Origin of the sequence: Paraburkholderia phytofirmans OLGA172, assembly GCF_001634365.1 — a bacterium.
Classification (GTDB): Bacteria; Pseudomonadota; Gammaproteobacteria; order Burkholderiales; family Burkholderiaceae; genus Paraburkholderia.
This window is the reverse complement of the sequence record NZ_CP014579.1, coordinates 57,672-115,342: the sequence shown is the minus strand read 5'-3', so window position 1 is coordinate 115,342 and position 57,671 is coordinate 57,672. Positions and strand designations below refer to the sequence as shown.

At 58.4% G+C, this 57,671-nt stretch carries 39 protein-coding genes and 2 pseudogenes (2 of these 41 cut by a window edge); 12 read left to right on the top strand and 29 right to left on the bottom strand.

What is annotated here, in order from left to right; translation table 11 throughout:
• From AYM40_RS20920 to AYM40_RS20865, 11 genes and pseudogenes are all read right to left on the bottom strand, one after another.
• Positions 1-397: the 5' portion of a hypothetical protein gene (locus AYM40_RS20920; protein WP_063498215.1), read on the bottom strand. 116 nt of this gene lie to the left of the window's left edge; only the first 397 of its 513 coding nucleotides appear in the window; it begins with the start codon at positions 395-397; its stop codon lies off the left edge, out of view.
• Between the two features lie 5 nt (positions 398-402).
• Entirely contained in the window at positions 403-834 is a 432-nt protein-coding gene (locus AYM40_RS20915) for a hypothetical protein (RefSeq protein ID WP_063498214.1), read from the bottom strand.
• 1,302 nt (positions 835-2,136) lie between these two features.
• On the bottom strand, positions 2,137-2,592 hold the full coding sequence (locus AYM40_RS20905) for a hypothetical protein (RefSeq protein ID WP_063498212.1): 456 nt from the start codon (positions 2,590-2,592) through the stop codon (positions 2,137-2,139).
• Positions 2,593-2,738: 146 nt separating this feature from the next.
• Positions 2,739-3,539, bottom strand: coding sequence for a hypothetical protein (locus AYM40_RS20900; RefSeq protein ID WP_063498211.1), 801 nt, complete (start codon positions 3,537-3,539; stop codon positions 2,739-2,741).
• 849 nt (positions 3,540-4,388) lie between these two features.
• A complete protein-coding gene (locus tag AYM40_RS43485) occupies positions 4,389-4,601 on the bottom strand; it encodes a BPSL0761 family protein (protein WP_063498209.1) in 213 nt (70 codons plus the stop codon).
• Positions 4,602-4,706: 105 nt separating this feature from the next.
• Positions 4,707-5,057 (bottom strand): hypothetical protein, encoded by a 351-nt coding sequence (locus tag AYM40_RS20885; protein ID WP_063498208.1) that lies wholly within the window; start codon positions 5,055-5,057, stop codon positions 4,707-4,709.
• A 30-nt stretch (positions 5,058-5,087) separates the two neighbouring features.
• Positions 5,088-5,873, bottom strand: coding sequence for a metallophosphoesterase (locus tag AYM40_RS20880; protein ID WP_063500588.1), 786 nt, complete (start codon positions 5,871-5,873; stop codon positions 5,088-5,090).
• A gap of 95 nt (positions 5,874-5,968) precedes the next feature.
• Complete coding sequence (locus tag AYM40_RS20875) at positions 5,969-6,289, bottom strand: hypothetical protein (protein WP_148662259.1); 321 nt, start codon at positions 6,287-6,289, stop codon at positions 5,969-5,971.
• 37 nt (positions 6,290-6,326) lie between these two features.
• A complete protein-coding gene (locus AYM40_RS42565; RefSeq protein WP_063498206.1) occupies positions 6,327-6,830 on the bottom strand; it encodes a hypothetical protein in 504 nt (167 codons plus the stop codon).
• Between the two features lie 396 nt (positions 6,831-7,226).
• Positions 7,227-7,637, bottom strand: a pseudogene (locus tag AYM40_RS43730) (TniQ family protein); the annotation flags it as partial.
• A 79-nt stretch (positions 7,638-7,716) separates the two neighbouring features.
• Entirely contained in the window at positions 7,717-8,463 is a 747-nt protein-coding gene (locus AYM40_RS20865) for a metallophosphoesterase family protein (RefSeq protein WP_063498205.1), read from the bottom strand.
• 1,108 nt (positions 8,464-9,571) lie between these two features.
• On the opposite strand from AYM40_RS20865, the gene AYM40_RS20860 reads away from it, so the two are divergent.
• On the top strand, positions 9,572-9,976 hold the full coding sequence (locus AYM40_RS20860) for a DUF6471 domain-containing protein (RefSeq protein ID WP_063498204.1): 405 nt from the start codon (positions 9,572-9,574) through the stop codon (positions 9,974-9,976).
• 629 nt (positions 9,977-10,605) lie between these two features.
• Here AYM40_RS20860 and AYM40_RS38740 read toward each other — a convergent pair.
• From AYM40_RS38740 to AYM40_RS20835, 5 genes are all read right to left on the bottom strand, one after another.
• Positions 10,606-11,904 (bottom strand): TniQ family protein, encoded by a 1,299-nt coding sequence (locus AYM40_RS38740; RefSeq protein ID WP_158515296.1) that lies wholly within the window; start codon positions 11,902-11,904, stop codon positions 10,606-10,608.
• A 179-nt stretch (positions 11,905-12,083) separates the two neighbouring features.
• A complete protein-coding gene (locus tag AYM40_RS20850) occupies positions 12,084-13,313 on the bottom strand; it encodes a hypothetical protein (RefSeq protein ID WP_148662257.1) in 1,230 nt (409 codons plus the stop codon).
• A 13-nt stretch (positions 13,314-13,326) separates the two neighbouring features.
• Positions 13,327-16,125 (bottom strand): Mu transposase C-terminal domain-containing protein, encoded by a 2,799-nt coding sequence (locus AYM40_RS20845; protein ID WP_063498201.1) that lies wholly within the window; start codon positions 16,123-16,125, stop codon positions 13,327-13,329.
• Positions 16,122-16,571, bottom strand: coding sequence for a hypothetical protein (locus tag AYM40_RS40435; RefSeq protein ID WP_158515295.1), 450 nt, complete (start codon positions 16,569-16,571; stop codon positions 16,122-16,124). Before AYM40_RS40435 ends, AYM40_RS20845 begins: the two co-directional genes overlap by 4 nt.
• Positions 16,546-16,932, bottom strand: coding sequence for a hypothetical protein (locus tag AYM40_RS20835; protein WP_063498199.1), 387 nt, complete (start codon positions 16,930-16,932; stop codon positions 16,546-16,548). The genes AYM40_RS40435 and AYM40_RS20835 overlap by 26 nt, the downstream gene beginning before the upstream one ends.
• A gap of 712 nt (positions 16,933-17,644) precedes the next feature.
• On the opposite strand from AYM40_RS20835, the gene AYM40_RS20830 reads away from it, so the two are divergent.
• The 4 genes from AYM40_RS20830 (at position 17,645) to AYM40_RS40425 (ending at position 22,273) form a co-directional block, all read left to right on the top strand.
• On the top strand, positions 17,645-18,178 hold the full coding sequence (locus AYM40_RS20830) for a hypothetical protein (protein ID WP_063498198.1): 534 nt from the start codon (positions 17,645-17,647) through the stop codon (positions 18,176-18,178).
• 215 nt (positions 18,179-18,393) lie between these two features.
• A complete protein-coding gene (locus AYM40_RS40430) occupies positions 18,394-19,380 on the top strand; it encodes a hypothetical protein (protein ID WP_148662255.1) in 987 nt (328 codons plus the stop codon).
• Positions 19,381-19,409: 29 nt separating this feature from the next.
• Positions 19,410-20,030, top strand: a complete 621-nt coding sequence (locus AYM40_RS20815) for a hypothetical protein (RefSeq protein WP_148662254.1) — start codon at positions 19,410-19,412, stop codon at positions 20,028-20,030.
• 749 nt (positions 20,031-20,779) lie between these two features.
• Positions 20,780-22,273, top strand: a complete 1,494-nt coding sequence (locus tag AYM40_RS40425) for a hypothetical protein (protein WP_148662253.1) — start codon at positions 20,780-20,782, stop codon at positions 22,271-22,273.
• A 286-nt stretch (positions 22,274-22,559) separates the two neighbouring features.
• Here the strand turns inward: AYM40_RS40425 and AYM40_RS20810 are convergent, their stop codons facing one another.
• Together AYM40_RS20810 and AYM40_RS20805 are read right to left on the bottom strand one after the other, a co-directional pair.
• A complete protein-coding gene (locus AYM40_RS20810; RefSeq protein ID WP_063498194.1) occupies positions 22,560-23,726 on the bottom strand; it encodes a reverse transcriptase family protein in 1,167 nt (388 codons plus the stop codon).
• 189 nt (positions 23,727-23,915) lie between these two features.
• Complete coding sequence (locus AYM40_RS20805; protein ID WP_063498193.1) at positions 23,916-25,256, bottom strand: hypothetical protein; 1,341 nt, start codon at positions 25,254-25,256, stop codon at positions 23,916-23,918.
• Positions 25,257-25,697: 441 nt separating this feature from the next.
• On the opposite strand from AYM40_RS20805, the gene AYM40_RS20800 reads away from it, so the two are divergent.
• Positions 25,698-31,085 (top strand): AAA family ATPase, encoded by a 5,388-nt coding sequence (locus tag AYM40_RS20800; RefSeq protein ID WP_063498192.1) that lies wholly within the window; start codon positions 25,698-25,700, stop codon positions 31,083-31,085.
• Positions 31,086-31,826: 741 nt separating this feature from the next.
• Positions 31,827-32,915: a hypothetical protein gene (locus AYM40_RS20795; RefSeq protein ID WP_148662252.1), complete on the top strand. Its 1,089-nt coding sequence runs from the start codon at positions 31,827-31,829 to the stop codon at positions 32,913-32,915.
• A gap of 257 nt (positions 32,916-33,172) precedes the next feature.
• Here AYM40_RS20795 and AYM40_RS20790 read toward each other — a convergent pair whose 3' ends face one another.
• The 4 genes and pseudogenes from AYM40_RS20790 to AYM40_RS20775 all read right to left on the bottom strand — a co-directional run bounded on the left by AYM40_RS20790 (position 33,173) and on the right by AYM40_RS20775 (position 42,348).
• A complete protein-coding gene (locus AYM40_RS20790; protein WP_082855194.1) occupies positions 33,173-34,903 on the bottom strand; it encodes an ATP-dependent helicase in 1,731 nt (576 codons plus the stop codon).
• Positions 34,904-35,931: 1,028 nt separating this feature from the next.
• A pseudogene (locus AYM40_RS43725) lies at positions 35,932-36,846 on the bottom strand (ATP-dependent nuclease); the annotation flags it as partial.
• 105 nt (positions 36,847-36,951) lie between these two features.
• The gene (locus AYM40_RS20780) at positions 36,952-37,812 is read right to left on the bottom strand and encodes a DUF4238 domain-containing protein (protein WP_063498189.1); all 861 of its coding nucleotides are present in this window, start codon (positions 37,810-37,812) and stop codon (positions 36,952-36,954) included.
• An 852-nt stretch (positions 37,813-38,664) separates the two neighbouring features.
• A complete protein-coding gene (locus tag AYM40_RS20775) occupies positions 38,665-42,348 on the bottom strand; it encodes an ATP-binding protein (RefSeq protein WP_063498188.1) in 3,684 nt (1,227 codons plus the stop codon).
• 537 nt (positions 42,349-42,885) lie between these two features.
• On the opposite strand from AYM40_RS20775, the gene AYM40_RS20770 reads away from it, so the two are divergent.
• The 5 genes from AYM40_RS20770 to AYM40_RS20750 all read left to right on the top strand — a co-directional run bounded on the left by AYM40_RS20770 (position 42,886) and on the right by AYM40_RS20750 (position 48,006).
• Positions 42,886-43,137, top strand: coding sequence for a hypothetical protein (locus AYM40_RS20770; protein ID WP_007178686.1), 252 nt, complete (start codon positions 42,886-42,888; stop codon positions 43,135-43,137).
• Between the two features lie 344 nt (positions 43,138-43,481).
• The gene (locus AYM40_RS20765) at positions 43,482-44,474 is read left to right on the top strand and encodes a DedA family protein/thiosulfate sulfurtransferase GlpE (RefSeq protein WP_063498187.1); all 993 of its coding nucleotides are present in this window, start codon (positions 43,482-43,484) and stop codon (positions 44,472-44,474) included.
• Between the two features lie 93 nt (positions 44,475-44,567).
• The gene (locus AYM40_RS20760) at positions 44,568-46,280 is read left to right on the top strand and encodes an FAD-dependent oxidoreductase (protein ID WP_063498186.1); all 1,713 of its coding nucleotides are present in this window, start codon (positions 44,568-44,570) and stop codon (positions 46,278-46,280) included.
• A gap of 130 nt (positions 46,281-46,410) precedes the next feature.
• Complete coding sequence (locus AYM40_RS20755) at positions 46,411-46,692, top strand: hypothetical protein (protein WP_063498185.1); 282 nt, start codon at positions 46,411-46,413, stop codon at positions 46,690-46,692.
• 90 nt (positions 46,693-46,782) lie between these two features.
• Positions 46,783-48,006, top strand: a complete 1,224-nt coding sequence (locus AYM40_RS20750; protein WP_063498184.1) for a winged helix-turn-helix domain-containing protein — start codon at positions 46,783-46,785, stop codon at positions 48,004-48,006.
• A gap of 98 nt (positions 48,007-48,104) precedes the next feature.
• Here the strand turns inward: AYM40_RS20750 and AYM40_RS20745 are convergent, their stop codons facing one another.
• From AYM40_RS20745 to AYM40_RS20715, 7 genes are all read right to left on the bottom strand, one after another.
• Positions 48,105-48,362, bottom strand: a complete 258-nt coding sequence (locus tag AYM40_RS20745) for a hypothetical protein (RefSeq protein WP_063498183.1) — start codon at positions 48,360-48,362, stop codon at positions 48,105-48,107.
• 130 nt (positions 48,363-48,492) lie between these two features.
• Positions 48,493-50,538 carry a hypothetical protein gene (locus AYM40_RS20740; protein WP_420488528.1) on the bottom strand — a complete coding sequence of 682 codons (2,046 nt, stop codon included), beginning with the start codon at positions 50,536-50,538 and terminating at the stop codon, positions 48,493-48,495.
• Between the two features lie 393 nt (positions 50,539-50,931).
• On the bottom strand, positions 50,932-51,543 hold the full coding sequence (gene tssJ / locus AYM40_RS20735) for a type VI secretion system lipoprotein TssJ (protein ID WP_063498181.1): 612 nt from the start codon (positions 51,541-51,543) through the stop codon (positions 50,932-50,934).
• A 42-nt stretch (positions 51,544-51,585) separates the two neighbouring features.
• Positions 51,586-52,665: a type VI secretion system baseplate subunit TssG gene (gene tssG, locus AYM40_RS20730; RefSeq protein WP_063500586.1), complete on the bottom strand. Its 1,080-nt coding sequence runs from the start codon at positions 52,663-52,665 to the stop codon at positions 51,586-51,588.
• A gap of 89 nt (positions 52,666-52,754) precedes the next feature.
• On the bottom strand, positions 52,755-54,554 hold the full coding sequence (gene tssF / locus AYM40_RS20725) for a type VI secretion system baseplate subunit TssF (protein WP_063498180.1): 1,800 nt from the start codon (positions 54,552-54,554) through the stop codon (positions 52,755-52,757).
• Positions 54,555-54,592: 38 nt separating this feature from the next.
• Positions 54,593-56,170 (bottom strand): type VI secretion system protein TssA, encoded by a 1,578-nt coding sequence (gene tssA / locus AYM40_RS20720; RefSeq protein ID WP_063500585.1) that lies wholly within the window; start codon positions 56,168-56,170, stop codon positions 54,593-54,595.
• Between the two features lie 25 nt (positions 56,171-56,195).
• Positions 56,196-57,671 carry the final stretch of an ImcF-related family protein gene (locus AYM40_RS20715; protein WP_082855193.1) on the bottom strand. Its footprint extends 2,244 nt past the window's final position, so only the last 1,476 of its 3,720 coding nucleotides appear in the window; its start codon lies off the right edge, out of view — the gene reads right to left on this strand; the stop codon is at positions 56,196-56,198.

Below are 57,671 nucleotides of genomic sequence, written 5' to 3'. Positions count from 1 at the left end.
ACCAACCCGAGCGATAGGATTCCGCAGCTTCACGGAAATCGACCATGGTGGTGGCGACGTCAGGATCCTCAACGAAAACCCCCTGGCCCCAGTACGCTGCTCTGAACTGCGAAAGCAACATGTCGAAGCTCTTCCCGTCAAATGGTTCGACATCGGTTGTAGAGACGACTTTTCCGGCCAGCGTGACGATTGAACGGTATGTGTCCAGCTTTTCAAGCCACAGCTTGCGGCGAAAATCTATTTCGTCCTTCTTTATTAGGAGTTCATTTTCGAGGTAAACGCGATTTCGTTCCCCCGTGTTAAATTGATACACACCAACCAGAACTCCGGCGACGGTAATCACTGGCGCCAGCACGCCGAGCCAAACGTCCCAGCTGCGTTTTTTATCCTCGTCCATGCCAACTAGTCCTTGTTAAGCTTGAACTCTTTGTCAGCGACAGCGTGTATTTTGTCCACCGCCCTCGTTCGAAGCCGCATGAACTTGCTCCCGTGACTATCCGTCTTAAACTCCAGCACATACGGCGACGCAACATCACCGACGATTCTTAGCAACGTATCGCCGTCCTGTGTCGTCACCGACCAAGCCTGCTGAGTTGTCTGCAAGTGACCGTTGAGGCATCGCTTGATTGTAAGCTGATGGGTTTTCGAGAAGGTGTATGTCTCGCCGCTAGCGCATTCGTCGCCAGTGCCCATTGAAAGCACAATGCGCTGGAAGACCCATTCGCGCGACGATCCGCCTGATAATAACGATGCTGGGTCGGCATCATCGGCAATCGCGTTGGTCGCCAACACGACTGACACGATGGCCGCCAGTACTCGGAAAAAATGTGACATCGCGGACGTCCTTGTCAGATTGCAAACGGTCGAAACGGAAGCACATGAAGCTGGCGCTCTGACTGGGGTCGGAGACGGAACTGCACAATCAAGATACTAGAAATGCTGTCCGAGAACCAAAGCCTCCGAGGTAAACGGCGGCGCGCCTTTCGTGGCTGCAGCAGCGTACGGGCGAACGGACCGCACCATCTTTCGTCTTACATTTAGGGCGCGAACATTTTCTACGGTCCCGAATCACTTGCAGAGGAACTATCGAAAAGAATCCACGGCGACCACGACAGTTGTGATGGTTGTCGTGATGCAACGCACAAATACAGCGAAAAACAAGATTCGCCGACCGGATGCCGGGAAACCCTCCCCCATTCAAGGCATCCCTTTCGCGCACGTCAGCATCCCTCAAAGCCGTGCCCGCACGCGCTTTCAGACAAAGTCCCAGGTCGCATCGGTTTTCGCACAAATTTAATGTCCGATCTCGACAAACCGCCAAACTTCCGCCATCCGTCGTGGCTCATCTTGTACGCGTTCAGCAAAATTTACAGTGGGAATGCGCCAAAATCCAGGGTGACAGCGTCAAACTTTGGGACAGCAGGCCTTACATCACCATCGCTCTGTTAGGCATTTGCAATACTCAAGTTATTGTGGCCGCTTGTGTCTCGGCGTGCTGGGCCGGATTTCTCTCGCGCTGAACTCCCCAAGTATTTCATCGATAAGGCGGACCTCGTAGTTTGCAAATGCCCCAGACTTGACGTTTGAAATGCCAGCATATCCGAGGATTCGCCTACCGCTACTATTACCACCGGGGTACATTTCTACAGTTACGCGACGCATCTTCATCTCCATGAAACACTTTTCTACCGGTGCGGTTCCTAGCCACTACGTCTAAAGGACGACGACGATGTGATCTGAATGGCTTGTCATTGGCGTCCTTCCCTCGAGACGGACGCATTATCAGAGAGCATTCAGACTGCGAGAAAAATATCTATTTTTGCGGCAAGCGAAAATTGCCGAACTCCTCTCCGATGAGAACGACCCGCACTTCTTCTGTTGTAGCTTCGGCTGGTGCCTCGGGATCAGGGCCCCAGGATAAAAGGTCTCGTACTGCCTGCCCTGGCGGAGTCCAGTTTCGCGCGTCCAAGCGTGCTCTTCGACAATCACGTCGCCGACCGGGCCGCCGTCAGATGGGTCGGCGTACGGCGGAAATACCAGAACAATCGCCTCTGGATCTGCGCCGCTCAGAAGCGCGATTAGTTCATGAACTTTCATCGAATTTCCCCGCGTGATGATTGTCAACGGAGTCCACCTCTAGCGCACCATGAACGCGAGCAACCTAAGAAGCACGTCGAGCACGCCGTCAGCTGGCTCAATTTTCACTGTTTCCAAATCAATCCGTGGCTGATTTTCCATCAGCAGGCTTCCATGAGCTATGTCTGCCTCTCTCATCAGGTCCAGACGTGCAATCACATGGCCTGCTGCAACACCATCGGACTCGGGTTCCTCGACGAATACGGTCATAGAGTCGCTGACACGCGCGAAGGGATGTAATAAGTCACAGGCCATGCGACGGCAATCTAGATTGAGGACCACTGCAAGCAGACATCGTTGTGCCCTGTCATGCTCGATTGGTATGCTCGGTTCATCATCCGCGTTGCCGCTAATCTCGGCGATGAGCGGAAGGGGTGCACCATGTTGCAGATACTCGCCGTCATAAGCCCGTACCCGCCAGCTTAGCGGTCTGACGCCCCTAGCTGTTCTGCTCATGCTCAATCTCCTGCTCACCAATGTAGCAAGCGATTCGGCCACGATGTCGGAGGCCACACCATAGCGCCCGTGATCGGCGCTTGTGCCGCAATGATTAGGCAAGTGTTTCGCCATGAGAGGGTCGTCATAATGGTGCAGGCTTGACGCTATCTCAGACCGAGGCTTTCCTCGTGCGCTCTCGCTGCTGTGATGGTTCGAAGCACGGTATCGACGATGCCACCGTTGCCATCTACCGGAATTGCATCTAGTTCGTACCCCGGCGCCTCGCCACAAACAACGAATGCATGCACCATGTCGTCGTCAACTCTGATCTCAACACGCGCTTCCACTGTGGCCTTACCTTGCCCGGCAGGATGCAGGGTGACGAAGACCGAGGCCACGTCCGCATGAACATATGGCCCGGGCGGATAGATGTACCCTCCTGACAGAATAGCTCCTGCTGCGCGCTTCCAGAGATTCACCCTGGGATCCCCCTCATCCACAGCTTTGACTATAGGTTCGACGTCGAACGGCTCCGCAAGGTGACAGCCTGTGTATATCGTGACCGAGGTCCGCCACCATTCTGCGGCATAAGCGCGTGCCATGCGACGCAACAATCGATAGCTCCGATCGTCCTGCAGCGCAACCATTGGCGAAATCCCTCCGAGATTTGCGTGTCGCGATTTGAGATAACTCAATCGGCAGGACTCCGGCGCAGGACCGAGAACGCGGCAAATTGAATACAGCTTTTTGCGGTCGATGCTTGGTGTCGCCAGAAGCGATGGAAAATATTCGACCTTATCGACCTCGATTGCGAAGACACTGCCGCTCGCAACCATGCCCTTAAGTCGGCTAATGCTAAGCCGCAGTCGCTTACGAAATTCGTCTTCGCGCAAGAGCTCTCCATTCCGTACCATCTCGTGCCGCGCAGCGAGCGCCTCTCTGGCGATTTTTTGGCGCAATGTCACGTCTATCTCCTGCGATTCCAATGTCGCTGTGCGGTAGAAACGAACGCCCGACAAATGTCGTCGGATGATCAAGCGTCGAGGGCACGGTCAGAAATTGCTCGCGTCGGTCTCAGGCAAACAATGGTTCTCGTTGTTAGGCGCTTTCGTCGAATAATGCCTCGTTCGCAATGTCGTCGCCGTCCCGGTTCGCAATGCAGTCGCTTCACGTTTCGTCGCTTTCATCCATCCGTCGTATGCCGTTAAGCGCGCGGTGAGCGGTCTGACTTCGCTGTTCGTTCGCCTCATGCCCGACCGCCTGCGTACCGCTCGTATTAGGCGACCCGGCCATGACGGTGACGCCGGTTCCTTAAAATAACTCAGCAAATGAGAATTCGTTGCGATCGCGATTGATTCGAGCATCCCGCTCAAGCCATTCAGCGAGTCGAAACCAGCGGCGTCGACGCCTCCTGCCGGCGAGATTCTTAAAAACGGTCTCTGAAAACGCGCGACGCATCTGTATGCGCCAGAAAAATCTATGGGCCGCACGGAGGCCTATCGCCGGCTCCTGACCTCCACGGCGGCAGCGAGCGACCATGAATCGGTATGTGACGTCCGCCAGAAGACGCGACGATCGGTCAAACGCCAGCTTGACACACAGGAATCGACCACGCCGGTTTTTGGTAAACGTAGGCTCACGACGTTCGATGCGCTGTCGCCGGCATAGTAGTCGACGTACCGGTCTGCGGCATGACCGCTTTACGAGTAGAAGTGTTCGCTTCCCTCTGTTATCTGCGCTGGCATCTCGCTCTTCCGCAGACTCGCCTAACCGTTGCGCGGAAGAGTGATCGGCAGGCTCACGCTTGGACACAATCATTCGTACCACTTTGCGTCGGGATCCGCCCAGATCCCAGAGACCATTGCGGCCGACAAATGGAAATACACAGGCTCGGGGAAATGCCGAAGCAGCGTGCGCGCGCGACCTCGGAAGACCCCCAGGTCCGCATCGTCTGGTGCAGCAGCAAGATCACTCAGGAGCTGGCGCGCGCCTAGCACCGCACGCGTACGTTCGTATGCGGTCGTCATTCCTGCTCCTCGGTAGGATGTTGTTGATGGAGTCTGCGTCTGGATCGTCGTTTACCTAGCGCTATCGTGATTCGTATGCTTTTTCCGGCGATTCACGTTTCGCGACTACACCTGGTCATCATCGTGCTCGGTGAGCGGTAGTCCTTGCCTCCAATCTGGTACGAGTTCGGCAGTGATATCGGTCCAGCTCGTAATCCCCCATACTTTGCTAGCAATACGCCAAACGTACTCGGCGTCGGAACAGTGACCGGCTCTGCCGACCAGTCGATAACTGCTACCACTGGCTGTGATGCCGGTGCGTTTCACTGGGTCGAATGTTTTGACGGGAGTACTGACGCGCCCATCACAGTCGACAACATTAAAGCCAACGAAATGAAGATCGCCCTTGTCGGAGCGGCGAATCTGCCATCGCTCGAGGTACACCTTTTCGGCGTGCGTAGTAACGTATATGGACATGGCTTTTCCTTGACGACCCCAGAACGTGTTTTAGACGTCGACGGTCAGAGCGGGCTGGAACTCAGCGTTCTCATATGGAAGTTCGGGATACTTCCGGTTGCGGCCCGGCCTGCCTCTTGGATTGCAGATGACCCTGCATTTGCCAATTCTGTAGTCGCACGACCAATGGGCGTGTCCATGAATCCACAAATCCGCGCGCTCCACGAGCAATTCGAGATTGGAGGCGTACGCCGGCGCCAGCGCATGCTGCTGGTGGGCGTGCGGAATTGACCTCGGGCTCGGTATGTGGTGAGTCACTACGATGGTTTTCCCAAGAAACGGTACATCCAGCTGCTCGCGCAACCACAGCAGCGTTTCGCGCTGATGCATTCGTGCGTCCTCGGGCTGAAACATCCGGCCGTCCCCACTGCGTCGAACGAGCTTGTGTTCAATCATCCCGTGTCGCGCGATTTCCAGTGAATCGTTGAAATGCAAAGGGAACTGTAGATAATCCGTCCACATGCACGCCCCCAGAAATCGGATTTCGCCAAAAGTGAATTGGTCGTTTTGGAGGAACCTCACCGCTGTGCCGACCGCCCGATCTTCGAGATCGGATATCAATGCTGGATAACGGTTGTTCAGTGGTTCATGATTTCCGTGAACATAGACGACCGGAACTGGATAGTCGGAGTAGATATCGATGGCGTTTGTGCCTTCATGAATGTCTCCCGCTAAAACCAATGCATCGGCTCCTGGCGCAAGAGGTAGCGGACATGCCAGCTCGTGGCAATGTTGCGACATCTCGTGATGAAGGTCAGAAGCGATCTGTATTTTCATGGCCATCCCTTCCGATTGTCACCAAAGACATGACAGAGAGCCAAGCAAGCTGTGGCCTTACTGCGGCGTATCGCTCTCGCACGAGCGCTTCCCTTTCATGTCGCCGCCTCGCTACGCGTCCCGGACGTTTGACGATCCGGCGGCGGCGCGTTCTTGCGTTTTGACCGTGGCTTAGATATCTGGGTAGGTATTAACTCTGAAAGCATCGCAGAAAGGGTTTCGTCCTCGAATGCGGCGACCAGATCAATTGCGATATCGGCGACAGCCTGCCACCAGGCATGCCGCAGCCTGATGACGTCTGCAAGAAGTACCGTGAGATCGCCTTCCTCTCCGCGCACAGCCGCGAGCTCACCAGTCTCAATCAACTGCTCAATCGCGGCGCGATCTTTACCGAGTAACTTCGCGGCAACTTCCAATCGGACTTCCCGTTGGTCGACTCCAAGACCCCTTGGCTTACCACGGCTCATTTAAACCTCCATTCGCTCCGTTTCCAATCGATGCTTCTCCAATGGAGAACGCTTCGGCCATAAGCTCCCTGATGACCGACCGCTTCCACGGATTCAGTCCGACGCCGGGATCATCAAGCTCCTGCATGATCTCTTTCCATGTGGGCTCGGTATCTTCCACCTGACACTTCTGGATGACCGTGCGCGCCTGTTCAATGAACCTCGCCTTTTTTTCGATGGAACGTTGAGCGGAATACTTCGCGTGCTTCCGTGCAACCTCCTTCGCTAATTCGCCACTCCTGCGCCAGAGTGTCGGCGGGTCAATATTGAGCCGGGTAGCAATCTGCCGCACCGAAAAATCTCCGTTTCCGGCAATTGCGAGTCGTAGCTCATTGTCGACGAGCTCCTGCTCATAATCCGCCCGGGAACGTGCTCGTCGAAGTGCAAATTCCACTTCCTGATGGCGGGGCGACATATCGGTGAACTCCTGCGTCACGAATATCTGGCGCATCGAGGCTCCGGTCAGATAGCTCGCTCGCAGGTGCACGTGCAACGGAGTCGGAAGCTCGCCAGAGCAATATGCATTGAGTTGAGAAGGTACTGTACCGAGGCGTCTCGCCATGGCGCTTCCGTTCCCCGAGAAAAATACGTCACGCAGGCCTGACAAAGAAGTGTCCGATGGCAGTATTTCCTCACCCTTTGCAAGTCTCTGCGGCAGTAGGAGTAGCTCTTCGCACGCAACCGCACAAAATGTGTTGAACTCGTCTACAGGCATTTCGTCGATGTCACGCTCGCGGCGTCCCAGCCACGCGCCGCAGTGGCGGCAGCAAGCGACGCGTGCGTTAGCGACGAGCGAAGTCTGTCCGCCTTTGCCGCAACGATGACAGGTGTCAGCTAGCGATCGGCTATGCAAAGGGCAGATCTCTACCTCTGCGACTCGCCAGACAAGCGGTTCATAGACCTCTCGACGGTCCGCCATCTCCTCAAGGCACTCTGGACACCAACGGCGCCCTAGAGTGACCAGACGCCTCGCAGCTAACGCCCCTTGAAATGGAAGGAGTGAACAACATCTCAGGTTCTCCAGTCTCGTCACGGTCGCAAGTGCTGCGGTCCATTCCGTAGCAGTTCGCCCAATGGACTCGATGGCGAGCCTGGCCGGGAGCGTTATGCGCCGGGTGGAATTCTCGCGCCCATCGAACAGGGGATAAAGTCCGTCGCGGTACACGCTTATAAATGGCAGGCACAATTCTTCAGCAAGGCGCGCGGCGAGACTGGAGAGTTGTTCGATTCGACCCGTACCGGCGCCACGAACTCTCATTAGGGTTGCAGATGATTGAAGCTCACGAATGCCTGGAGTGGCAGTAGCATGGACAGCTCGAATGCGCGTGGCGGGCATATCAGATCTCCACAACGAAGTCGGATACGAAATCCGGATTGGGTCTCGCCGTGGAGCCCGCAGCGTTACACACTACTCGACAGCGCTTGAACTTGAAGTCGACAAAAGAATGGACATGCCCATGCACCCAAAGACTTACATGTCGCATAGTGGCCGACAGGTCGCTGGCGAATGACGCGCTGCTCCAGGTAACTCCGTACGCGGGATTCAGTGAGCGCCGGTGTGGCGCGTGGTGTGAGACAACAACGTTCACTCCGTTAAATGGTTCGCGCAAGGTGTTCTGCAGCCATTCGAGCGAACTGCGATGCTCTACTCGTAGGTCTTCGGGAGTAACCGATCGCCCGTCTGCGCGCATCAGACATCGAAAATCGGCACCGAGCTCGCGGTTAAGCACAATTACGTCCTCGACGTTGCCTACCAATTCGAAGTCAGTCCAAAGACAGCAACCGACTATCCTGATTTTCGGATAGAAGACGACTCTTCTTTCGAGCATGCGAACGCGTCCAGTCTCCATCCGAATGGCAGCAGTCGAGATCGCGCGTTCATATGGCCGAAAGTACGTATCGTGATTGCCACGAACATACAGCACGTCGTAGGGCCATTCGCCGTACCTGTCAGCGACCTTTTCGACGAAATCGATATCCCCGGCAAGGATTAGCACATCCGCGTCGACGGGCGTGACCCTTGGGTCCGGTCCGGCATCGCGGCTTGAATGTTGATGCAGATCCGAAACGATATGCAGACGCACTCGGCCCTCCTTCGTTCTAACCTACACGCGATGTGGTGACTGAGCACCGTCTTCATTTACCAAAAGCGCCAAGCGCTCGTGGGTATACCTTACTTTTAAACACGTCACTTTCAACCAGGGTATACCTACCTTACTTTTAAACACGTCAGCATACGAGGACGTATCATGCATGATCAGATATCGATGTGGGGATAGAGAGATGCAAATCGCGAGGGGAATCGCTACATTCGATAGGCCGACTCTCGACGAACGGGAGATATGTTGAGCGACACGCCATACGATCGTCGGCTACCGCATAACCTGTATGTCATCCGGATCACTATCGCGGGAGGCGTGGCCAACTATCCAGAGTCCGGCTTCGAACACTCGATAGCAGACCGCAATGCGAAACCCATATTTGTCGTGTGCGCGTGCTTCGCAATGACGCCCACGGTGAGGACTCGCTGTCTCTCGACGGAAACGGCGTAAGTGGACATCTTGTCAGGAAGCACGATCTGCTACCGGGCCGCCCTTAGCGACCGGGTGCAATCAAGCGACCCATTGCCGTGCAACGCCGAGGATTTCCGTACGCCGCGATGTTTTGCCGCGCCCAGCTTCAACACGTTGAGACTGTGCGACATGGCGTAGGGTCGCTGCCCGTGACGCTGACGCAACTTTTGCGTTGAGTACCATGCGTTAAAGCGTCGCGTCGAGCACCAGCGCCCGCCCATACGAATTGACAAGTTTGCGGTGAAAACTCAAATGCGGCTTGAAATCCAGGAAATTCATTGTTATCAATTACGTATCGCTGCACCGACGAGAATAAATTAGGGATACATCACGGGTCGATTGTCAAGGTTTCTGGTTTTATTGAGCAATGGCTCGACCGACCCAAGCCCCTTCAATTTCGATATTTTTCAATGGCTTATGGCTCAAACTACGCCTGAATCCGCAAGTCATATTGTTACCAAGTTCGAGCAAATGAGATCAGCGATTATCGTTATAAATCAAATTCCCCGTTCGATAGGCACGCAAGACGGCAGTGTTCGTGGCACGATGCCTTAACTTAGAGGTTATCAATCGCGTTGGGGATTCAGGCATTACTGTCGATTGCTGGTGGAGCTTAAGTATGAACTTATATGAAACCGCGAGAGAACTGCTCCGCACGGAAATGGCTGCGCAACGGATCGGCGTCCCGGAGCTTGCCGCCCGGCTTCAGGAAATGGGGGCACCAGAAGCGGTAAAGTCACTGTCCGTCAAAATAAGCCGTGGCAGGTTCCAGTTCTCATTTGTCATCCAGTGCCTCGCGGCCATGGGAGTCGAGACGGTTACGCTCCAGCTTCCGAAGCGAGTGGACATCATGCGTTCCAACGGTTCGACATCTACCAGGCGCCGCCCCACCGCGATGAAAGAAGCGCGAGAGCGGGAAAGAATAGGTAAAAAAAAATCCAGTGCGCATGAATCCCGGAGAACTTCGTCTGACGATGGACCTACAGTCGAAAGCGAACAGGAGTCGACGACAGTTGGCAGTTAGGTTTCTGAACGACTGTAAGGCCGATAATCATGCGCAGGTAGACCTCATTCGCAAAGCGAAGCGGCGTGGCGCCATACGCGACGAACTCGCGGTGTCACGGTCCCGCTACGGCAGACCGCGTGGGAAAAAAATTTCTCCACGTTCGGCGGCAGCAATTCGATCCTCCTTGAGAACTCTGTTGGACAGCTCGTAACGATAAGGCTTGCAAGCCGGTAGCCCTGCCCTTTACGCATCAGATGAGCTGGCCACATATCAATGCGTTGCTAGAAGCGCCGACGGTGCCAGCGCCACGTCGCGCGTAGCTCCCCACCCTCAGCTATAGAGGCCCACAGGCGACCTCCCAGTTTCTCCGCACGTAGAAGTATGCGTTTTCGTTCGTCGTAGGATCGGACGCGCGAGGTGCAGCAGGTCGAGGGAAGCATGCTCGTAGGAGCCTTAAGCGCATGTGACCAGTCACGACGAGCAGTGGCGCAACGTCGCTAAATACCAACATCCACAGATAGTTGTTTACCCGTAAACAACACTGACATTGTTACATAATTTGACACTAATCAGTCAAAAATCTGGAAACATATAGCGGTATCCCGTTCAATTTGACAACTTTTCCTTGTCAAAATAGACGAAGCCCATCACTCGCGCGCCTCCCGGAAACCGTCGGCATTGACAAGCTTTCTTTTTTTCACCTCCGATTCGTACGTCTCCTTGTAAAAATCGAACCAGCAAAATTTGCGATCTATGCGCGCTTTCACGCGGGACGGCGTTGGAAATTTCCCGGCCGCGAGGAGGTCGTCGACTGCGCGGACCAGATCCTCCTGAAATTTGGCGCGTCTCGCCTCTGCCCGCGCGCTGACGCTTAGACGAAACCTCTTGGATACTTCCGCAGCCAACTCAGGTTCAAAGCGCTGAAGGCAAGAATAATGGGTGCCGAGGCTCATCGCGAGGCGGTTCAAAGAAACTGCAGCTTCTGCGTCTAGCGCACCTCGCAGCGCCGTGCTAACGATAGTCGCAGTTAGGTCTCCTTTGGGACGCCCCCCTCGGGTCGATAACCTGGACGTATCACGAAACCATGGATGATCGCCGAGGTCGGGGGGCAGCGAGTGGCATGGCAGAAGATCAAGGAGGCTGACACCAGCAATCTCTGATATCAACTCCCAATCCCGAATCCGTGGCAAATCCTCGCAAATCGTATACTGACGCGCCTTTACGGGAGAAATTCCGAGACCTCTTGCTAACGATGCCATGTTGCCATTGAGTCGTTCATCGACAACTTCCTTCATGAAACCTCTGACCGACGTGATCACTTCCTCCCCGTCCAAAGCAAGCGAGAGCAGCTCCGCGACGGTCACACTAGTCAAAAGCTCTTGCAGCCCACCTTCTCCAGAATTTCCAAGTGAAACTGCATCGCCTAACCACCGACCACACTTGTAACAGCAACCATTCCGGCCACCTGCAAAGAAAACCCTCAGCTTTTTGCACCCACAATGTCTGCAGAAATCCAGCAACGGAATCCGGTGCTTTATGCACACGGTGTACGATCTCAGTCGCCACGCTAGTGGCGTATAAACTCGCTCGGCCCGATCCACAGCTTCCTCAAGACAATGAGGACAAAATGCAGCGTCCCGCCGTATCTCTGACCACAAGCTACATATCGTCGATAGCCGTAAAAGAGTTAAGCTATTCAGGTCGGTCCGCCCGGTCAACTTTTCAAGCGCAGCAACCCATTTTGCCCCGCTTTTTTTCCCAAGATCAATGCTCCTCCAGATGTTGCAATTCCGATCATTCGGTCCGCCGACTAATGGAACCATCACCTTCAGAATGAGATCCGTCGTCGAGATGCCCAGATTCTCGGCAAGACGATTAACGTAGCTTGTTAAGCCTTCTTGTTCCCATGTGCCGTTCATCATCGGCTCGAGATTTGGCAGTCTCAATCTATCCTCCTGTGCCTCGAATGCGATATACGAATAAATGGGGGTGCCGGCAGGAAGCTTGTCTGCGAAGTAGCGCATAAGACCGAATTGAACGATGTATGGCGATGCAACGATCGTCCGCCCATCAGCCACCGACGGCAAATGGACGGACGACTCACACTCAATTCAAGTTCACCCCATCAAGCCGCTTTCCGGTCCTCACCCGGCAAACCATTGACCGGTGCGCGTTTGGGCTCCTCGGGTCGCGCTGTACCCTTGTTCCCGCGACCGCTAGTAATCGGCACGACCTCTTCGGGGGCGGTATCAAGCGGGTCGATGTCAACGGTTTTCTCGTAACTCTTCGCGTGGAAGGCTGTCGTCCGCATATTCAGATAACCAGCCGACGCCCAATAGTCTGCGCGGCGCTCCGGATCTTTTGCGGCCGCGAACATTGCATGCTCAATCGTCATCTGATGGCGCAGGGAATCGTGAGCACGTTTAATACCGGCCTCAAGTAACGGCCAGTCGAGGGGTGCACCTTCACGACGCAACGAACGCGACACCATTCGCAAAATAACTTTCGTCGCAAGGCCTACGGTCCCCCACACGTGTTGCATGATGAACATGGCATGTTTGACATCCATGATGTCCGATTTGATGTAAGCGGGACCAAGCTCCTTCGCAAGCGCATTCAACACACCCGCGAACTGTTCTCGGTGACATTTCACCTTATAGTCCAGCGGGTGCATCCAGATGGGTTGGATACGTGCAGTCAACTGGGCGTTCTGCCACAGAAGGGGCGCAACCTCTGGGCCACCACCGATAAACGCAGTCTTACGCGACAGGTCTGCAATCTCCTTGATCGCCATAGCGGCCTCCATAACGGCGTTGGATTTCAGGAGAAGTGGGAGTTCACCAACCTCGTCGAGAAAAGACGCTGCATAACCATCATTCATCCGGTTCACGACCGCGCGCAGCAACGCAGCGTGTGTCGGCGCCCTGCCCGCCCGTGGGATCATCGACCGCTTGACCGCGCCATCTCGAGGATCACCATAGGTGACGAAAGATTCCGGAATCATCGGCAGCATCGCTTCATGCAGACGTCTATACGTCTCGCCCTTGTCGTATTTGCTGCCTACCGACGCGGGCAAGCGAATGTACGCACTCCCGTGGACAGCACGACCTGCCTTGCGCGCAATTTCTGTCAAGATGCGGTCGCAAAACTTCATCATTGCGGTCTTGCCTACATGGGTGGGACCAATCAGAAGGACAAGCTGGCCAGGCTCGTCTGTTGCCACGTGGTCCATCATCTCCTCGTACCAGTCGTTGTATAGTTCATAGAGCAGGGTCCACGACTCCCGGATGTACGTAATATGCTCGCGTTGTTCGGTTGCTAAAAACCGGGTGTCATCCGCCTTCAATTGATTCAAGGTCACCTCCGCATCAGATTCGGTCAGAATACGAGGGGAAATCCGGAATAGTCATCTCCTCCAGCTCCTGCTCGGAGACCACCGGCACTCTGTTTTTTCGAGGAACCTTCGCCTGGTCGTGCGTCGCGTCAGCTTGGGACTGCTGCATGTCGACGGTGTCGCCAGACGGCTGCCCCTTCTCGGGACTGTACGTTTCGCCACGATTCTCCAAGGCACGACCGTGTGCCATACGTCCGCGAGCAGTTTCCCGCGCCGCGCTCAAGCTTTTTGCCAGTTCCATACCCTTGGCGATTCGCGTCACCGACTTGTTCTGACCTTCCCCCTTCAGGTAGCTCTCGTAGTCGACCCGTTCGAGATCAGTAAACTGCGAAAGAAGCTCGTAACATTCTGCCCGGCACTCGACCCATTTCTTCTTCGCCCACACGAGTACTCTTCCAAGGTTGTCAGGGTCGTAGTGGACCAGGACCTTCGAAGCGATAATCTCAGCATTTACAAGATCCCGCGAAAAGTATTCGAGCGTTCGGGCCTGTACGGACCCCTGCCAGCTGACAACTCGGTAAGTGCCTTGAACCTCCGGCATGCAGAGAAATCTGAACTCCTCATAATCGCCAATGCGACGAATGTGCGAAGTATCGACCTGTGCTAGCACACGGCGTTCGAACTCGAGAATGGTCTCGCCTCTCGTTCGTGGTGAAGGATGGCGCGGCTCGATCTCATAATATTTCTCGTCGAAAATCTGCCGGATGTCTGAAACGGTGTAGATTGCCGCAGCTGAGGGAACGAAATCTCCCTTCAATACGCGAAAATCGATGTTCGGCTTGGCGTGCCCGTCTAGGTTAGATATGGTTTCGACGTCGTCTTTGCGGTTTCCACTCTCAACTGGCTGGCCGTGACGAGGTCGTCGTGCTGGCCGGTTAAGTTTGATGACCCCGAACCTCGCAATCGTCGCTTCCCACTGTTTTGCGCGAAAATCTAGCCCTCGATCACATACTATGTATTGAGGGAGACGGCCACCCGTTCGCTTGGCCATCTCGAGCAGAAGACGATAAAGGGTTTCATAGGAGGGCGACCCATGGTGCACAATGTGCGCGTGAACTCGGAAGTGACAGGCGTCCCTTAGTACGGTCCTCCATACAGTTACTTTCGACACCTTGCCGGTAACGCAGCAACGAACGTTGACGGACAACGGGGTGTGGTCCACATGACAGACCTCGAACGGAACCCGACCCTTTACCAACTTGTTGCCTTTGTCCTGCGGAACAAAATTCCCCCATTGATACGCAGCGAAGGTGCCGTCCTGCTCCCGAACAACGATTGCCTTATCGAGTTTCCGAATCCGACGCCGGATCGTTTCGGTGCTGACCGGGGGATATCCTTTCGCCTCGCATCTATTGCGATAGGTGTCCGCAACAGACGCCACCGTCGGCGCTCGATTGTTGAGATAGTCTTCCTTCAGACAGTCCGTCCAGACTTCTCGCTCGCCGTCCGTGTGCTCTGCGTGGCATCCACAATTGTCGTAGCTGCGCATGAGAGCCTCAAGCGGCGAGCGACCGGTTATCTCAGCCTGAGCGATTGCGCTCTTGATCCTCTGGATACTTCGTTGCGAGATTGGTTGTCCACGACGTTTTCCATATGGCCAGAGCCACTCGCCATCCGGTCGATAGCGAAGTTCGAGCAACGCGAACGCTTCAGACCGCCGCTTGGCTGTAACGCGCATGACGCCCGGTTCGTCGGGTACGTCATATATCCATGTTCCAGAGTCGCAGTATCTCCGTACGTCAGCAACTGGCAGGTCGAGCATACCCGAGTCACTCCTGACGCAGTAATCACTCTCGCCCGCGTTCACCACTCGCCAGGGCTTCCCGTCCCATGTAAACGACTGATCCTGCACCGGTAGTAACTTCAGTTTGGGAGGGGTCAGCGCGCCATGGGCCTGGCGCTCAAGCTTGTGTGTTACATAGGCTTCTCGATCTGCATACAAAAACGCGATGACCGTATTAGTCAGGTCTGCTTCCGTCAGAGGGAAATACACCTTTCCCTCTGCGATCGCCTGCTTTATCGCACGCGCCGAAAAGCCGTGCTCGATCAGCTTCTTCCGATTACAGACGCCCGTTTCCCGCACAAATTTCGCCACGGCTTCCACTTCATCGTCTTCGCAAGGTTCGTAATCGCTATAGAAACACGACGACAAATAGGACAGGTTGCCCACCATATATTTGCCAAGCTCACGGTCTAGTATCAGTCGATAGCCAATACCGTATCGCGCCACCGCAGATTCAATTGCTGGTGAACGCCACGTGTTGTCCGATTGCTTGACAAACAGACTGTCTTTTTCCAAGTCCGCTTCGCGCCTAACCTCCATGAAGTACAACTTACGCCTTTCAATAACGAGCGCGTGGACAGGATGCGCGACAGTGCCGCGACGTCGACCGTTCACGTCTAGCACGTCGATACCCTTGATCGAAATCCGGTTCCAGAATTCCAGAACATTCGGACTCATCTGCCGGCTGTCAATGTAGAACAGCGCACACAGTTCAGGAAAGATGGATCCGAACTGAAGGTTAAGCCCCATCAACGCGCTGGGGAGTTTTCCAGTCGTGTTACCGATCTCCCTGCTCGATTTCGGCGCCGTATCGGGTTCGCTCTTTCGTATCTGCCGGACAAGCGCCTTCCCGAGCGACGCCACGCCAGCGTTGATCATGATGAATTCCAGTTGCGCATCGGTTAGCATGCCCGGCTTTATGTCGGCCATGATCGACGCTTCGTCGAGATGCTCCTCGTTGTCAACTTTCTCAGCAATGACTGTGCTCAATCGCTCTCTCCTTTTGAAGGACATAGACCGTTCAAGTAAAGCAGTGCAGTCAGATCCGGAAAAATCGAGCCCATCTGATAGTCGAACCCCATTTTCGAACAGGGAAATCGTCCGACCCGGTTGCCGATCTCACTGCGCGACTTCGGCGTCTTTTCTGTATGGTTCTCGCAGACCTGCTGGACAAGCTCCAGCTCGCGTGGCGACAGACCGTTGTCGCAATAGACCTTTCCTTCCGCAATGGCCTTCTTCATCGCACGCGCAGAGACACCGTGCGCTTCAGGTCGACTAAGCGCGCAAGTTCCAACTCCGGGCGCAGGACGTTCGCTCATCATTTGACCCTCGCATTCATGCATATAAATATGATTACTAAATTTTTGATGCAAACGTTCGGATTGAGCTTTCATCATCAATTCCTCGCGGTCAATGCATCCAATGGGGTCCAGCAAGATTCATTTCGGCCGAGATCAACGCCTCAACGGCCGAATCGTCTTCATCGGCTTCACCGGGTAACTGAACGAGCACGGGCGGTTGTACCATGCTACGGCCCAAGTGTTGTCGCGCACGGTAGTACCTCAGTTGCTGTTCGTGAAACATCAATCGAATTACTTCGTCTTCGGAAACGCTGCGCGACCGGTATCGACGCAGGGACACGCCCGGCGCGGTAGGGCGATATAAAAATCGATCGCCGTTCGTGAGCGCCACGATCCACGAAGCGGCGTCCTGGCCAGCCGCAAACTCCTTTCCCCCAGTTCTGAACCCCTCAAACGGTGGAAGTGGCGCACCGTCTATTGCCTGACGCTGTTTCATCGCTTCTCCAAAAGATTTAAACGGGGTCACATAAGTCAACTTTGAAGTTAACGGACTAACGTTTTAGGTCGAAAAATTCGCGAAGGCAAGACTCACTCTTAGCCGCTGCGACCCGACTCATTCAGATATTAATAAGGGGCGTATCGCAAACGACTGTCAGTTCGACATGTTGGCATTGCATCCGAATTTCGAGTTAAAGCATACGGGTAAACGACTAATATCATTGTAGATACCCGCTCCATTCTTTCGCCTATTCTTCCCCTGCACTCAGTGCGTTCGTGGCCCGTATCGATCACCGGACGCATTCCCCAAAACCTTTGTGTCGCCACCATGATTAGTATGCCTAATAACATCTACGGATCACCTGCTCGGGCACCGATTGGGCGCAATTGCAAGCGTCGAGTCTTGGCCAAATTCAAGATCGTCTCGGTTATCGCCACCGGTACAAACGCAGACGGTACCGCCGTGTTAGCCACGGACACGACCTGGTCGGCGCTTCCGCTGCTCGTGCCGCCGTGTCATCTGGGCGAGCACCATGTGTTTCTACAAGGCGACTCGTGGATGGTGGTTACTTACGAATCCCTGCGGCGGGAGGCAACTTGCGATGCGTGCCCGATGCGTCCTTTCGAGTCCCTACTGGCGAACTTCAGGAAACAGGTCCACCCGGTTTGCAGTCAAGGGGCTTTGATATCAAACCCTAATGGAGGCAGCAATGAAGCAACTTGAACACCACTGCATGCGGAGTTCCGTCGATATGGAGCGCTCTGGAATCAACCTGTGCCGAGTCAGAGCGCTGCTCGATCCGCGCGCACTGTGTGACGAGGTCGACTTCTATATCGGCGCTATCGAGAAGAAATCATCTCATTGCTTCTCGGAGCTTGCGGCAGCCACGTACCAACGCGGCGCGAGCAGTACGCTCGAGAAGGCTGGCGGGGAATCTACTCGCCGACACGTGAAAATTGAAGCGCGAACTTCTTCGGCCACGAACACGCGCCGAACGCAACGGTCACGCCGCGTCATAGTTGATACCGACCCTGACGTGGTGGGCAGCTTCAGGATCCTGGCCTTTGAGCGGATACAAAACGATCCATCTCTTTCGCCCACGCAATCGCCGTTAGTCGCGTGTGACCAGCGGGCGACCGAACGCCAAACTGCGTCATACCGGACGCCGGAGGTTCAATGGGAACAAGTCGATCAACCCTTGTGGAACTATTCATCGGTCGGAGACCAGCGGTTGTTGGTGTAATCCAGCGCAGCTATTTCGACGCAGAGGTCGAACCGCCGACCGAGGCAGACGTTTTCGCCCTAACAGGCAATAGCGGCCCGATACAGAAGGTCGTACCTGCCTTGGCTCGATTGCGCCGACCAGTTGCATATTCATACGGAGACTTCGACCCGCTGACTGCTAGAGCAGACCGGAGTCTCGCAAGGGAATTAGTAAAGGGAACCACGATTCACTTGATGAACGAAGGATCAACAATCAATGTACTCGGCACGGAGTTTAGCGGTACGGAGAGCATCACTGAAGCGCGCGAGGCTTTCTCTAACGCCGTTAAGGGAGCCATTGTCCCGAAACAGTCGAATCGCCAATCGAAGCATCGCCTGGGAGACGGTCATGCTGGCTTCTGCTTTCGCCAAAATCAGTCCGGTAAGCCGGCCAGGAATTCGCATCTGGTTGCAGGCACCGAACAGACCGTGGACGAAGAATATGGCCCGACCGTGCTCGTCAGTCATACCCCCCCGGTCAAACACGGTTCGTCAGATATGGCCGACCGATTCTCTTCAAGGCTGGCAGTTATCGGCGACGTGCTCAGAAATCGGCTTCACCAGAAGCAACGGCCACCTCAAGGTCCGTCCACAATCAGCGACCCCGTCGTTGCTCCGTGGATCCACTTCCATTCGACAGGCGTTGACGTGTCGCCGCGAGGACCGATCGTTCCCCTCGCCCGAGAACGCGAACGAAACTGCCTGGTGGACAGGATTATTAAAGCTCAATCTGCTGGTCCATCAGGACAGCAGGCCTTCACTGTCGTCTCGCTAGCGGACGCCTTTTTTTCTGTCCCACTGCGGACATCGGATGCTGAAATCAAGGAGGACTCAGACCATGAAGTTATTTATATGGAGCCAGCACTCGCCAGTTGGTGTGGCGCAGTATGCCGCGCAAGAAAAATGCTTGAGAGCCAGTCGCTAAGGTTCGAAATCGAAACATTCCCTCTCGACTGGTTATCGGGTCGCAACGCCGTAGTCATCGGCGTCCTGGTCGAACGCATTTCGGACGAACGTGCACAGCGCTTACGACGTAGGCTGAATGAACTGACCATTTCCCGGGATCGCACCCACCTCTGCTTTGACGTCATCCCGGTAAAGGCGCTAGGCCAAAACATGGGGTCCGTTCGAACGTTGTCGAAGGATGCGTTTGATGCTGCTTTTGAAGCGATCCGACGTTAATGCTCATCCCGTTATATGGAGCTGACAAGATGCAAATGCATTGCAATTCCAGGCAATACCAATCTCGCAGCATCCTCTTCCAATCAATCCACGAGGCGGCGATGTCACATGTATGGCAGGACTCAGCCGACCGGCTCACGTGTGAGCCGGTCGCCAGTATCAACTATGCCCGGATGGAGGTATCACCGTTGATTCATCCCGAAACATCAGACGTCTGGTTTATTGCCGATTGGCAGCTCTATCACCCTGACCTTGACGGTAGTCGCATTGCGATTGTGCTGGATGTCCTGTCTGGCGAAAATCTGTTTACCTGGTTTCGGGACGCAAGAACGCCCGGCGTGCCATGGGTGCTGGAGGCACTCGGCGACCTGTCGCGCCGCCGGGCAACACCAGACCTGCTTGTGACTACTCAGGACCGGCTTTTCCCGAGCCTGGTGATAGCTGCTACCCGTTTCAAAATCCCGGCACGAGCAGAGCTTGACATCAGTTACGTGAACGCGAATTCGGTCCGGCGTTGCATCGGAGCCATTTTCGCGGAACTCAGTCGCAATTTTGCGGCGACATCGGATGCTCTCGCACTGGATGCGTCATTTCAGCGATGGAGGAATCGGTTTAACGAAAGCATCGAGGAGGACCTGACCGTTTCATAGGCTTTAACCAAGCGTCGCGCCGGCAGTGACAAACAACACCGGCGCGGCGCGCTAACGGAGAATCGTGTGAATACTCTGAAACCTCTAGATGTGCGCCTTCCATGTCGTTCTCGCGAGACATTAAGGCGCAAAGCAAAACAGATTCGATCTGCATTCCCGCTTTCAGGTGGCGCCTCCACGCGCCTGAGTAATGTACAAAACGCCCTTGCTGCGTGCGTCGGATACCGATCGTACTCCGAGCTCAACTCATGGCCGGACAACGAGAAATGTGCATGCATGTCAGTGAACGAAACCGAGCTACGCCGTCGACAACGTCTTCGCGAAATCGTGACGATGTCAAAATTGTTACCAGATGCGAGCCCTCGGGAGATTATCAAGCTAGTGAGCGGCTTGGACGTTGTGAATTGGGCAGCTGTGCGGCAAGCCGAAGATCTAGGGGACGCTGAACTGCGACCTTCCGCCTGCCCATTGAGCCGCAAGCCGGTAGTTTGTTCGACTCCGAAACATCGACCAGTGAAGACCGCGTGTCAACCAAGTCTTAGCAGCTCTCGCATGTGTGCGGCTGGACCCCCGCTGTGGCAGCGGTGTCTGCAACACGAAATGCGACTGCGCCAGACCCGACTCAGTATTGAGGTCGCAATGAATCTTTGTAAGTGGCGCCGCCGCAGTTCTTCTACCTGCCAGCCCGACCAAACCAGCTCGTGCTCGCCAAATCCGGGTAATGGCGAACACAACACAGGGAGTCAACTGTGAGCCAGGAAATTACCCCTCTATCCATTTGTCTGCCGCCCGGCTTACTTGAGGCGCTAAGAAAAAAAGCCAAGCGAATCCAGCGAAAATGTCTCACGCCGGACGGCCAGCGGGAAAAGCTTTCAACCGTCCATGACCTCGTGGCGAGGTGTCTTGGCTACCGCTCGTATTCTGACATGCACCGGTGGTCGGACGAGAGTCGATGGCCCGTGCTGGACGAGCCGGAGGCACTGCGCAAGGGACGGCAACGTATGAGAGAACTGCAATGTCTGTCAGAAGCATTTCCACACATTGCCCGCGATAGCATCGAACGCTTGGCCGATCAGCTGGCTCTTGCAAATTGGGAAGTCATCGAACAGTGCTATCACGACAAGATTCTGGGCTGGAAATCGTGGGCACGGTCGCAAGGCTTCGTCCGTGAGCGGCCACGCGACACTCCTTCGCCATACAAGTATCGAAGCGGCGACAAAATCGCCGACTATGACCGTCAGCGTTTGGTGGCAGCGCACAGCGGGAAGGTCGCAATGGAGCCAGATGAGTCGCTGGCGACACACGTTCAGACAGCCTCTGCCGGAAAACCACCCCCGCTTGGAGATCGCCCCGAAGAACGTCTAGGCATGCCCGGCGTGGGGAAATGGGCACCACTCGCCGCGAAAATGGAGGCTGGGTCAACAAGCAAGCCCGCCGCCCGAGAACCCAGGCGGAACAGTGCTGCGCCGACACATTCGGATGCTTTACCTGAGTCTCATGTGCACGGAATGGAGCACATGCGCGAGGAATTCGACCCGCCTGCCGATTGGCCCGTCGCGCGACGGGGTACCAGGTCCACAGTCTTTGACCCGTTTTCTGGAAACACCTTTTCTGAAGAAAACGCTCATCCATCTACTCCCAGGTTTAGGGCCGACAGGGCCTCCAGTCGACCTCGCGCTCAGGTGCAATTAAGCCGTGCAACAGTCCCCGCACTTGTCGACCCCCTCCTGGGACTACCACTTCCACCGGCCGTGGATACCACCGCCTGGAAAACAACAGAACCCCCTCTGATTTTCATGCCACCGACGATGTGGTTCGCTTCCGCCAAGGCAAGAGCTCTGTGCGACATCGATCCGAGCATAACGTCCGCTGTCGCGCACGCACTGACGGCCCGAAGTTTTGGGTTTACCGACTGGTTTGATCTGGACGCGCGCTTCAAACCAGGACGGCGAGGGCGTTTTGACAATGAACTTGAGCCGGACATTCGCCGCGACTTGCATCGATGGCAAACCTCCGTCCTGCAACTGTGCCTCGGATTAACGCGGGAAGAGGCAGTCAAATTAAGGGTGGACTGGCACCCCACTGCCGAGACGTTATCGTACGCGCGCTCTACGCGGAAGCCGGTTCATGAACCGGCCAAAACCACAACGACGCCTGAAAGGCGGACTTTGGCTAAGGGTACACTTCGGCTTCCGAAACCATCAGTCGTCGACCGTGCTCAGGTCAGAAAAGGCGCTGACTAAACCTTCATCTTGCCAACAACGACACCGCACATGGAACCTATGGCCATGGACGGGGCGGCGCAAGATGACTCTCGTATTGAGACCGTACAGAAAAAGCGCACTGAAGATTTACGTTCTGGCGCTAGCTATCCACGCAGACACTTCAGGTATCCGTGCACGCTGCCAGCCTATGCTGGCAGCGTGCGTATATCGCACAGCCAACTAACGGAGTTGCCGAAGGTGTCACGTGCTAATTACCGAGACTTCGGCCAGATGCATCAGGGCGCTCAAATATTCTGCCCCCGAGCTATTTGAATGGGGGAATACCGATGGGCCAGTTCGCCCGTTTTATTTCGTCCATTTGCTGCCGCCCCCATGCAGGCTCAATCCCCATCGCAAAGGCCGCGAGCCCTAAAAGGTGGCGCTGCAGCCCCAGCACATTGTCAAATCCTCGTCTTCTTGCGTGTTCTACCGGTCCAATTTGCGGATGATGCAAATAATGGATGTGCATCCTCAGCTTGTCCTTGAACTCTCTCTGCAATTTCGGAACCGGTCCGTCTACGAGCAATCCAAGCACGATCTTGCGGGCAGCGGGCGATACGACGTGCGTCTTTGCACGGTTGGCCCATAAACCGTGCCGCTCGAGACAGGCATACGCACCTCTGATCAAACCTTCGGCGTCGGACCGCGTGAATGCCTTTTCGGACGACGAAAAAACGATGTCGTCGGCGTAGCGTGTGTAGCGTACGTTCGCATTTTCTGCGAGAGCGAACAATTCGGAATCGAGATCATACGCGACGAGATTCGCAAGCAATGGGCTGGTTGGAGCGCCTTGAGGAAGATGTCCGACGACACTACTCCCATACGTCCAAATCTTGCGGTAGCCGGTCTTCGATTTCCGCTTCGGATTACCATCGTGCCGCAAGCGCGTGCACAATCTTGCCAGCTCAAAAGCCATAAGAGGCTGATAACCGAGTCTGGCAAAAACCTGATAGACCTTAGGTTCTAATATGGCGTCAAAGAAGTTTGTGACGTCCAGCTTGACTAACCAACGGGCATTGCAATGTGTGCTGGCGACGTCGTATATTCCAGACCCTTTCGAGTATGCTCCGCTAGCTTCGTGACAACGTCCGAATTTAAGGATTCTCGAATGAATCCATCGCTGAGTCTTGAGGAGTGCAGGGTCTGGGACGCAAATTACCCTGAACCGCCGAGAACCATGGCCCACGTTCTTCTTGCGCAGGGAGAATACACGGTATGGCTCGCAAGTAAATTTGCGTGATACGATTGAACGTAAGGCAAGATAAGGCACACCCACCTCGTGAGAGAGGTGCCTTAAAGTAAAGAGTGGCGGAAGGTCCGCGTTTACCGCCTGAATTCGTCGCGCAATAAGCGTCGCGTTTCTCAGTAGCGGCTCAGCTATACCCTGTTGCCGACCTTCGTTGATAAAGTGCTGGGAGCGCCAGTTCACCATCTACCTTTGAATTCGCCCTGGCGAAACCCACCGCCATCGCCGCGAGGCCACGACGCTGGTCGTGTGGTGGTGGGTTACTCCAGTAAGCGCAAGTTCTGCCATCGAGCACCGGTAATCCAGTGCCCTGAGACCTCGGTCGCCCGAGATCAAGCCCTCGCCCCGTAGAACGAGGGATACGCTAGATGGTGATTATCCGGACGCTCTCAGCGACTTCGGATAATACATACCTTTACTTACCACCGGAAGTGCTTTTAGCGGACGCACCATGTCCAGGCGCTTTATCAGGCGCAAGCCAGGCCATGTAACACGTAGATTTCCATCGATGAAACCTTGGTGCTGCGCGGATTTGAGCGCTGCCGCAATTTCCCACACCGGCCATGACGTGACGGTCGAGAGTTGGTCTAACGTGCGGTGCCCTCGCCTGAGCGCGGCCGTAATGACAATTGCATGGCGCTTTTCTCTGGGTGCTTTGAGAAATGCTGGAGAAACACCGATGTTCGGAAATCGTAAAGTATCAAGCGAAGCACGCTCGATCTCGATAAGTGTCGCGCGCCTGTGATCGAAAGCCACATCTACGCTCGTGCGGGCCGGGAAGAGTGGGCGCCACGGTTTGCGACGGCCCTTCTTCTCGCGAATAAATATTGCCGGAACATTGTTGGGGCACGAATGCTGAAAGGCCATCAAGGCCCCAGTCTCCTTGAATCCCAACGGGTCGTCCGCTTCGGCGAATCGGCTACTGCATAAATCGATAATTTCGGTGAGTTCTGGCTCGCTAAACGAATTGAAGATGGTGGGACAACTCCTGACTTTAAGGATTTCCGGACTTACCCTGTGTTGCTTGACAATTTTAAACCCGTGCTGTGTTCCGCTGTAACACAAAACCGAGAATTTGATCAAGCCGCCGTTGAACCAGCTTCTCACGGATTTCACGAACCATAGGGACGATAGCATCGAGGTGACGCGCGTACCGGAGCCGATGAAGTCGGTTGCAACAACGAACCGGCGAATCTTATTTTCGCGAATGACGTCTGCGCTAGGATGAAAGAAATAGCGCTTGGGATTCAGGTCACACTCCTTGCTCAAAATACTAGCGACGATTCCTTCGCTTCCAATCTGTTGCCTGTTATTTGTCCGGGATCGAACCGCCGGGAGAGCCGCACCGAACGCTGTCGTACGCTTACGGAACCCCCTTCCCTGGTCTACGAGAATCTCTTTGTACATTTTTTCCGGCCTCTTTACCCTCCGAGGCTGGGACTTCGGCTGTGCTTGCTTTCGAGGACGAGCCCGCTCCACTCTTTTCTTCAATGGCTTCCGAATGACATACCAGCGGTTGGGTATTTCGCGCTCGATAAAAAACGCGATCGGTTCATTGGCTGGGAATGCGGTGTTGGCGAGAAGAGAAAGGTCGCGCTGAAATTCATCGGCTGGCACGTATGCGAACTTATCTAGCAACGTCTCGGCGACTAGCTTCTCTTTGTCCGAAAATTGCGAAAGCCAGAGTTGGACCGCCGGATTATCGATAAAAGACATTGGATGGTGAACTCTGCGACACGGCCAAAACCGGCCCGTTAAGGGATCGGAGGAGGTTACCACGCGCACCGAAGGAGCGTTTCACCGTTCAATAGGCCATGCCCAGCTGATTCCGGTCTTCGCCCAACCTAGCAAATCTACTGGCATCCCGCATGCTGCCGGGCGAGCGCTCCCCGGCGTGCCGCGACTTGGTGACTTGGTGGAGCAGACGGGCGCAACGACGGGTGGTTCGGGCGATGCTGTCCATGGGAGTTAGACTCCGGGGAATATTTAACGCTTACGTTACGGGCGACGTCCGATGAGACGGTGAGCGAAGCGTCTAAACCGGCAGCCCAAAAACAGCCCTGCGGCAGGAAATGACTTCATGTTAAGTATACTCGGGCTCCCCGCCAGCGGCATTGATTCGCAGACCAAGAACGGACCACCTTCGGACTTCGCAGCATGACTTCACCTGAGCTCACCGGCGGCGCCGGATTCACCTACGAAGACGCGGTCGCGGCCTACTACCTTGTTGGACTGGTCGCGGGCACGACCGCTACTGGACTGGCGTCACGGGTCGTAATACGCGTTGCGCAGCAGCAGGCCGACTTCGGCGAGCCGCTTGACGATGTCATCGTCGATGCTGTGGGCCGGGCAGACGGGACAACCATGCGACTGTCTCTTCAGGTTAAGCGAGACCTCACGATCTCCAGTGCGGCCAGCAACAGTGATTTTCGAGAAGTGATTCAACGTAGCTGGCAAACGCTGCAGAAACCCGATTTCCGCGTTCATGTCGACAGGGTCGGCGCCGTTGCCGGCTCGGTGACGGAGGATGCCTTCCGAAATTTCACAACGGTGTGCGAGTGGGCACGGGCCTCTGACACTGTAGCGACATTCATGCATCGCTTTGGTGACGGCGGCAACGCATCAGCATCTCATCGCGCCATCGCGGAGGCGGTTCGTCAAGTCGCACGTGACAGCGTCGCTGGTCCACTATCCGACGATCAATTACATCATTTTTTTCAGCATCTGACGCTCATTCGGTTCGATTTCCTTCACGCAGGGTCAACCCATGAGGCAGAAGCCATCGCCAGCCTGCAGCGATCGCTAACTGCGAGCCAGGTTGAGCGTGCTGGCGATTTGTGGAACCAATTGAGGCAGATCGCGCGCGACGGCTCAGGTCGTAGCGCCGCACACTCGAGAGCCTCGGTTCTGCGCGCCCTCGCCGGCTGGCGTTTTAATGGTGCCCCAGCGCTCGTTGCCGACATGCAGGCGTTGAATGAGAACACGCGTCACTGGCTGGCGCAGCAGGCTGAAGATATCGGGGGCACTCACCTTGAGCGGCAACCGCTGCGCGACAAGCTTGCAACAGAGATGGCGGCTCACCGCCTGACCCTGATCAAGGGATTGCCTGGCACGGGCAAGACGGTACTGCTCCGAGATCTGTTGCAAAGGCTTGTCAACGACGGGACAACGCTGTTCCTCACGGCTAACCGGCTCACTGGCCGGAGCTGGGCTGAATACGCGCGCGCCATGGGGCTGTCTATCATATCGATCGAACCACTGCTTGTTGAAATCGCAGCCACTGGCCACGCCATTCTGTTCATCGACGGTCTGGACCGGATTGCGCCTGAACAGCGTGCAATCGTGACAGACCTGCTAGGCCAACTCCTTACGAATCCCGCACTAGCCGACTGGCGTGTTGTGGCGACTGCTCGCGATGCCGGTATTGAGCCACTTCGCAACTGGGTTCCCGCCGCTATGCTCACGAACAGCGGCGTTGGCTATGTCGACGTCGAGAATCTTTCCGACGATGAGGCGAATTCTCTGGCCGATGTGCTGCCCGCTCTGCGACCACTGCTGACTGGCGGCAACGAACGCGTCCGCACACTGGCGCGCCGCCCCTTTTTCGCATCGGTGCTGGCACGGGGATTTTCGAGAGCGGCATATCCCTCCGATTTCGCTCCGCAATCTGAGGTTGAACTCGTAGAAGTTTGGTGGTCGCGTGGCGGTTATGATGCGCAGGCGCCCCAGGCGTTCGCTCGACAACGCGCCCTGATTGAACTGGCGAAGTGCAGCTCGCCGGATCTCGGGCGCAACATGCGGCTTCGCGATCTATCGCCTACCAGCCAGGCCGTGCTACCGGCCCTCGAAGAGGACGGCTTGCTGCAGCAAGTGCGGACGGGGCACACAGCGCAGTTCAGTCACGATATTTTCTTTGAGTGGTCATTCTTCCATTTGTTACTGGACGAGGGTTCGGACTGGATTGCGGCATTGACGGCAGCTGGCGAGCCACCCGCGCTGGCACGAGTCGTTGAATTGCTCTCGCAGGCTACCTATACGGATTCCGAACAGTGGCCGCGCGAACTCCATCTACTTGAGCAGTCCCAAGTGCGTCCGCAGTGGCTGCGAGCATGGCTAATAGCTCCTGTCTTCGGGCCGCGCTTCCACGAGCAAGCCGGCATGTTCTCCGCGACTATGGCCGCGAACGAGTATCGTCTGTTCGGCAAGCTGCTGGTGTGGATGCAGGCAGAGAAAACAACCCCCAATCCTTTGGTGCTGTCCGGCCAGTTGGGGCATGCCGATCTCCAGCCCGCTGAGCGCATCCGCCTTGCAGATTCACTGGGTTGGCCTTCCGATTTCCTCGCGTGGCGTCGCCTGCTTCTGTGGGCGCTAGAACAGATCGAATCGATTCCCGACGTCTGCCTGCCGGATCTGGTCACGTTGTTTGACACCTGGCAGATTGCAACCAGCAATCTCGCTAACCCCGTGTCGCAGCGAATCGTCTCGCAAAGTGTTGCCTGGTTACAAGCCATCGATGACTCACGCAAATCACGACGCTTTCGGCGTGCCGATTCCGGAAGCCAGCTCGAGTCGCCTCCGCGAGCACCATCTAATCTCGAAACAGAATTGCGTGCGTTAGTTCTCCGCGCGGCACATGCTTATCCCGAAATCGTCAGCGCTTACCTCGCAAGGGTTGACGCTGTCGAAAGCCTACGCGATACCGGATTCCGGGAAATCATGTCCCACTCGCCATTGCTTTCGCGCTCTCATCCCGCGCTGCTGGCGCAGGTGGCTCGTCGGTGGTTCATGGACGAACTGCCGGACCAAAGCATGGAACGGTGGCGCAATGAAGAAACCGCGCAGCAAAGCCTGCGGGAAGAATTGGAGGCAACTCCACCAGAGCGGCGTTCGCGATCCGACGAGATGTTTCTCGCGAACCCTCGCTTTCTGGGCCACGGCTTCTCCAATCATGACGGGGATCGCCTGTCGATTGGCGCTGATCACCAAGGCTTCCACCCTCCTTCGCCCCTACGCGAGCCGTTTCACTCGTTGCTCACCCGCGCCCCGCAAACTGCACTCGCCCTTATTCGCGACGTCACTAACCACGCCGTAACCGCGTGGCGGCAGTTGCAAGCCCATTGGCGCAACGCCTCGACCCCGCTGCCGCTTGTCCTTACCTTTCCCTGGGGTCAGCAAGAGTTCTGGGGCGATGGTCGACACTATCTGTGGTTCCGTGGCCATGGAGGCCCACAGGTGGTCGAATGCGCTCTCATGGCTCTGGAGCACTGGGCTTTTGCGCAATTGGACAATGGACAGCCGGTGGACGAAGTAATCCAGCAGATTCTGGAAGGACATACGAGCATCGCGGCCTTGGGCATCGCGGTTCAACTCGCTCTTCGTTCCCTGCACGTTTCAGCGACAACGCTGACCCTGCTTGGTAGCCAGAGGCTCTGTCACCTTGATTTGCAGCGCAGGGTTCAGGAGAGTCAGCTCGCAACTGCGGGACTCATTGGCTTTAATACCCGAAGTGCTGATGCAACGCATCGCGATGCTACATTTGCAAGTGGACGGTTGGCATCTCGCCAGCGGGAGTTGCGCGACCTGATACCGTATTTCGTGCTCGGGTCGGATCCTGCGATGCGGGACGCCTGTCGGGCGACGCTTGACGACTTCCCAAACCGGCTGGAATTCGCTTATCAGGAGGAAGTGAACGATGCCGCGCATGTAGCTGAGCTTCGGCATACCGCTGAATTATGGTCCGAACTCGGTCGCATTGAGAACTACTCCACAAGTCCGGTGCCGGGACGAGACGACGTCGTCCAGATATCGATGAGCAGCCCCAAACACGAGGCTGCCGAGGTGCAAGACGTGCTACGGCGTCAAATTCAGACCTCCCGCGAAACGGAATTATGGCTCTGGGTCGCAAGATGCTTTTCGTCGAATCAGTGGGCGCCCGGGTTCACGTCAGACGAGGCGGTCGCGCGCGCCACGGAACTCATGACAGCCGAAACCAGCAGTGATTTGCAGTCGCTGATGACAGGCGGTATGTTCATCGATGGAGCCATCGCCGGTACGGCGGCGGCCATCATTTGCTATTCCGAGGATTCAACGCATTCGAAGTGGGCTGCTGCGACTATAGATCGCTACCGCGCAGAAGCGGACGAAATGTCGGAGGACATGTTTTCCGGATCCGTGATTCCATGGCATCCAAAAATCTTCGTCGCGCATGCGCTAGCTGCACGAATCCGGACTGGCCACGGACAAGCGACCGACCACGACGCGCTTTATAGACTAGTCGCCCACCCGCTCGAAACCGTGTCTCTTGCCGCTCTCTCGGAAATCGCGACCTGCTGGGAGCGCGACCAGCCCTTTGCCTGGTCGGGACTGAATCTTGGCCTGCGGTTGGCGCAGCTTGTTCGTCCGCGAGAGATGCACCGGTTGACTCCTCAAGCCCTGAATGAACTGGCAACGAACCGCCGCAATGAAGCGCTAACTGTCGCTTTGAGCGACTATCAGTCAGAAGGCGCACTGCCAGCTTTGGTGCAGCCACTGCCTTCATGGGCTCGCGCGCCGGCGGGTGCACCTCGCCGCCGCCGTAGATCTCACAACGATGAATGGCAGCGCTCGGATAATTTCTGGCATGGCAAATACGCAGCGGAGGTTCTGAAGCAGATTCCTGCGAGCGCGGTGATGAAGGACCCTGTTGCGCGCGCCCACTATCTCGACACGCTGGAAGCTCTGGTGACGTGGACGTTAGATACTATCAATCCGCCCTGGCGAACGGATCAACAACGAGGGCGCGAAAGCGGTGACACGAGTCTGTTTGAGTGGGAACATCAGCTCGGACTATCTTTGGCGCAGATTGCATCGAACGTGTCCCAGACTGAGATGCACGACCGGCTGCTTCGGCCGATATTCGAACAACCTGATGAGATCGCCATGCAGCTACTCTCGCCTTTTGCCGAGAGGCTGGTCTGCAGGGACGTGCTGGATGCCCCAATGATTCAGGACAACACCTTACGGATTCTGGATCACGTGGTTGCACGAACGCTGCAGCATGACGACCTGCAGCGCTCGCCGTATAACAGGGGCAGCGTTAGCGGGTTCGACCTGCCGGATCTCGTCAAGTCACTACTGTTCGTAACTGTGGAGAAGCCGCCGGCCGCCGCACGCTTCGCCAATGGCTGTTGGGACGATCTGATGCGGGTAATGCCGCTGGTGGATCGTATGGTTCGGGGCGCAGGCTGGAATGCTTACGTAGCCAGACAGTTCGTCGCATTGTGCGAGCGTGCAGGAGGGGCCTATCCGGCAGATACCTTCGCGGATCAGGTTCTGGCGCAGATTGTCGAAGATCGCTTGCCCTCCGTCTGGAAAAGCACATCCATCCCTGCGTCAATCGCGGCCCTGGTGCAGGCGCATTCGGACCGGCAGCACCCGTTGCCGTCTGCATTGGCGCAGAAGCTGCTTCGTATTCTTGACGCTCTGGTCGATCTAGGGGACCGCCGAAGCGCTGCCTTGCAGCAGAGTGAATCATTCCGTGGAGTTCGGCTGACTTCTTCAAACTAATTCCACGTTATATACGTCCACGTCTTGAGGTTGCGACTCGTGCGGCTGGCATGTGTCACGCCGGTCGCAACACGCATACATGACTGATCGACCTCGCTGGACGTTGGCCGCTGTGACCATGCATCATCGCGCATTGCATAGGATCGCTAAAAACCCATTGCCGCGCGCGTGATACGGCCAACCCGCCTAACTGTGAGACCCAAACTAGAAGCATCGACAGCAGACTCTGCTGATCAACCCAAGGATCGACCATGAGTTCAGAGCCCTCGCGCGTGTCTACGCAGCCCGATCCTGATTGCAAACGAAGCTCGTCATTTCGCAAGAGGCAACTGCTGCTCGACAAGGCGAACCCAAAGCGTAGCGCCGACGGGCAGCAAAGCGTCGTTGAAATCGTTACAACGGATGCCGGTCGACACTTGCTTGCAATGACATAAATTCGCCGTCGCAAACAACGTATCAATCAAGCGGCAAAAAGCCGATACTTGCGTTGACGGAAACCACGACACGCTCCTATGATTTTGTCACCTTGCTAGACACGGCTCACTAAAGACTTATCCAACATTCATAGACACGCGTTCGCCAGGCTCGCTGGATTCTCGTCGACAAACAGGACTGCACAAACGACCGCTGCGGCCCGATTGTCATGCGGGCCCTGTCTGCGATCGCCCTGCGAGTATTTGCGTCCGAATCGTCGATATCAAACAACCTCGTAATGTGCGCGCCAGCATGCCAAATAATCGTATGTACCTCGTTGAAGGAAGTGTTCACCTCTACTCGGGCATGCCGACCGTGCTCACTCCAGCAGATCTGTACGTGGCAAAGGGTGATCCCGGCCTGAGGGAATGCTTGAGCTCCTGCAATATATACATCGTCGCCAGCAGGCCGAGAATATTGATCGCCAGAGAGATTGAACTAAAAGGCGATGTAGCTCATGGAAACTTCCTTGTGCATCGAAGCGGCGCGGCAGTCAAAATTCCATTCGAGTGGCCAATCACGAATGACGTCACGGGAACTGGCGCGCCCGTCGAGGCAGTCGAAGTCTTAGCAACCGGCACGCACGTGCTGGTGACTTCCGCTGGCGTTGGAAGACTATGCGCTTCGAACCTGCTCGTGAGCTGTGCCAGGTCAACCTTGACACAGGAAGACCGCGACCTGATGGTTTTGTATGTCGGACAGGCTATCGGCCGTTCGACCCGACGAAGTGCCCTCGATCGCTTGTGGTGTCATAGCACACTGCAACGCGTACTGGCCGAAGCGAGCACGTATGACCCGAATACGGAAGTGCTGCTATTGTTGTATCGATTTGACGACGCGAGCACGATCGTGAGTACCGGGGGGGATTTAACCGCCGACTCACAGGCCAGTCACTCAGAGGACCTGGCGCATTTAGATCGTCTGCACAAGTGGCAACTTACACAACGCGCCAAGGTCGCCTTAGCAGAGGCTGGTCTGATTCGTCACTTTCAACCGCAATTTAACGCGTTATTGGTGGCGAGCGATTTCACCGCAAAAAAGAAACTCAAGGCACTGCAAGGCTTGATGTCGCAGGGCATAACGGGGTTGATTGTGGAGGTATGCAGCTCGAATATCTCCTCCAGGTTATGCAGTAGCGCGGCGCCCCCCCTCGATATGTCGACCTACTTTAGCCCAGAAGCTCTTCGAGGGGACAATCTGACGGGAGAGACGGACAAGCTCGCATGGTCTCAACAGCTTCATGCGATGACCCATTCACAATACGCCAGTTTTCCTCTGACGACTCCGAAAGAACGGGACTCCTTCATGCACGGCATCGTTTGGCAAGGCCACCAGGAGCGCGAACGCCTGTTTTAAGGGCGCTCTATTCAGAGCGAAGTCGACGATGCACGTGAATCGCCTCCGCTTCATGACCTCGTTCCTGTTTGTGCGGCAGGATTGACGCAGCTCAGAACTCGAGACAATTGAAACCGGTTTGTCGGCATCGCAAGCCCATCGGCGGATGCGACGCCTCACTCCCCTCTGACACGAGAACCTATGCCGACTGACAGGTCTGCGACTGACGCAGTATTGGAAAAAGACCCGTTTTTTAAGAGTGATGGCAAGCACAGCCCTTAGACTTGATGTATCTGTATGGAACACTTGACTCCTGTAAGGAGTGCCTGAAGGCGTGAAGCCCGGCTTTTGGGAACAGCAATTGCGAGGAGGCGTTCCGCACGCGACGCCGCGACATAGATCTTTCGAGCTTCCTCGTCTGAACCTGGAGAAACCTTCCCCTCAAGCAAGTCGAGAATCCCGCCAGCGGTCTTGGTCGTCATTACGACGCAGACGGCGGGAAACTCCAGACCCTTAACAGAGTGAATCGTGCGCGCCGGCGGTGAGTCGAAGGGGGCACCAGCTAAAGCATTGGCCAAATCTGCGTGAGCCTTGAGTCGCATTTTGATGGTTGATTTGCCAACGCATCCAGGTGCCAAAAGCTCCCTTGCTTTTTCCAACCATTGATCGACGGCCTGCGGTGGTTCGAAGCGCAGGCCATTTGCAAGCGCTATGATATCGGGACGCCAACGGCCATCCTCAAGCCCCTCGCTTGTCAAGTAAGCATGGTAGTTGCCAGAAGAACTGATATGCCCTTGAACTAACAGGATGATGCGGTGCAGCCTAACCAGCGCGTCTCGGCGACCTCCGACAGCGAAGGCGAAATGGTAATTCATCGCAGCTTCAGCGAGGAGAAGCGTCATATGCGTCGTTGGCCCGACTATTGGCTGCCCGATTGCTTTGCAGGCGCTCGCGCGCGTCGACGCTAGCACTGGCGCGCTATTCAACAGCATGCCTAATCCTTTAACGAGACCTTGAAACGCAAGGCCGATTTGCTGCGAGACTCCAGCCCCGCTGTAAGAAATGATGTGCACTGGGGTTAAATCGTCCCGATAACGCCCCAACGATTGGTCAGGATTGGCGCGTGAAGACGGCGGACGGAGCGCCACGTTGGCTGAGCAAATTGCCGGAGTGGAGCGAAAATTTCCGCTCATGTGGAGACGGTCCTGAGTGCTGAAGGTGCTCGAGAATTTTTCCAACTCGTCTGTAACGCCGCCCCGGAACTCGTAGATTGACTGGTTTGGGTCGCAGATAACCTTTACTGCAATCCCGGACTTCCGTAACCAATCAACGACGGCGAGATCGGCGGGATTGCAGTCTTGTGCCTCATCGACCACGATCTCGCAAAACCGTGCGGCAAGTGCCCTCCCAACACGCTCCGCGAATCTTTCGTCGTCGAGCCGTTCCCGAACGTAGATACGCACATCATCGAAATCTATCTGACCTTGGCTTCTCGCAGTTTTGAGCATCGAGAGCGCCCGCGTTTCATGTGCTTTGATTGACCGAGTTTCGACGTCAAAGTTTTCCTTCTTGGCAAAGGCAGGGTCGACCTTCCCGGTACCTCTATCGAAGCATTGAAGGCTGAGCGCTTGGGCTCCATCGTACGGTATAACCTGCCAATCATTCTTGTCGGGGACCAATCTAGGCACCGCGTCGCAATCTGGGATTCCGAACGGTGAGATAAAGAATTGCCACAGAAATCGGTCAAACGTTCCGATAAAGCTCGGAAATAGCGGGGACGGGAGTACACCAAATGCGTTCAGTCGAATCTGCAATTCGTCAACTGCGGCGTTGGTAAACGAGAGAAAAGCGACGCCACGCCGATCGGAATGTTGACTCAACAATTTCCGGGCTCGCTCCACCATGGTCCTTGTTTTGCCGGCACCCGGGCACGCTGTCACAAAAATGGTTCCATCGTGCTTAATAATTTCCTGTTGCTGTTCGGTCGGCGAGTAGGTCGAAGTACTCATATTGCGACCACCTCTTCAATCGCTTGCGCAATATATCCGGGTACCGTAAAGGCCTCTCCGTCCTCGATCATTCGTGCAAGAATCTGGGCGAAGTCGCCTTTCCGCGTCTTTTTGAAGATCTCATGAATCTTTTTGGCACGTTCGTCACCACTAAGTGCTACCGCACTATCCCACTTCTTCTTCGATTTGGGATGAAGCGCGAGATACGCTTTGCGCAAGGTATCAGCATTACCGGCTTCGATAAGCTCAGTCTCAAGTGAGTAGACGCTTGTGATTGCCACGAGATGTTCACTCGCATTCAGTGTCCCCGCGAGCGTGGTTAGCTTTGCCTTGCGTAGCTCGCCCGGGATTGGGCGCTCTTCCAATCCGGTCGCGTCATCGGCGGCTTCGGCTGGCGTATCTTCAACTTCGTCATCGTCCTCGTCGTCGCCGGTTCCCTTGTCGCCGTCGGTGAGTATGACCACTCGGTCCGCAATACGCGCGCCATTCACGCCGGTTAGTAGCAGCGTCGCATATGGGCTGAAATCAACTCCATCGATCGGCACAAAAACCGCAGATCTGAATAGGCGAAGTTTGTCTGGATGGTCCTTCAAGGTGTGCTTCTTCGCGACGACTGGCAGCAGAAGCGCTTCGGCAATACCTTCAACAAGCAGGACTCGTCCCCCAAAGAGAAGCGCAGCCTTCGTGACATCGAGATATCGATCGACTTTCCGGCGTTCCAATGGATCGAGGGGCATCTGCGATAGCGGAATGCAGCGAGTTGACCGGCGTAGTGCAGCCGCAGTCATCGTTGCGGCAAGCACATCTGCATCTGCGTCGGCGCCTTCCACCTTGTTGACCACGCCGCTACCTTCGATGACTGCAGCGTCTGCGGCAGCTGGTTCGATTGACGAATCCGTTGAGGTTTGCGATGCGGGCGCGACGACAGACTTGAATACGACCAGCCGATCGCTGCTAACCCATGCGGACAGGTTCGGCGAATGAGTCGCGACGATGACCTGAAGCTCGCCGGATGGGGCGTAGTCAGCAGGCGATTCCTTGCGTGACTGTTCCGCCTGATCACCCAAGAACGAGAGGACAGCTGCCTGAAGTTGCGGGTGGAGATGCGCCTCGGGCTCTTCGACGAGGAATAGCGTCAAGTCGGCAGACCGGACCTTCTCCAGTTCAACGGCGATGATGGCCATGAACAGCAGATTGGCATATCCGTGCCCTGAGTAGCGGAGATCCTCAGGGTCAACGCCATGGTCTGCCAGTTTGAATCGGAGGTCACGAGCGATGTCGACCAAAGCTTCATCGCTCGAAAACCCAAGCGAGGCAGTCTGCCGGCGGACGCCCGACGTAAGCGCTGTCAGACTCTTGGCCACCGCACCATCCACCTTGACCAGCACATCGTGCGAGCGAGTCCTCGCGAGCTCCTTCGCAAGCTGTGCCGGCGTAGTCCCTTCAAGGAAGTGGTTCAAAAGCGCCATGATTCGCGTGGGATTTCCGGACGCCAGCGAGCGCTGTGCATCGCGCAGAGCGGGCAGATATACATGCCGAACCATCTCATGGCAGCCTGGTTCCGGCGCGTTTCCCTCCCTGCCGGCCCAGAGGACTGGCTTTGCGCCCGTACGGGCAGCATCGAAGCGCAGTCCAAAAGAGGCCTGCGTCAGAGAAGCGTCCGTGGCCGCAGAGAGAAATCGCCCTTGCTGCCCGGTTGAGAGTTCTGCAAAACGCCCTTCCAGTTCAAAATGACTGTTGGCGCTCTGGAAGCGCACGTCTGTAGGCTCGCAATAAATCTCGCGTCGACCGCCCAGCGGCGTCGTAAGCAAGCGAATAGCATCAATCGCATTACTTTTGCCGCCATTATTTTCACCCACGAAGACCGTCAGCTCTTTTTGAAGTTCGATGTCAGCTTGATCGAACGAGCGAAAACTATTCAGCGTTATATTCTTGAGATACATTGATTCCTCTAAATGCCGCATGGAACAGAGGGCGGCACAAGGAGCACCGTTATAGGCCCCCTCCCCGCACGCAGGCCGGAAATGTCGTGTATTGGCACATGTCGATCAAACCACTTTTGTAGTCAACCGATTCGGCAAGTACCGTTCAACGACGGCGGTTTGACTGACATCCGTCGCATATACATATTTTGAAGCCTTCATGGCCGAATCTTTGTTCAGAGTCTTGGCTACTCCCGTGTGATCCGATGACTTCATCTTTTTTAACGTGCCTTCTTGGCTCGCCGCGCAAAACAGAACGCGAGGAGTAATAGGCAAAACAATCAGAAAGTTTTCGGCCATGGGCCCCACTTGAAGCAAAGGCCTGTCACCAATCAACAAATCAACCTTCGACCACCGAAGTCGAAGCGCATGCCATGAGGTGTTCAGCAGTGCGCCACAAAGACGGTCGGACTCGATGACGTCCTCGAGCATTTCCACTGCGGTGTTGGCACCTGCGTGTGGGGCATGCTCCTCCGCGTAACTGCGAAATTTTGAGCGTCCCGGTTGCCGAACTATTGCGTCGATCCCCTTGGCAAGTTCTCTTTTCGCAAATTCTGCGAAGTGTTGAATCATCGACGGAACCCGCACCATTTGCGCGACAAGAAATCGTACCCAAATCTCCCGCTGTTCGTCGTCCAATGTTTCAACGCCACCGGTCAGGATTCGCTGGAGAACCGGGGCAGCCTTGTTGTCAATTTCTGGTCCCAGATAATCCTTCTCGATGCGTGTGTCACGTTCACCCGTCGGCAGTGTTGTCGAGTATAGATGCCGCTCCTTCGCGACAGCCTTGGCCGAGTAGTGCTGGATATCCAGCTTTTGGGGAACCCACTTGTACTGGACTAACTTGTTGTCTTTCTCGGAATGCCACGCCTTTAGCAAAAATTCAGGCACGTAATGTTGTTCAGCGTGTGTGGCGCGTGTTTCCATGGTTTTTGTTCGCCTTCGATTTCATTGAGCTTACGGCAAGGAGTTGTGGCATCGACTCACACGCGTCGCCAGTCAAGGCGAACCTTGAGGTTCAAGGCCGCCCTTGCACACCAGAGCACCCTACACGTCAAGCGCCGAGTTCGCGAAAATTGTAGCTACGGTGTCCAATCGTCCAAAGTTCGAAAGCGACCCGCTGGCTAGCTCCGCGCAATGTCACGCGCAGCACCATTGCTTCGGCTGCCCACCGGAGCCGTACGCTGAGGATAACGGCGATGTCCAAAAAATCTTTAGCGCCTGCTTACAAATTTTCAGTTGATAACGACCGAACGACCACAGCGTCACGCTGGCTGGTGGTAGGCCCTACCGTGTCTGGAATTGAAAGCATGAGGCCGCGAACGCCAGCCAGATTGGGCGCAAAGGATCGGTTTGCGACAGAAACCGCCATCGGCCAGCAAAGTTGCGTCCGTCGAAATGTCGCAACACACAAATAGAGGTGGCAGCAGAAACCGCAGGCCGAGTACCCGGCGAACTCCTTCGCGTACGAGCGGTCCCTCTTCGGCAAGATCGTCACCGCCCAAAGCCTTGTTGGCAAAGGCCTTCCGGCGTGGCTGCGGGTAGCCGTCGATTTTTAGACAAATAAAGCGCCCGTTTGGGAAATCTCGCCAAACTTCCCGTCGGCCCTTGCAGGGTCACCAGTGCCGATTTGGCAAGATTTTCCGTAGAAATGCGCCAAACTTCCAGTAGAGACAATGTCAAACTTTAGTTGTCGCAGCACACTCAACGTTCCGCATCGATCGGGGCGTTGAGCCCAGGTCTGGTGTCAGGCTCCGTGCCGAGCGTCATGCAAAACAGTCACTGCATCGACGCTTCATCCAGCCCGAAGTGATCGCATAACATCTCGTGCAGCGAGATCGCGCGTTCGTCCATCTCGGTCGTCCATTGTTCGCTGTTCTCACATAAGCGCTGCAACGCACGGCATTGCTCCGCGAATTGCGGGGTGTCCACGATCATGAACGCGCCGCCCGCGCTATGCGACCAGGCGCCCAACGCCTCCCGGTCTTCCTGCTCGACAATCGCCAGCAGCCTCGGCAGATCGGTTTGCAAATGCGCTTTAAGCATGGCCGTGTAGCGCGCTTTGTCGTCCGCGTTCAGCGTGTTCGCCGCAGCGCCGATCGGGGTCGCGTTCGTCGCGGCCACCCTGTTCTCCGCGCTCTCCGACTGCGGCTGACGCCGTGCGGCAGCGACCGCAAGCAAGGCACTCTCCAACTCTCCCAACGACGCCGGCTTCGCGATATGCCCGGTAAAACCGCGCTCGCGCCAGCCATCCGGCTGCTGATTATCGGTGACCGCGCTGAAAGCCAATACCGGCACCTCCGGGTGTGCCTTGCGCAACGCCGTCAGCAATTCGTAGCCGTCCATGATCGGCATATGGATGTCGGTCACGACCACCTCGAAGTGCGCCTGCTCGAATACCGCCAGCGCTTGCCGCCCGTCGCCGGCGATCGTCGGCAGGCAGCCGAGCGCGCCGAGTTGCTCGACGATCAAGGTCTGGTTCAGCGGGTTGTCTTCGGCGACCAGAATCGTCAAGCCTTGCAAGGCAGGATTGGCCGCCGGCGGCGCCGAGGCGAGGTCCACGGGGATGGCGGGCAGCGCCGAGGCGAAGTCCGCGGGGATGGCGGGCAGCGCCGAGGCGAAGCCCGCGGGGATGGCGGGCGGCGCCGCGACCCGGCCGGCGCCGTCTGCGCCCCCGGCCGCGAGATCGACCGCCGAGAGAATCGCCTTGCGGCTGAATTCGGTGACTTCGAGCACGCCGTCGCCGCGCGAGGCCGGACGATGCGGGCCGGTGCGGGTGATCCACACGGCGCCGACCGGCTGCACCGCGCGCAACGCGGCAATCGCATCGAGGTCGTATTCGCCGGTGACCACGAGTGCATCCGGCCGGTTCACGTGCAACCACGCTTGCGCGCTGCGCATCGACACCACCGTGTGGACGCTCCAGCCCGCCAGATGCAGGCCGCTGTCGATGATCTGTCCCGACTCGCGCTCCTGGGACAGCACCAGCACATTGCCACGGCGAGCCGGCTCGATGGCCGGTGCGCGCAACGCATCGGGCGGCGCTGCGAGCGGGATCGAAGCGCAGAATGCGCTGCCAACGCCCAGCACGCTCTCCACCGAAATATGGCCGCCCATCAACTCGCAGAGCCGCGCGCAGATCGACAGCCCGAGACCGGTGCCGCCGTAGCGGCTCGACGTGCTGGCCTCGCCCTGCACGAACGGACTGAAGATGCGCGCCACCAGCGCCTGATCCATGCCGATCCCCGAATCGCAGACCCGGATGGTCAGGATCGGGCGGCCTTGCAGATCGTCCTTCACCTCCGCATTCAGCGTGATCTTGCCGCACGACGTGAACTTGAACGCGTTGCTCAACAGGTTGTTGACGACCTGCGCGACACGCGTGCGGTCGCCGCGCAACTCCTGATCGAGCGTCGGTGAGAGATGCGCATAAAAGCGGATCGCACGATCCGCCGTCATCGGCGCGTAAGAGAGCGCGAGGTTCTCGAAGTCGTCGAGCGGACGGAACGATTCGGTCACAAGTTTCATCTCGCCGGCATCGATCTTCGAAAAATCGAGAATGTCATTGACGATGCGGCGCAGCGCATCGGCCGCGACATTCAACGCTGTGAGCCGTTGCGCGTGCGCGTCGAGCCCAGGCGTACGCGCGAACAGTTCGAGGTTGCCTAGCAGCGCGTTCAACGGCGTACGGATCTCGTGGCTCATCGACGCGAAAAAATTCGAGCGCGCCCGCATCATGGTCTCGGAGGTCTGCTGCGCAAGCCGCAACTGCTGTTCGAGCGCATGCTGCGCCGTCACGTCGAGAATCGCGCAAAACAGCACTTCCTCACCGGCGTAGCGTGCGGGTGCGTAGGTCAACTGGAGAAACTGGACGGGCGCTGCGTCGCTTTCATCCGGCTGCGGCTGCGGTTGCGACGACGGCTGTGCCTGCGACGGCGGCTGCGGTTGCGGTTGCGGTTGCGGTTGCGGTTGCGGTTGCGGTTGCGGTTGCGGTTGCGACGGCGGCTGCGACGGCGGCTGTGCCTGCGCAGGCCGTGCAGGCGTGACAAACGCGGCGACCTTGGCGAACGTTGTGACGGAAGGCTTATCCGGCCCCTGGGCATGGAACGCGCCGACGATGTGCTGCGGCAAGCGACTGCTGCCCGGTTCAATATGCAGCAACGCGCCGGCGAGCGCGTTGGCGGTCAGGATCGAATAGTCGCTTTGCCGGACGATGCACAAGCCGATCGGCGTCGCGCTGACCAGAATGTGATTGAGGGTTTCGCTTTCGAGCGCGCGCGACGTTTCCGCGAAGGTGCTCCGCAACAGGCGCAGGCCCCAGAAACGGGCCGTCAGCGCGATCGCGAGCAGGACCAGCAGTGTGAGCCCGGCGAGCGCCGCCAACTGCCAGCCGAGCACGGCAACCAGGGCGCGCCACGACATATAGCCGACCAGCGAACCGAAGCCTGGCATGAACGGCTCGCTCAGAATGATGCCGTCGCGCGTGTAGCGGTATGTGTTTGGCGGCGTACGAGCGATCACGTCCTGCAGCATCTTCGCGGTTTGTTCGTCAATGGGCGCCGACGACACGATCACGCGGCGGTCCGCCGTCATCAGCAGCAGCGTGCCGGCACCGGTGGGCCTGGCGAGATACGCCGACAGCGCGTCGAGCGGAATACTCACCGCGATCAGCGCGGTCGGCGTATCGCCGGCATAGTAGGCATTCACCGCCGAGATCACCGGAATACCTAACAGCGGGTCGCGATACGGACCGAGCCAAACACGCTCGCCCTTGACCGGCACGCGTTTGCCCGTTTGCGTCAGCAGTTCGTGTTCGAGGGTCTCGCGCAAGGTACTCACGATCGCCGCTTGCATCGGTGACGAATTCGTGGCGCCGGGATCGGCGGCAGCGCCCTTCGCCGGTTCAGCGAGAGACGGCAGGATCGCGGCATAGTCTTCGTTCAGTCCAAGCAGCATGGCGCGTTGCCGCAGTTCGAAGGCCTGCTGGGTGACCAATGTGGACTGTGCCGCTGAGTACAGACGCCATAGGTTCATGCCAAGTTGCGGACCCCACGCCGCGCGCGTTGCGTCGCCCACTAGCAGATCGAATTGCGCGTTGACCCTGTCGACCGTGCCGCGCACAGCCCCGGTCCGCAGGATTGACTGCTCGACGCCATCCGGCACGCGCAACACGTTATTGGCGTCGTGATAATAGTCGAGCGTGAATTCGGTACGCCGCAGAAACGACTCCTCCCTGTGAAGAAGCAGCGAGAAGTCGGCCGCGCTCTGGGAGGCAAAGGTGCGCTGATAGTCGAGTTGCTTGCCCGCGGCAAGCACGCCCAACAGCAGCGCGAAGACCACCACGATCAGCATCAACAACGCGATGGTCGCGAGATACACCCGTTGCTGACGCTTCGCGTTATGCGCAAGCGAAGCGAACGCGTGGGCCAGTGACTCCTGTGTACGGTCGAGGATCTTCTGCATCGGCTCGCTAAAGTCGCGGATTCGCGCAGGCAGACCGCTGCGGGTGTGGAGGGAACGAGATGCGTCTGCAGGCCTTATCCGGCGCAGTGTAACCCTTTTGAAGGCCCGGCGAAACGCATCCGGCACCAGTTTTCACGGCTACTCGGGGCGCATGGAAACAACCCCGTAATAACGGCGCGGCGCGGTACACGAAGTCGCGCAGGAAGAATCGACATTGATCTGATAGATCGGCGTTACTCCCACCTCGACAGCCCGGAATTGACGCATCACGATGCAAACGTCAGCGCCCAGTTGGTTGCAAGGGCAGGCTGACCCGAGTAACAACGGCGTTTAGCAGCCCGTCCCTTCAAGGACGGGCTATTTTTTTGCAGCCTGGTGCTCGCGCTGCACCCGCCCCTAACCGACGCGCGCGTCAGCAACGTGACAGCCGGAGAGAAGCGCTGCACCGCTTCGGGGCGCGAAAAATGCGGCCGTCGTTGCGGGGAGTCGCGTTAAACTGGCAACGGTTCGATCAACAACGGCACAAGGACAACCTCGATGCGCACTACCGGGTCCTCCGGGTCAATGGCCCTGCTCACCGAATACGACGACGCAACGGCGCGCGAACTCCGCTCGCTGCGCCTCGAATCGACAGAAGACGGCAAAGGCATTCTTCTGATCGAGGTCGACGAGCGCAAACCAGGCATTCACCGCGAAGTGCGCTACGAAATCACGCCCGCCGAACTGATTGCGGCGATTCGCGCGCATGGCGCGGAGTTGCCGGGCGAACAGCACAATCATCGCCAGTAAAGCTGCCGCGCCCGGCATTGCGCTCACACGCGAATGCCGGGTGCCGCCCCTGCACCGCCTGCTTGGGTTCGCATACCATACTGTAGAACGTCTTACGGGCGCCCGTAGGACGTTACTCGACCACTGGCTTGCCGCGTAGGCTTCAATCCGTTTCGCTTTGTTCCATTCGCGCTGCTAATCCGCGCCTTCAGTCCATCGGGCACACCGCAGTCCCGCTTTTAACACCCGAATAACGGGCCGATTTCCCTGACGTTTGCACGTCTTGAAAATGCGTCCATAATCCTTACATTCTCCGTTGATATCCCTACCTGAGCCGCGCTCGAAAGGGCTGCGGATGTAAGCCGATGCTACATGATCTCGTCGAGCAATATGGACCGGCGCTCGTCTTCGTCAACGTGCTGGCCGCCTCACTCGGGCTGCCGGTGCCGGCGATGCCGTCGCTCGTGCTGTTCGGGGCGATGGCGGCCATGCATCCCGGCTCGGTGGGCACGCAGCTGATGCCGGTGCTTGTGTTGTCGATCTTCGCCACGCTGATCGGCGACAGCGCCTGGTATCTCGCCGGCCGAATGTACGGCGGCAATACGCTGAAAGCGATTTGCCGTCTGTCTCTGTCACGCGACACCTGTGTAAAGAAGACCGAACGCTTTTTCGGCCGCTGGGGCGTGCGCGTACTGACAGTGGCGAAGTTCGTGCCGGGCTTGTCGATCGTGTCGATTCCGATGGCCGGCGCAATGGGCGCGCGCTACCGCACGTTTCTCACTTACGACAGCATCGGCGCCGCCTTGTGGTCGGGTACCGGTTTGATCATCGGCGCCTTGTTCGCCCGGCAGATCGACATGCTGTTCGCCATGGCCGGACGCCTCGGCCGCACGGCCGCGCTGGTGGCCGTCGCGTTGCTGCTGCTGTATGCGGCCTATCGCTGGATTCGCCGGCGCCAGCTGATTGCCAAGCTCGCGACCCAGCGCATCGAAGTCGACGAGTTGGCGGCGCTGGTCGCGGCCGGCAAAGCGCCGGTAGTGTTCGATATCCGCTCGGCGGAAAAGCGCGCGCTCGACCCGTTCGTGATTCCGGGCTCGCAATTCGCCGACGAGCGGCAACTCGATGAAATCGTCGCGACGTACCCGCACAATCAGAAAGTGGTGATTTACTGTTCGTGCCCAAATGAAATATCCGCGGCATGGATGGCCAAACAGATGAACGAAGCCGGATTCGCCGACGTGCTGCCGTTGCGTGGCGGCATGGAAGCCTGGCGCGATTCGGGCAAAACGGTGGACGCGCTGCCCGGCACACCGCCGCCCGACGTGGCGGTCGACGATATCGCACCGAAGGCCGTGTAGCGCAGCAGCGCATTCACATCGGCGCCCCCGCGCGCCCGCGCCGCTTCGCCCCCCGTGCCTGTCAATCAGGATGAACACAGAAGGAGCGGTTCAATGCTGTCGACTCAAGAAGCAGAAGGGCAACAGGCCGTCGTCGCCGACGCGCCGTTTTCGTCGCTTGCGACGCGCATGCATCAGATGTTCCCCGAACTCACGTGTGCAGAAATCGATCGCCTGCGCCGGTTCAGCGAAGTGAGCCACTGGGAAGCCGGTGAACTGCTGTTCGAGACCGGCCACACCGGTGCGGGCATGTTCGTGCTGTTGAATGGGCGCGTGAAGGTTTACCAGCGCGATGGCATCGGCCGCGAAGTTGTGATTGCAGAACATGGCGCCAGGCATTTTCTCGCTGAAGTCGGTCAACTGTCCGGGCGGCCTGCGCTGGTCAACGGCATGGCCGTCAACTCGGTCGACGCTTTGCTGATTCCGCCGGACAAGCTGCGCGCGCTGATCGTCGCCGAGGCCGAACTGGGCGAGCGCATCATGCGCGCGCTGATCCTGCGGCGCGTGTCACTGATCGAGAAGGGCGCGGGCGGCCCGATCCTGATTGGCAACAGCGGCGACGCCGGGCTCGTGATGCTGCAAGGCTTCCTGTCGCGCAACGGGCATCCTCACTCGGTCATCGACGAACGCGACGAAGACGCGCTGCGGCTGATCGAGCAATTCGGCGCGCAAAAAGACGACATGCCGCTGGTGATCTGCCCGGACGGCTCGGTGCTGCGTCATCCAAGCATGCCGGAACTCGCCACCTCCCTCGGCTTGCTGCCCGATCTCGACGATTCGCATGTATACGATGTCGCGATCGTCGGCGCGGGGCCGGCCGGCCTCGCTACTGCCGTGTACGCGGCGTCCGAAGGCCTCTCGGTCATCGTGCTCGACGCCCGCGCGCCGGGCGGCCAGGCGGGCGCCAGTGCGCGGATCGAAAACTATCTCGGCTTTCCGACCGGCATTTCCGGTCAGGCGCTGGCGGGCCGCGCGTTCGTGCAGGCGCAGAAGTTCGGCGCGCACGTCGCGATTCCGGTCCATGTGAAGGCGCTGCATTGCGCGGACTCGCCATATCGGCTGGAGCTCAAGTGCGGCGGCAAGATCACTGCCCGCACCATCGTGATCGCGAGCGGCGCGGTCTATCGGCGCCCCGCGCTCGAAGGGCTCGACCGCTTCGATGGGCGCGGCGTCTACTACTGGGCGTCGCCGGTCGAAGCCAAGCTGTGCAAACGCCAGGAGATCGTGCTCGTAGGCGGCGGCAATTCGGCGGGCCAGGCGATCGTCTATCTGGCGACGCACGCGGCCAAGGTCCACGTGCTGATCCGCCGAAGCGGCTTTGAAGCCACCATGTCGCGCTATCTGATCGACCGCATCCGCTCGCTGCCAAACGTGTTCGTGCATTCGAATTCGGAGGTCGGCCGGCTCGAGGCGGACGAAATCGGGCTGGCCTCGGTCGTGTTGAAGAAGCCGCTGCCGGACGGCACCGAAAGCTTCGATACGCGGCATCTGTTCCTTTTCACCGGCGCGGAGCCGAATACCGACTGGCTGCGCACCTGCGGCGTACAGCTGGACGACAAGGGCTTCGTGCTGACCGGCGCCAGCGTGGACGGCGCATCCGTCTGTGATCTCGCTACGACTGTCGAGGGCGTGTATGCGATCGGCGACGCGCGCGCCGGCTCGACGAAACGCGTCGCGGCGGCAGTCGGAGAAGGTGCGGCGGTGGTCGCGCAGATCCATCAGTTGCTGGCGGTCTCGGCGGGAGAAGCGGTGGCTTTGGGGGCCTGAGCGCCCCCCTCGGGTAATCTGCCGTTACACACGCGGTCAACTGGTTGCACCTGTCTTGCTTTCTGTATCGTAATATTTGCGTTAGCTATTCGACAGTGAATGGCAGGCTATTTCGAAACAGGAGACAAGCATGATCCACCGTGCGATCGTTTTCGCCGCCTTCGGCCTTGCCGCCGCCTGCGCATCGACCTCTGCCTCGGCCCGGGTGGACGTCGGCGTGTTCGTCAACATGCCGGGGCCCGTGTATGCCCCGCCGCCCGTGGTTTATGCGCCCTCGCCGCCGGTCGTGTATGTGCCAGTGCAACCCGCGTATGGCTATGGGTATCGCGGCGATTACTACCGCGAGTATCGCGAGCGCCATGACCATGGCCGCCACCGCGGCTGGGATAAGCACCACAGGCGCGACTGGTGAGGCTACAGTAGCGGCTGCTGATCCTGGCCGGACCTCGTGTCCGCTTTCATTGCAGTCGCTCATTAACCTGAGCCCGTAACCGACGCCCGCGTGAAGACTCTTCCGCTATCCGCCGCGCGCACCCTGCATCTGGCCGCGCAAGGTTTGCTGACGCCCCCGCGCCGCAAGGCCGTCAAAGCCGACGTGCTCGACGCGATCCGCCGCATGGCGCAATTGCAGATCGACACGATCCACGTTGTCGCGCGCAGTCCGTATCTCGTGCTGTTCAGCCGGCTCGGCACGTATCCGCAGCAATGGCTAGACGAGCATCTCGCCGAAGGCAAGCTGTTCGAATACTGGTCGCATGAGGCCTGTTTCGTGCCGACCGAAGACTACGGTCTGCTGCGCCACCGTATGCTCGACCCGAGCGGCATGGGCTGGAAATACGCGGCCGAGTGGCACAAGAAGCATCGCAAGGACATTGAGACGCTGCTCGCGCATATCCGTGCGACCGGCCCCGTGCGTTCAGCGGACTTCGCCCGCGAGGCGGGCAAGGGCAACGGCTGGTGGGACTGGAAGCCGGAGAAGCGCCACCTGGAAGTTCTATTCGCAATCGGACAACTGATGGTGGCCGAGCGGCGCAATTTTCATCGCGTCTATGATTTGACCGAACGCGTGTTACCGGACTGGGACGACGCGCGCGACCTGCCGCCGCGGGAAACGGTCACCGAGGAAGCGTTGCGCCGGACCTGCCGCGCGCTCGGCGTCGTGCGCGCCGATTGGGTTGCCGATTACTACCGGCTGCCGCGCCGTCCCTATCGCGACGAACTGCGTGCGCTCGCCGACCAGGGCGAACTGATCCCGGTGCAGGTGGAAGGCTGGAAGCAGGACACCTTCGTCCATTACGAATTCGCGCCGATGATCGACGCCGCCGCGGGTGGCAAGCTCGCTTCAACCGTCACCACGGTGCTGTCGCCGTTCGATCCGGTGGTATGGGACCGCAAGCGCGCCGCCGCGCTCTTCGACTTCGACTATGCGATCGAATGCTATACCCCGGCAGCGAAGCGCAAATACGGCTACTTCGTGTTGCCGCTTTTGAGCCGGGGGCGCCTGGTGGGCCGCGTGGATGCGAAAGCGCATCGGACCAGCGGCGTGTTCGAACTGAAATCGCTGCACATCGAACCCGGCGTGCGACTCAGTGCGAGGCTTGCCGGCGATCTGCGCCGCGCTCTGCAGCGCTGTGCGGATTGGCACGGCACACCGCAACTGGAAATCGCAGCCGCGCCGCCGGAATGGCTTGAGGCGTTGAGCTTGGACAGCAGTCAGGAAGCGTGACTGCTCCGCCCCAGACGCTTTCTTAATGGAGCGCCGCGCGAAACGCGACGGCGATTGCGATGCGAACTACGCCGCCCGCGGGCGGCGCGGGATTGCCTTCAGTGCTCCAGCTTCGCGCGCAATTCGCGAGCGGCTTCCAACAGCCCTTCGTAACCCGAACGGGCGTGCTCCGGCAGATCGGGATCGCCGACGAACGCGCCGAGCGTTTCGATCAGGCTATACAGAATGCCCTTTGCGGCACCCGAAGCGATGCTGCCGGACGATACCTGCTGATTCACGTGACTGAGCGCGGCGTCGAGGTGTTCCAGGTCGGGCCGGTCGCCCGTGGGTGGCTGAGGCGTTACGTCTTGCGTCATGATGAAACTTCTCTCCTGTCCCATGCATCGGTAAACAAAGCTATCCTTTCATGTTGTTATATACCGATCGTGCGCTGCCGTCCATTGGTGATCGGACCCAGCGCGATCCACCTGATCCACCTGATCCACGTTAAGGCGTCCATCGATACATCAGGATTTTCGCGCGTGCGTCGTCTTCCAGCAGGACGACGTATTCGCCATTGTCGCGCTGCACGGCGCTGATGCCGAGATAAACATCCACCCAGCCGCTGGTATTGCCGACGCTCGCACCCGGCGTCATATAGCCGATCGCCTGACCGGTACGCGTGTCGTACACATCCACCTTCGCGGTGTACAACTCGGCCACGAAAATGTAATTACCGGCTACCGCGACGCCGACCGTCGTCGTCTGCGGATTGCTCTGCGTGTTCCAAGGCAACGAGATCGAGTATTGCTGCGTCGGCGTGCCGGTGCTCCAGTTGTCATAGCGCGCGAGCACCGGGCCCGCCTCCTTCCAGTGCGTCGGATCCCATGGGATCGCGCTCGTAAAACCGGTTATGTACATTGTGTCGGTTGCGGCGATATAGACGATCCGCGCAATCCGCGTGAACGGTTGCGGCATCGCGAACATCTTCGAACTCGCGTACGTGTAGATCGGATTGCCGGCCGAGTCGAGACCCTGCAGCGGCATCTCGCGGATCCCGCTCGTCGGTGTGGCGAGCCACACGTTGCCGGGTGTATCGACCCACCAGAAACCGTTGCCGACCGTGCTGCCCGTCGACGGATTGCCGGTGATCTCGCTCGCGTCGACGGTGCCGTTGCCATTGCTGTCGCGCCACAGCCATTCGCCATACGTCGGCTGCCCGGCGGGCCACGAGCCCGGCAGCGGATTTTGCGCCAGCAAACCGGACGGAATCGCCACTTCGCCATGCGCCGCGTCGAAGCGATACACATTCAGGTAATGCGCGCCGGGATCGAGTGTGTAGAGATAGCGCCTACCGTCGATTCGCCGCACCATCGGTTCGCCGCGCACGCCACGCGGCTCATGAAATGCCGGGTCGTCGGGATAGTCGAAACGGTCGAGCGTGAAGCCCGCGTACGACCATTCTTGGCCGACCGGCCGGCGGTAATCGAGCGTGAAGCGCTTCGAGCCGGTGTAGACCGAATTCGGCGTCGCCGGATCGAACGCGGCGCTATCGACAAAGGTCAGTCCGTACAGGCGCCAGTTGAAGGCATGCGTGCCGAGCACATAGCTTTCGAGCACGGCCCCCTGGCCGACCGACGCCGAGCCGAGCGGCCGCGGACCTTCGCCATTCTGCGCGACGTACAGATTGCCGGCCGGATCGACACCAAGGCCTGTGATGCCATTGAAGCGCCAGTTGCCCGGTACACCCTTGACCATATGGAAGAGGCCATCGCGTGTGCCGATCGGCGCAACGGCTCGCGGCTGACCGCCGGCATGCCTGTCGAAGACGAGGATCTGCTGCGCCGGCCCGTTGTCGGCGACCAGGATTTGCCCTGACGGTGCGATGGCGATATCGGTCGGCACCGTGCCGGCGGGCAACGCCAATGTGCCGGAGAGCGCGGCGCCATCGGCGGCGTAATGCAGAATGCTTAGGTTTCCCGACGAGACACCGCTTATCACCCACAGCGTCGAATCGGTGTCCAACGCGATTCGCCCTGGCGAGGGCACATTCCATGAACGCAGGCGCCGCATCGATGCGGCATCGAGCACGACGATCCGGCTGTTGTACGTATCGGCGACATACAGTTCGGTATCGGTAGCGGCCATCCCGCGAATCCCCGCATCGGTGCCAGTCGTCACCGCGTTCAGTCGCAGAAAACTGTTCCTGCTCGCATTGGCGCTGTTGCCCCTGCCGCCGTCGAACGGCGCACCGGTCGCAAGATTGGCGAGCGTGCGGCGCGTAATGCCGAACCACGTCTGGTTGGCCGGCGGATAGTCCGCGCCGACCAGTCCGTTGCTCTCGTTGCCGATCGACATCGCCGCGTACAGGTAAGTATGGTTTGTCGCGACCGCATCGCCGCCGGTATTGCCCCAACCGTGCGTCGAGCCGGCGACTGCAATTTTGCCGCCCGCGCGATACGCGGCAATCTCGCTGCCGCTTTCGTCCCAGGGTGCATTGGTGTACACGGTGCCATCGGCGCCGACGCTAATCGCCTGGATGTCCTGCTGCATCCACTTGCCGTCGCCAAAGCCGAAACTGTTGCCGATCCATGAGGTGGTGTAAGTCAGTTGCGTTTGCGCGAGCGCGCTTTGCGATACGAAACTGTGAAGGAGAAGAACAGCGACGCCGATGCGGGAGACAAATTTCACGACGGTATTTCCTTGCGAGATGCGAAGCGCGCACGGCCGGCGTGTCGAGCGCGCTATCGCGTGTATGCGGACCGGTTAACGATCGCGCATACGTGAACGTTGGCTTTTTATCCTCGCATAGAAAGGACGGAAATTAATTCACAAAAAATTCGCGGTAAATAGTCGATCGTCTAAACCATTCGACGCGCATAAACATGCGTGGCGGTGGTGATGGTGATGGCGATGTTCGGAGTCGTAGCTTGGGCCACTTGCGGATCATCCTGTCTGTGTCCCATATTCCGTCACCGTATCCGGCGTTTTCTTCGGCGGGTTCGGCACACTCTGCTGCGGCGCGTTCTGCTTAATCGCTTCTGCCGTCGCCCCAACGAGTTGCAGGGTGTTGCCCTGTACTTCGATCTTCACCGGATCGGTCTTCTTCCACTGCTTCTTGGGTATGACCAACTTCCACGTCACCCCCTTGCCGACTTCCCGGAAAAATGCGACCACACCGACATACTCCGCGTCGCTGTTCATCGGCTCGCCAATACTTGCGCTGGCATCGGGCCGCAGCACGACGTCTTTGGTTGCCAGCAGATCCGCCTTGAGTGCGTCAATGTCACTCGTTTGCAGTTGCGCATAGCCGAGTTGCTGGAACGTTTGTGGCGATTTCAGCTGGTAAATCCGCACGACGGTCGACAAGGATTGCCCGGCGCCATTCGGATTGATCGACGACCGGCTGACAAGATCCACATTCATCGTTTTGACCTGCGTCGTGAACGCCCATTTCGCCGCATCCACCGTGCTGTCTTTCATAGACTGCCCTACGCCACATGCTGTGACGGCAAGAACGGTCAACGCCGTGGCGCCCATTCGAAGTACGCGCATCATTCTGTTAATCCTCTTCATATTCAATGTCCGCGATTTGCCGCGTCAGTGCGTTCGGCACTGTTGAGCAGCGTATCGGCCACTGCCTCCTGTCCACTCGCCCAGGTGGACTCGTGTGACAGGCAGGTGCTGGTTTGGGCTACGAGGCAACGCAAGCTGGGTGGTATAACCGAGACTGACCTGGTCCGAGTTCAGTACCTGCTCGGGCATGAGCTCGGGACGGACGTGCAGTTCCAGTCGCGCGCATGCTTCGTAACCCAGGTAAAAACGCAGCAACGCCATCACTTCACGATGGTTCGCACGCCCTGGAATCAGCCCGAGTACCGATTCACGCGTCTGCGGGGTGATGACGATGCGCACCGTGTTGGCCCGGTCGTAAAACCCGCGGCCAAGCAGGCAGCCCTCGCCAAGCGGGCTGCGCGGGTAGTCTGCCGCGCCGATCCACGCGGGGTAAAACTCTTCCACCGTGATTTGCGCATCCGGTACCGCATGCTGCAGCACGCCTGCCAGCCCCTCGGCGGTGCGGGTCTTCTGACTCACCAAACCCAGCATCGACAGCAGCTTGCGAGTGTCGACGACCAACGGAAGTCCCTGTGGGGCGCCCACAGGATGTCCCCGTGGGGCGACCGCGGCAAGTCCCTGCGCCCCGGAAGCATTTCCCTGTGACAGTGAGGCGGTCTGTGCGATCGCTGGTGACGCCATGCCAAGGCCGGCGAAACTCAGCAGGCAACGCGAAATGGCATCTGTGCCGTCTTTCCTGAAACCGGCCGGATATCGATACTTGCGCCACACGCGGTAGTACTGCGTGACGACCCGGTGATGGAACATGTCGAGGAACGCCGCCATCGACTCGGCACCCTCGCGATTCTGCGCAATCTCGTCGACGAAGTACGACGGCATGCGTGCATCGACACCGTACAGCCCAAGGAAGGTCGTACGTACGGCGGGCGGCGTCGCCGGGTTATCCGGGTCGTATTCGACCGCATCGATTTCGCGGTTCGGAAAACCGAGTCGCGCACGGGAGCGGAAACGCACCGGCTCGACACCAGGCGAATCGGTCGTACCGATGGACGGCCGATCCGGGGCGGCAAGTTCGATCAACTCGCAGAAGCGGAAGAAATTCATCTTTGTCGCGTCGACGAGCAGCGCGGGCAGCAGCGACCGGTCTGCGTAGTGAGCGAAGTCCCGCTCAGAGACGTTCCAGTGCGGCCCGTTCAAAATGGCGCTCCTTCACCTTTCGTATCGGGCCACTCGATGCGGCGCCCAGTGGGCTGCGATACGACGACTAGCCTGGTGTACAGGTTCAGCGTCGCGTACAGGCCAAGAAAGCGACTCAGCATGCCGCCGAACAACTCAATATCGCCATCGCCGGCGAAGGCGGCACTGTCGAGCGTCACTTCGATCTCGACACCGCGTTGCAGACCGCCCTTGACGAGTTTCTGCAAAAGCCGGTGTTGTACGTCGGTGATCGCATCGATCCTGCGCCGGTTCAATTCACCGTCGGTCCAGTCATAGAGTGCAAGACTGCCGCGCAAGATTTCCGCATCGAGCAGCGACAGGTAGTTGGGCGCCAGATGCGACAGGACACGCCACTGGAAGCGATCGCCAGTCGGCGGATACACAGGCAGGGTGGGCGCGGTCAGATTGCGCACCGCGCCGATGTTCGTGAAGCCCCCGCGCATGCGGTCGATGCCTGCTTCGCGCAGCCCTTTGCGCGGCAGCGTGCCGTTCGTGCCGGTGACGGATAGTGACAGCGTTTCCTTCGGCAGCGTGTCCTGATGTTCCCACGCATGACCGCCCAGTATGACCCATGTGTCAAAGCGCCCGGATGGGCCGCGCCGCGCGCGCGTATGGAAATACCGTTCCGGCATTTCATGGCGAAGCATGCCGCCGCGGTGCCGGAACGCGGCGAACGGCGCATACTCGAAGCGCTGGCCGGTGCCGGACTCGAAGCCACGGACCGTGTCCACCGAATACACGTCGATATGATCGCCGCGTTCTTTGAGCGCTTGTACACGGTATTCGGTCTCATGCTGGGTTGCGCTGATCGGCTCCGCTTCCAGTGCGAACAGGTTGACGATCGGCGTGCAGAACAGGCGCACATGGTCGGCGGAAAAACGCATGTCGTCCGGATATGGCTTTGTCAGCACCACTTCGACGTCGAAGTATTCCGCGCTCCGAGGAATCGCGTGCATATCGAGTCCGACGATATCGACGAACATAAACTTTTCGGGGAACGTAAAGTACTCGAGTAGCAGCTGGTAGCCGCCGAACGCGTTATCGGCCTTTGGCCACAAGCGTTCGTCTGCTGCGAACCCAGCAGCCTCGATACGCAGGCCGGGCATCGGCTGCGGCATACCGGGCCTGTGCTCCGGATAGCCGGGCACGCGCACCTGCGTCGCCAGCGGTTCTGCGGTGAGCGCCGCATACAACGCGAGCGCCACGGGTCTGTCAGCGTTCAGGAAAAGGCGCAGGCGCGGCACCTCCAACTGTTCGCGCCGTGCCTGCTGCTGCAGTTCGAGCCGCAAACGGATCACTGAGCGGCCATCCTCGCGCGTGTAGGCGCCTGCTTCGGCCAGCCGCAGCGGATACAGGTCGACCGCCTGGGTCGTCCGGTAAATGCATTCGACGCGGTCACCGCCAATCGGCGCCGACATCACCTCGAGGCCCGGCTCCAGCGTTTCATGCCTTTGCAGCGCGCCTTCCGTCGGCTGCAGTTCGAGAATCGACAGCGACGGAATCATGCGCAGATAGTGTGGCCACAACATGCTGACGAGGCCTTCGGTCAACTCCGGCAGTTCGTCGTCGAGCTTGTGGCGCAAGCGGCCCATCAGGAACGCAAAGCCTTCAAAGAGACGTTCGACGTGCGGATCGCGCTCGCCGATGCGGTCAATGTTGAGCATGCGCGCGCGGTCTGGAAATGCTTGCGCGAATTCTTTGCCAGCCTCGCGCAGGTAGCGCATTTCCGCCTCGTAATAGCGGAGGATGTCGTTGTCTTTGGTGGGATTGTTCATGGGCTGATTTTTTGATATCGGATGGCGCGTGCGATCACTCAGACGAGCGTCACAGTTCTGGCGGGGTCGATGGCAGTCAGTTCGCCCAGCAGGACGTCGATGCGTTGTGCGAGGGCGGATCTGTCCGCGTCCTTGCGGTTCGCGCGAATCTTCAGGAGACGCAGCAGGTGCTGCTTGGCTTCGAAGGCCAGCGACGGCTCCCAGACCGAGAGCTGGAAGCGCTGCGCTGCGGCGTCGAGCGCCGACAGCAGGTGCAGCGTCGTATCCGGCCGTTCGGCGCGCTCGGCCACGCGCGCCATGACCAGCTGCCGGACGAATCGATCGCGTTCACCCTCCTGCGCGGGTAAGCATTGCAGCCATGCGAGCGCGGCATCGAGCCCCTGCTGAGCGGCCAGATCGGAGGCCTGCGCTTCGGTTTCGGCCCAGTCCGTATGCGTGGAAGAAACGCTCACAGGCGCGACGGCCTCGCCCCGTTCGACATCGCGCACGGTAGCGTAACGCGCGATCCATTCGAGCGTGGCATCGTCGGCGAAGGGCGAGCCGTCGGAGAACGCGAGGTGGTCAAGGCCCGGCAAACGTTCCAGCATCAGCGCGCAGTCGGTCGCCACCAGCTCGCGGATCGGTGCATACTCGCCGCCTGCCTGCTCTTGCGCAACGAACGCGTAATACTGCAGGTCGAGCCAGAAATGGTTCGCGCCCTCCGCAAACGCTGCCTCGACGCGGTCGAGTAGTTCCGGCCATTGCTTTTGCAGCATCAACCGTTTGAGATGCGCGCGCAGCTCGGCGCGTGGCGCGACCAGTCGCGTCTTGCCGCTCGCTTCATGGGGCGGCACTTCGGTCAACGTATCCCAGCGCACACATCGCATCAGACGGTAGGCCGCCAGATAGCCCTGCGGCTGCTCGCGCAGAAACTGCGCCATCTGGCGCGCGCGATCGAGCAAGTCCCGCGTGGATGAAACTTCGGTCGCCGCCGGTAGAGCGGCCGCGAGCGGTGCCGCGGCCGGCGACGTGTCCGGGCGAGCAGGTTCCGACGCCGACGGCATCTCCATGCGTCCCTCGAAGCGGCGGAACAGCGGGCTCAGTTCAGGTCGTGCGGCTTCGGGCCACGAAGCGGCATGCTCCGAGATCAGCGCGAGCGCCGACAGCGTGCGTTCGAGCAGCGTGTCGGTAAGGCCTTGCACCCTGTCGAGCCGGTCCGCAAACGTGTTGCCCGCGAGCCATTCGAATGCGGCCTTGCGGGCCTCGGCGCGCGCCGGCAACAGGGCATCGCCGAAACGGTCGATCAACGCCGACAGCAGTTCGAAGCCTGACGCCACGCCTTCGGCGCCATCGCGACGCATGCGCCCATAGACGTAGTAGACGGCAACGCGCACGTCCTTGGCCGTGTGTTTCAGCAAGCGCTCGGCAGTGTCGACGATCAACGTATCGTCCACCTCGGAAAGCTTCGCGACTTCGTCCTTGAGGGCGAGAAAGTCGTCGTCATAGCCGGGGTCGGTGCCGGCCGGCGCGGCATCGCCGAACGGCTGCAACCAGTCGTCCCAGCGCCCCTGCGTCGAACGTGCGAGGTCTGACGGCGTGCGTGTGCCGAACAGCGCGTTAAGAAGTTTGGTGAACATGGTCATGACCCGGTCGATGCAGGTTTCATAGCGGTGACATGCCGCCAGGCAGCGGCGTTTCGGCGTGCTTCGCCGCGTCGAGCATCGCCCGTGGCAAGGGCGGCGGGCCGTCGGCGCGCGCGTTCGGTTTCGCTGCTGCTCGTGCCGCACCCGGATTCCCGGCCACGAAGATGCGCGGAGGCAACACGAACCCCCTGAGCGCAAGCAGTTCGAGCGGGCCCTTCCCTGCGTCGGTGCGCATCATGTAACTCAGGGGGTAGGGGAGGTCCGCCGAGGTCGGCGTCAACGGTCCGTGCGCCGTCAAAGGGGTGCTGCCCCTGGCCTCGTCCCATTGATCGTCTTCGGCATTGGTGGCGTTCGTCGCCACAGCCGCGCTGGCCGCACTGGCCGCAGGTGGCGCCGGAGCCGGCCGGTTCGGCTGCGCCGGTTTGAGCGGCTGCGTGTCGGCGCTGCCTTGCCAGGTCAGCTGATACGTTGCGCTGTCGATCGGCTCGACCCGTGCCCGCTCCAGCATCCGCACCAGTGCCCAGCGTCCGCCAAACTCGAAGTTCTTGCTGGTACCGGCTCTCTCCGTTTGCCATTCCAGCCGCGTACCGACGTCCTGGGGACTATTCGACGGCCATGTCAGCGCCTGCCACGTCTCCTGCTGGTTGTAGTAGTGCAGCTTCTGGCTATCGAGCGTCAGCAGGGTATCGGTAACGCCGGGTGCCGGTACCGGCTTGAACTCGAAGCGGTATTGCGGCTCGCCCTGCACAAGCAGATGCCCGGCGATGCGCTGCAACGTGTTCACTGCTTTCAGGAACGCCGGATCGAACGCCAGGGCCTGGCTGCCCGTGGTCGCCGGCATCCATTGATCACCCTGCAACTCGAGCACACCCGCCAGTTGCGCAGCGAGGAAGGTGGCAATCAGGCCGCCTTGCGGACGCAGGAAGCGCGCGAGCTCGGGCAGCGACGCATCGTTATCCGTGGTCGCAAAGGGATACCGTCCGGCGAACGAGCGGTTCCATGTCGCCACGATCGCTTGTCGCCACGCATCGTTCAGGCTTGCCTGCGCCGGTTGCAGGACCGTCTGCGTGGCCTGGGTGACCGGCCGCACGAACAGCGCATCGCCCATGCCCGCCCATTGGGCACCGAGGCTTGCGGCAATCAGCTGGGCGTAGGCCTGCGTATCGGCCAGCGCCGAACCCTTGCCCTGGAACAGCGACTGCGCGACCCGCTTCGCCTCGGCCTCGGCGTCGGGGCTGTCGCTGATCTGCTGCAGCTTCAGGCGCAAACTGGTGACCCGGTCCATGAAGCGTTGCAGGCTCAGGTCGCTGCTTTCCGCTGCGCCGGCATTGCCCTGCACACCCGGTGCTATCACGCGCAGCACCGGGCCGAACGACGCGCCAAGCGGACCCGCGGGATCAGGCCTCGCGATCGCCAGCGTGTCAGCTTTGCCGCCGAACATGTTCTGCGCTTTCGTCACCAGCGTGTCGGACAGCGATTCCGTCAGCGCGCCGGC

Excerpts from the sequence above, each read along its gene's own strand:
- AYM40_RS20830 (WP_063498198.1), top strand. The coding sequence starts at position 17,645 with ATGAAGCAACTTGAACACCACTGCATGCGGAGTTCCGTCGATATGGAG.
- tssF (WP_063498180.1), bottom strand. The coding sequence starts at position 54,554 with ATGAACAATCCCACCAAAGACAACGACATCCTCCGCTATTACGAGGCG.
- AYM40_RS20740 (WP_420488528.1), bottom strand. The coding sequence starts at position 50,538 with ATGCAGCAGGACATCCAGGCGATTAGCGTCGGCGCCGATGGCACCGTG.
- AYM40_RS20755 (WP_063498185.1), top strand. The coding sequence starts at position 46,411 with ATGATCCACCGTGCGATCGTTTTCGCCGCCTTCGGCCTTGCCGCCGCC.
- AYM40_RS43485 (WP_063498209.1), bottom strand. The coding sequence starts at position 4,601 with ATGACGACCGCATACGAACGTACGCGTGCGGTGCTAGGCGCGCGCCAG.
- tssJ (WP_063498181.1), bottom strand. The coding sequence starts at position 51,543 with ATGATGCGCGTACTTCGAATGGGCGCCACGGCGTTGACCGTTCTTGCC.
- AYM40_RS20770 (WP_007178686.1), top strand. The coding sequence starts at position 42,886 with ATGCGCACTACCGGGTCCTCCGGGTCAATGGCCCTGCTCACCGAATAC.
- AYM40_RS20810 (WP_063498194.1), bottom strand. The coding sequence starts at position 23,726 with ATGGTGAACTGGCGCTCCCAGCACTTTATCAACGAAGGTCGGCAACAG.
- AYM40_RS20860 (WP_063498204.1), top strand. The coding sequence starts at position 9,572 with ATGAACTTATATGAAACCGCGAGAGAACTGCTCCGCACGGAAATGGCT.
- AYM40_RS20745 (WP_063498183.1), bottom strand. The coding sequence starts at position 48,362 with ATGACGCAAGACGTAACGCCTCAGCCACCCACGGGCGACCGGCCCGAC.
- AYM40_RS20905 (WP_063498212.1), bottom strand. The coding sequence starts at position 2,592 with ATGAGCAGAACAGCTAGGGGCGTCAGACCGCTAAGCTGGCGGGTACGG.
- tssG (WP_063500586.1), bottom strand. The coding sequence starts at position 52,665 with ATGAATTTCTTCCGCTTCTGCGAGTTGATCGAACTTGCCGCCCCGGAT.
- AYM40_RS20805 (WP_063498193.1), bottom strand. The coding sequence starts at position 25,256 with ATGTCTTTTATCGATAATCCGGCGGTCCAACTCTGGCTTTCGCAATTT.
- AYM40_RS20760 (WP_063498186.1), top strand. The coding sequence starts at position 44,568 with ATGCTGTCGACTCAAGAAGCAGAAGGGCAACAGGCCGTCGTCGCCGAC.
- AYM40_RS40430 (WP_148662255.1), top strand. The coding sequence starts at position 18,394 with ATGAACGAAGGATCAACAATCAATGTACTCGGCACGGAGTTTAGCGGT.
- AYM40_RS20885 (WP_063498208.1), bottom strand. The coding sequence starts at position 5,057 with ATGTCCATATACGTTACTACGCACGCCGAAAAGGTGTACCTCGAGCGA.
- AYM40_RS20795 (WP_148662252.1), top strand. The coding sequence starts at position 31,827 with ATGTACCTCGTTGAAGGAAGTGTTCACCTCTACTCGGGCATGCCGACC.
- AYM40_RS42565 (WP_063498206.1), bottom strand. The coding sequence starts at position 6,830 with ATGCGCCAGATATTCGTGACGCAGGAGTTCACCGATATGTCGCCCCGC.
- AYM40_RS20775 (WP_063498188.1), bottom strand. The coding sequence starts at position 42,348 with ATGCAGAAGATCCTCGACCGTACACAGGAGTCACTGGCCCACGCGTTC.
- AYM40_RS20915 (WP_063498214.1), bottom strand. The coding sequence starts at position 834 with ATGTCACATTTTTTCCGAGTACTGGCGGCCATCGTGTCAGTCGTGTTG.
- AYM40_RS20780 (WP_063498189.1), bottom strand. The coding sequence starts at position 37,812 with ATGGAAACACGCGCCACACACGCTGAACAACATTACGTGCCTGAATTT.
- AYM40_RS20800 (WP_063498192.1), top strand. The coding sequence starts at position 25,698 with ATGACTTCACCTGAGCTCACCGGCGGCGCCGGATTCACCTACGAAGAC.
- AYM40_RS20765 (WP_063498187.1), top strand. The coding sequence starts at position 43,482 with ATGCTACATGATCTCGTCGAGCAATATGGACCGGCGCTCGTCTTCGTC.
- tssA (WP_063500585.1), bottom strand. The coding sequence starts at position 56,170 with ATGTTCACCAAACTTCTTAACGCGCTGTTCGGCACACGCACGCCGTCA.
- AYM40_RS20790 (WP_082855194.1), bottom strand. The coding sequence starts at position 34,903 with ATGAGTACTTCGACCTACTCGCCGACCGAACAGCAACAGGAAATTATT.
- AYM40_RS20815 (WP_148662254.1), top strand. The coding sequence starts at position 19,410 with ATGCAAATGCATTGCAATTCCAGGCAATACCAATCTCGCAGCATCCTC.
- AYM40_RS20835 (WP_063498199.1), bottom strand. The coding sequence starts at position 16,932 with ATGAAACAGCGTCAGGCAATAGACGGTGCGCCACTTCCACCGTTTGAG.
- AYM40_RS20880 (WP_063500588.1), bottom strand. The coding sequence starts at position 5,873 with ATGAAAATACAGATCGCTTCTGACCTTCATCACGAGATGTCGCAACAT.